Annotated in this window: 53 protein-coding genes and 1 tRNA gene (1 of these 54 running past the window's edge); 26 read left to right on the forward strand and 28 right to left on the reverse strand. The window is 76.0% G+C overall.

Going from position 1 to position 54956, the window contains the following annotated elements:
• Positions 1–68: 68 nt before the first annotated feature.
• Positions 69–236, reverse strand: a complete 168-nt coding sequence (locus ACFVVL_RS25935; RefSeq protein WP_380297847.1) for a hypothetical protein — start codon at positions 234–236, stop codon at positions 69–71.
• Positions 237–249: 13 nt separating this feature from the next.
• Between ACFVVL_RS25935 and ACFVVL_RS25940 the strand changes: the two genes are divergently transcribed.
• Positions 250–1170, forward strand: a complete 921-nt coding sequence (locus ACFVVL_RS25940; RefSeq protein WP_387679142.1) for a hypothetical protein — start codon at positions 250–252, stop codon at positions 1168–1170.
• Here ACFVVL_RS25940 and ACFVVL_RS25945 read toward each other — a convergent pair.
• A complete protein-coding gene (locus ACFVVL_RS25945; protein WP_387679144.1) occupies positions 1134–2171 on the reverse strand; it encodes an LLM class flavin-dependent oxidoreductase in 1038 nt (345 codons plus the stop codon). The two genes, ACFVVL_RS25940 and ACFVVL_RS25945, sit on opposite strands and share 37 nt — an antisense overlap.
• A 64-nt stretch (positions 2172–2235) precedes the next feature.
• Here ACFVVL_RS25945 and ACFVVL_RS25950 point away from each other — a divergent pair, with 64 nt between their 5' ends.
• Entirely contained in the window at positions 2236–2820 is a 585-nt protein-coding gene (locus ACFVVL_RS25950; protein ID WP_380297843.1) for a GNAT family N-acetyltransferase, read from the forward strand.
• Positions 2821–2916: 96 nt separating this feature from the next.
• Here ACFVVL_RS25950 and ACFVVL_RS25955 read toward each other — a convergent pair whose 3' ends face one another.
• Positions 2917–3870, reverse strand: coding sequence for a GlxA family transcriptional regulator (locus ACFVVL_RS25955; protein WP_387679149.1), 954 nt, complete (start codon positions 3868–3870; stop codon positions 2917–2919).
• Positions 3871–3994: 124 nt separating this feature from the next.
• On the reverse strand, positions 3995–4822 hold the full coding sequence (locus ACFVVL_RS25960) for a S1 family peptidase (RefSeq protein ID WP_387679152.1): 828 nt from the start codon (positions 4820–4822) through the stop codon (positions 3995–3997).
• Between the two features lie 160 nt (positions 4823–4982).
• Between ACFVVL_RS25960 and ACFVVL_RS25965 the strand changes: the two genes are divergently transcribed.
• Entirely contained in the window at positions 4983–6008 is a 1026-nt protein-coding gene (locus ACFVVL_RS25965) for a GlxA family transcriptional regulator (protein ID WP_387679154.1), read from the forward strand.
• 73 nt (positions 6009–6081) lie between these two features.
• Here the strand turns inward: ACFVVL_RS25965 and ACFVVL_RS25970 are convergent, their stop codons facing one another.
• From ACFVVL_RS25970 to ACFVVL_RS25985, 4 genes are all read right to left on the reverse strand, one after another.
• A complete protein-coding gene (locus ACFVVL_RS25970; protein ID WP_387679156.1) occupies positions 6082–7149 on the reverse strand; it encodes a phosphatidylinositol-specific phospholipase C domain-containing protein in 1068 nt (355 codons plus the stop codon).
• A 191-nt stretch (positions 7150–7340) separates the two neighbouring features.
• Positions 7341–8366 carry a glutaminase gene (locus tag ACFVVL_RS25975; protein ID WP_387679159.1) on the reverse strand — a complete coding sequence of 342 codons (1026 nt, stop codon included), beginning with the start codon at positions 8364–8366 and terminating at the stop codon, positions 7341–7343.
• A 112-nt stretch (positions 8367–8478) separates the two neighbouring features.
• Positions 8479–9525 (reverse strand): cytochrome P450, encoded by a 1047-nt coding sequence (locus ACFVVL_RS25980; protein WP_387679162.1) that lies wholly within the window; start codon positions 9523–9525, stop codon positions 8479–8481.
• 117 nt (positions 9526–9642) lie between these two features.
• Positions 9643–9720 (reverse strand): tryptorubin family RiPP precursor, encoded by a 78-nt coding sequence (locus ACFVVL_RS25985; RefSeq protein ID WP_350540985.1) that lies wholly within the window; start codon positions 9718–9720, stop codon positions 9643–9645.
• Between the two features lie 527 nt (positions 9721–10247).
• Here ACFVVL_RS25985 and ACFVVL_RS25990 point away from each other — a divergent pair.
• On the forward strand, positions 10248–14207 hold the full coding sequence (locus ACFVVL_RS25990) for a tetratricopeptide repeat protein (protein ID WP_387679165.1): 3960 nt from the start codon (positions 10248–10250) through the stop codon (positions 14205–14207).
• Between the two features lie 779 nt (positions 14208–14986).
• Here ACFVVL_RS25990 and ACFVVL_RS25995 read toward each other — a convergent pair.
• Positions 14987–15829 (reverse strand): inositol monophosphatase family protein, encoded by an 843-nt coding sequence (locus ACFVVL_RS25995; protein ID WP_380295593.1) that lies wholly within the window; start codon positions 15827–15829, stop codon positions 14987–14989.
• A 184-nt stretch (positions 15830–16013) separates the two neighbouring features.
• Here ACFVVL_RS25995 and ACFVVL_RS26000 point away from each other — a divergent pair, with 184 nt between their 5' ends.
• Entirely contained in the window at positions 16014–16451 is a 438-nt protein-coding gene (locus ACFVVL_RS26000; RefSeq protein ID WP_387679168.1) for a VOC family protein, read from the forward strand.
• A 68-nt stretch (positions 16452–16519) separates the two neighbouring features.
• Here the strand turns inward: ACFVVL_RS26000 and ACFVVL_RS26005 are convergent, their stop codons facing one another.
• From ACFVVL_RS26005 to ACFVVL_RS26015, 3 genes are all read right to left on the reverse strand, one after another.
• On the reverse strand, positions 16520–16915 hold the full coding sequence (locus ACFVVL_RS26005) for a hypothetical protein (protein ID WP_387679171.1): 396 nt from the start codon (positions 16913–16915) through the stop codon (positions 16520–16522).
• A gap of 108 nt (positions 16916–17023) precedes the next feature.
• On the reverse strand, positions 17024–17497 hold the full coding sequence (locus ACFVVL_RS26010; RefSeq protein ID WP_380295597.1) for a DUF3093 family protein: 474 nt from the start codon (positions 17495–17497) through the stop codon (positions 17024–17026).
• A 100-nt stretch (positions 17498–17597) separates the two neighbouring features.
• On the reverse strand, positions 17598–17996 hold the full coding sequence (locus tag ACFVVL_RS26015; RefSeq protein WP_380295599.1) for a DUF4440 domain-containing protein: 399 nt from the start codon (positions 17994–17996) through the stop codon (positions 17598–17600).
• A 192-nt stretch (positions 17997–18188) separates the two neighbouring features.
• On the opposite strand from ACFVVL_RS26015, the gene ACFVVL_RS26020 reads away from it, so the two are divergent.
• The 5 genes from ACFVVL_RS26020 (at position 18189) to ACFVVL_RS26040 (ending at position 23116) form a co-directional block, all read left to right on the forward strand.
• Positions 18189–18356, forward strand: a complete 168-nt coding sequence (locus ACFVVL_RS26020) for an SflA family class IV lanthipeptide (protein WP_387679175.1) — start codon at positions 18189–18191, stop codon at positions 18354–18356.
• A 208-nt stretch (positions 18357–18564) separates the two neighbouring features.
• Complete coding sequence (gene lanL / locus ACFVVL_RS26025) at positions 18565–21192, forward strand: class IV lanthionine synthetase LanL (protein WP_387679178.1); 2628 nt, start codon at positions 18565–18567, stop codon at positions 21190–21192.
• 70 nt (positions 21193–21262) lie between these two features.
• Positions 21263–21331 (forward strand) — tRNA-Glu (locus ACFVVL_RS26030).
• Between the two features lie 100 nt (positions 21332–21431).
• Positions 21432–22343, forward strand: coding sequence for an ornithine cyclodeaminase family protein (locus tag ACFVVL_RS26035; RefSeq protein ID WP_387679181.1), 912 nt, complete (start codon positions 21432–21434; stop codon positions 22341–22343).
• A 125-nt stretch (positions 22344–22468) separates the two neighbouring features.
• A complete protein-coding gene (locus tag ACFVVL_RS26040) occupies positions 22469–23116 on the forward strand; it encodes a 2'-5' RNA ligase family protein (protein ID WP_380295606.1) in 648 nt (215 codons plus the stop codon).
• 43 nt (positions 23117–23159) lie between these two features.
• Here ACFVVL_RS26040 and ACFVVL_RS26045 read toward each other — a convergent pair whose 3' ends face one another.
• Positions 23160–23513, reverse strand: a complete 354-nt coding sequence (locus tag ACFVVL_RS26045; RefSeq protein ID WP_380295608.1) for a VOC family protein — start codon at positions 23511–23513, stop codon at positions 23160–23162.
• Between the two features lie 47 nt (positions 23514–23560).
• Complete coding sequence (locus ACFVVL_RS26050) at positions 23561–23950, reverse strand: hypothetical protein (protein ID WP_387679185.1); 390 nt, start codon at positions 23948–23950, stop codon at positions 23561–23563.
• A 168-nt stretch (positions 23951–24118) separates the two neighbouring features.
• Between ACFVVL_RS26050 and ACFVVL_RS26055 the strand changes: the two genes are divergently transcribed.
• Together ACFVVL_RS26055 and ACFVVL_RS26060 are read left to right on the forward strand one after the other, a co-directional pair.
• The gene (locus tag ACFVVL_RS26055; RefSeq protein WP_387679188.1) at positions 24119–24868 is read left to right on the forward strand and encodes a 2OG-Fe(II) oxygenase; all 750 of its coding nucleotides are present in this window, start codon (positions 24119–24121) and stop codon (positions 24866–24868) included.
• On the forward strand, positions 24858–25412 hold the full coding sequence (locus ACFVVL_RS26060) for a hypothetical protein (RefSeq protein ID WP_387679191.1): 555 nt from the start codon (positions 24858–24860) through the stop codon (positions 25410–25412). The genes ACFVVL_RS26055 and ACFVVL_RS26060 overlap by 11 nt, the downstream gene beginning before the upstream one ends.
• 80 nt (positions 25413–25492) lie before the next feature.
• On the opposite strand, the gene ACFVVL_RS26065 is transcribed toward ACFVVL_RS26060, so the two are convergent.
• The gene (locus ACFVVL_RS26065) at positions 25493–25705 is read right to left on the reverse strand and encodes a hypothetical protein (RefSeq protein ID WP_380295615.1); all 213 of its coding nucleotides are present in this window, start codon (positions 25703–25705) and stop codon (positions 25493–25495) included.
• Between the two features lie 308 nt (positions 25706–26013).
• On the opposite strand from ACFVVL_RS26065, the gene ACFVVL_RS26070 reads away from it, so the two are divergent.
• Both ACFVVL_RS26070 and ACFVVL_RS26075 read left to right on the forward strand, forming a co-directional pair.
• Positions 26014–29511, forward strand: a complete 3498-nt coding sequence (locus tag ACFVVL_RS26070; RefSeq protein WP_387679194.1) for a tetratricopeptide repeat protein — start codon at positions 26014–26016, stop codon at positions 29509–29511.
• Between the two features lie 132 nt (positions 29512–29643).
• On the forward strand, positions 29644–30804 hold the full coding sequence (locus ACFVVL_RS26075) for a peptidoglycan recognition family protein (protein ID WP_387679197.1): 1161 nt from the start codon (positions 29644–29646) through the stop codon (positions 30802–30804).
• 108 nt (positions 30805–30912) lie between these two features.
• Here ACFVVL_RS26075 and ACFVVL_RS26080 read toward each other — a convergent pair whose 3' ends face one another.
• From ACFVVL_RS26080 to ACFVVL_RS26090, 3 genes are all read right to left on the reverse strand, one after another.
• Positions 30913–31035 carry a hypothetical protein gene (locus ACFVVL_RS26080; RefSeq protein ID WP_380292567.1) on the reverse strand — a complete coding sequence of 41 codons (123 nt, stop codon included), beginning with the start codon at positions 31033–31035 and terminating at the stop codon, positions 30913–30915.
• A 157-nt stretch (positions 31036–31192) separates the two neighbouring features.
• Complete coding sequence (locus ACFVVL_RS26085; RefSeq protein ID WP_387679200.1) at positions 31193–32851, reverse strand: AMP-binding protein; 1659 nt, start codon at positions 32849–32851, stop codon at positions 31193–31195.
• A gap of 162 nt (positions 32852–33013) precedes the next feature.
• A complete protein-coding gene (locus ACFVVL_RS26090) occupies positions 33014–34498 on the reverse strand; it encodes an MFS transporter (RefSeq protein ID WP_380292619.1) in 1485 nt (494 codons plus the stop codon).
• A 157-nt stretch (positions 34499–34655) separates the two neighbouring features.
• Between ACFVVL_RS26090 and ACFVVL_RS26095 the strand changes: the two genes are divergently transcribed.
• From ACFVVL_RS26095 to ACFVVL_RS26105, 3 genes are all read left to right on the forward strand, one after another.
• Positions 34656–35129 carry a MarR family winged helix-turn-helix transcriptional regulator gene (locus ACFVVL_RS26095; protein ID WP_387679203.1) on the forward strand — a complete coding sequence of 158 codons (474 nt, stop codon included), beginning with the start codon at positions 34656–34658 and terminating at the stop codon, positions 35127–35129.
• 70 nt (positions 35130–35199) lie between these two features.
• A complete protein-coding gene (locus tag ACFVVL_RS26100) occupies positions 35200–36267 on the forward strand; it encodes a TIGR03617 family F420-dependent LLM class oxidoreductase (RefSeq protein ID WP_387679206.1) in 1068 nt (355 codons plus the stop codon).
• A 75-nt stretch (positions 36268–36342) separates the two neighbouring features.
• Positions 36343–36972, forward strand: a complete 630-nt coding sequence (locus tag ACFVVL_RS26105) for a maleylpyruvate isomerase N-terminal domain-containing protein (RefSeq protein ID WP_387679209.1) — start codon at positions 36343–36345, stop codon at positions 36970–36972.
• A gap of 87 nt (positions 36973–37059) precedes the next feature.
• Here ACFVVL_RS26105 and ACFVVL_RS26110 read toward each other — a convergent pair whose 3' ends face one another.
• Both ACFVVL_RS26110 and ACFVVL_RS26115 read right to left on the reverse strand, forming a co-directional pair.
• The gene (locus ACFVVL_RS26110; protein ID WP_387679212.1) at positions 37060–37773 is read right to left on the reverse strand and encodes a ScbR family autoregulator-binding transcription factor; all 714 of its coding nucleotides are present in this window, start codon (positions 37771–37773) and stop codon (positions 37060–37062) included.
• A 165-nt stretch (positions 37774–37938) separates the two neighbouring features.
• Complete coding sequence (locus tag ACFVVL_RS26115; RefSeq protein WP_380292579.1) at positions 37939–38343, reverse strand: RidA family protein; 405 nt, start codon at positions 38341–38343, stop codon at positions 37939–37941.
• 203 nt (positions 38344–38546) lie between these two features.
• On the opposite strand from ACFVVL_RS26115, the gene ACFVVL_RS26120 reads away from it, so the two are divergent.
• The gene (locus ACFVVL_RS26120; protein ID WP_387679216.1) at positions 38547–39167 is read left to right on the forward strand and encodes a C40 family peptidase; all 621 of its coding nucleotides are present in this window, start codon (positions 38547–38549) and stop codon (positions 39165–39167) included.
• 19 nt (positions 39168–39186) lie between these two features.
• On the opposite strand, the gene ACFVVL_RS26125 is transcribed toward ACFVVL_RS26120, so the two are convergent.
• Complete coding sequence (locus tag ACFVVL_RS26125; protein WP_387679219.1) at positions 39187–39657, reverse strand: MarR family winged helix-turn-helix transcriptional regulator; 471 nt, start codon at positions 39655–39657, stop codon at positions 39187–39189.
• A gap of 87 nt (positions 39658–39744) precedes the next feature.
• Here ACFVVL_RS26125 and ACFVVL_RS26130 point away from each other — a divergent pair, with 87 nt between their 5' ends.
• Positions 39745–40176: a VOC family protein gene (locus ACFVVL_RS26130; protein ID WP_387679222.1), complete on the forward strand. Its 432-nt coding sequence runs from the start codon at positions 39745–39747 to the stop codon at positions 40174–40176.
• On the opposite strand, the gene thrS is transcribed toward ACFVVL_RS26130, so the two are convergent.
• The 5 genes from thrS to ACFVVL_RS26155 form a co-directional block, all read right to left on the reverse strand.
• Positions 40170–41462 carry a threonine--tRNA ligase gene (gene thrS / locus ACFVVL_RS26135; RefSeq protein ID WP_387679226.1) on the reverse strand — a complete coding sequence of 431 codons (1293 nt, stop codon included), beginning with the start codon at positions 41460–41462 and terminating at the stop codon, positions 40170–40172. The genes ACFVVL_RS26130 and thrS overlap by 7 nt on opposite strands.
• A 224-nt stretch (positions 41463–41686) precedes the next feature.
• Positions 41687–42418, reverse strand: a complete 732-nt coding sequence (locus ACFVVL_RS26140; RefSeq protein ID WP_387679229.1) for a leucine-rich repeat domain-containing protein — start codon at positions 42416–42418, stop codon at positions 41687–41689.
• A gap of 61 nt (positions 42419–42479) precedes the next feature.
• Entirely contained in the window at positions 42480–43817 is a 1338-nt protein-coding gene (locus ACFVVL_RS26145; RefSeq protein WP_387679232.1) for a hypothetical protein, read from the reverse strand.
• A gap of 230 nt (positions 43818–44047) precedes the next feature.
• Positions 44048–45460: a dihydrolipoyl dehydrogenase gene (lpdA, locus tag ACFVVL_RS26150; RefSeq protein WP_387679235.1), complete on the reverse strand. Its 1413-nt coding sequence runs from the start codon at positions 45458–45460 to the stop codon at positions 44048–44050.
• A gap of 185 nt (positions 45461–45645) precedes the next feature.
• Positions 45646–47136: a M28 family metallopeptidase gene (locus ACFVVL_RS26155; RefSeq protein WP_380292621.1), complete on the reverse strand. Its 1491-nt coding sequence runs from the start codon at positions 47134–47136 to the stop codon at positions 45646–45648.
• Between the two features lie 229 nt (positions 47137–47365).
• Between ACFVVL_RS26155 and ACFVVL_RS26160 the strand changes: the two genes are divergently transcribed.
• The 4 genes from ACFVVL_RS26160 (at position 47366) to ACFVVL_RS26175 (ending at position 50105) form a co-directional block, all read left to right on the forward strand.
• A complete protein-coding gene (locus ACFVVL_RS26160) occupies positions 47366–47545 on the forward strand; it encodes an antitoxin (protein WP_380292594.1) in 180 nt (59 codons plus the stop codon).
• Positions 47546–47772: 227 nt separating this feature from the next.
• Positions 47773–48258, forward strand: a complete 486-nt coding sequence (locus tag ACFVVL_RS26165; protein WP_380292596.1) for a cation:proton antiporter regulatory subunit — start codon at positions 47773–47775, stop codon at positions 48256–48258.
• A 7-nt stretch (positions 48259–48265) separates the two neighbouring features.
• Entirely contained in the window at positions 48266–49549 is a 1284-nt protein-coding gene (locus tag ACFVVL_RS26170) for a cation:proton antiporter (RefSeq protein ID WP_380292598.1), read from the forward strand.
• A 367-nt stretch (positions 49550–49916) separates the two neighbouring features.
• Positions 49917–50105: a hypothetical protein gene (locus tag ACFVVL_RS26175; protein ID WP_387679239.1), complete on the forward strand. Its 189-nt coding sequence runs from the start codon at positions 49917–49919 to the stop codon at positions 50103–50105.
• 117 nt (positions 50106–50222) lie between these two features.
• Here the strand turns inward: ACFVVL_RS26175 and ACFVVL_RS26180 are convergent, their stop codons facing one another.
• Entirely contained in the window at positions 50223–50675 is a 453-nt protein-coding gene (locus ACFVVL_RS26180; protein WP_387679242.1) for a hypothetical protein, read from the reverse strand.
• A gap of 119 nt (positions 50676–50794) precedes the next feature.
• Positions 50795–52156, reverse strand: a complete 1362-nt coding sequence (locus ACFVVL_RS26185) for an MATE family efflux transporter (protein WP_387679245.1) — start codon at positions 52154–52156, stop codon at positions 50795–50797.
• Positions 52157–52413: 257 nt separating this feature from the next.
• Between ACFVVL_RS26185 and ACFVVL_RS26190 the strand changes: the two genes are divergently transcribed.
• The 3 genes from ACFVVL_RS26190 to ACFVVL_RS26200 form a co-directional block, all read left to right on the forward strand.
• Entirely contained in the window at positions 52414–52968 is a 555-nt protein-coding gene (locus ACFVVL_RS26190; protein WP_380292602.1) for a PadR family transcriptional regulator, read from the forward strand.
• 320 nt (positions 52969–53288) lie between these two features.
• Positions 53289–54116, forward strand: coding sequence for a class I SAM-dependent methyltransferase (locus ACFVVL_RS26195; RefSeq protein ID WP_387679415.1), 828 nt, complete (start codon positions 53289–53291; stop codon positions 54114–54116).
• A gap of 475 nt (positions 54117–54591) precedes the next feature.
• Positions 54592–54956, forward strand: partial view of an acyltransferase domain-containing protein gene (locus ACFVVL_RS26200; protein ID WP_387679248.1) — the beginning only. The gene runs 661 nt beyond the window's last position; 365 of the gene's 1026 nt are visible here — the first part of the coding sequence; the start codon lies at positions 54592–54594; its stop codon lies off the right edge, out of view.

The raw sequence follows: 54956 nt of genomic DNA on the forward strand, positions 1-54956 counted from the left end.
ATCCCCCCCCGCGGGGGGGCCGGCCCGGGTGTGCCCGGCTCCCGCCCGACGCGTGTGCGTCCGCCGGTTCAGCGGCGGCCGAAGAGCTTCGCGAAGAAGCCGCCGCCCTTCTGCGCCTCGCGGTCGCAGTCGCAGCGGGCGGCCTTGGGCACGCCGGCCAGCACCTGGTCGACGTGCATGCCGCACCCCGCGTAGGTGGCCTTGCCGCAGCTCCGGCACGTCGTACGTCGACACATCGCGGGACTCCTCATGTCCGGGGAAGGCGAGGGTTGCTCCCTCACCTCCACTATACCGGTGGGGGTATTTTTCCCGGCGAAACGACCAGCCTCGACCCGGACGGCCACCGGCCCCCGGCGGAGAACCGGAGCCGCCACCCACGCGGCGGACCTGCGGCAGCTGCTCCTCCCCGCGCCGCTGGAGGCCGGCGGCGCGCCCACCCCCGCCGCCCGCCCGACGCCGGGTGCGGGTCCGAACCCGGCCGGCGCCCTCGCCGAGCGGGTCGGCTGCGTGGGCGGGGCCGACGACCAGGAGGACCCGGCGCGGCTGCGCTCGCTCCTGCTCCAGGACGCCTGCCGCACCGCCACCGTCCGGGAGCGGACCGCCTCCGACGGCACCCGCACCCGGATCCAGTGGCTCGCCTTCGGCTCGCACCAGGAGGCGCGGCCCGTGTTCTCCGGATTCCGCGACAACGGCGATCCGAAGGACGGCCACGGCCTCCGGCCGCTCACGCCCCCGGGCTGGGGCGCGCCCACCGCCGTCGGCCTCGCGGTCCGGGAGGCTCCGGCCGGCGGCCCCGGCACCGCGTCGCCCTACCGGCCGGCTTACCTGGACCCCGGCGACCTGGCGGGCGTCGTCGCCATGACCAACCCGGGCGGTGTTCCCGCTGCCGCGTTCCGGCGGGTGGTCACCCTCCGGTCGGACCAGATCGCCCGAGCCGGCGTCACCGCCCCTCCGCCGGGCCGGATCCGGCGCAGCACCCCGAGCAGTGCGGCGGGGTCGGCGGGCGGGTTCGCGGGGTGCCGGGCCGGGTGCCCGTCCGGGCGCACCGTGGGGCGCCGGTGGCGGGGGGCCGGACAGTCGCGTCCACGCGGCCGCGACGCCCGGGTGCGGGTCCCCCGCGGGCCGGGCCGGTGTCAGCGCAGGCCGGCGGCCTCGGCGAGCAGGCGGTAGGAGTCCAGCAGCTCCGTCCGGTCGTAGGTGCTGGTGGTCAGCAGGAACTCGTCGGCGCCGGTGCGCTCCATGAGCGCCGCGAGCTCGGCGACGGCGTGCCCGGGGGTGCCCGCGAGGTGGCCGGTGAGGGCCTGCTCGAACGCGGCGCGCTCACGCGGGGTCATCGGCCGGGCCAGGATCTCCTCGGCGGGTTCGAGCGGGGAGAACTCCCCGTGGGTCCGGCTGTGGGCGGCCGACCAGGCCTCCGGGACGAGCAGCGCCCGGGCCCGTTCCTCGCTCGGCGCGACGGCGACGGTCCCGGAGACGATCACATAGGGCCGCTCGGCCCGTGCGGAGGGGCGGAAGCGCTCCCGGTAGCGGTCGATCGCCGCCAGCATCGCCTCCTCGCCGCGCACCGCCGCGATCACCAGCGGCAGCCCCGCCTCGGCGGCGACGTCCGCGCCCGCGCCGGTGGCCAGCACGAACGCGGGGACGTCCAGGCCCTCGGCGGGGCGGGCGTGCACACCCCCGGGGCCGCGCGCGGCGGGGTCGAACCAGGAGAGCAGTTCGGCGAGCTGCCCGGGGAAGCGGTCCGCGGCGTCCTTCTCCCGCCCGAGCGCCCGGCGCACGCCGTCGGTGAAGCCCACCGACCGGCCCAGGCCCATGTCGATCCGGCCCGGGAACAGTGCCGCGAGGACGCCGAACTGCTCGGCGACCACCAGAGGCTGGTGGTTGGGGAGCATCACCCCGCCGGTGCCCACCCGGATCCGGGAGGTCGCGGCGGCCACGGCGGCGGCCAGCACCGTCGGCGCCGAGCCGGCGACCCCCGGCACGCCGTGGTGCTCGGAGACCCAGAACCGGTGGTAGCCGAGCCGTTCGGCCTCCACCGCGAAGGCGACGGTGTCGCGCAGCGCCCGGGCGGGCTCCTCCCCCCGGCGGGTGCGGGAGCGGTCCAGGACGGAGAGGCGGAGGGCGGGCGCGGCGGTCACCTCGGTGCCAACGGCCGCCCGCGCCGCCGTCATTCCCCGGGCGGGCGGCGCGGAAATCCGATTGCGGGCGCCGCCGGCCCGCTGTTAACAATGTGACATGCTACAAAGCTCCCGCATCATCCTGCGCGCCCGTCACGACGACGACGTCCCGGTGCTCCACTCCGAGCTCTACGACGACGTCGCCACCCGTTCCCGGGCCGACTCCCGCCCCTGGCGGCCGATCCCGCCCGGCTCCCCGCAGTCCCCGTTCGTCGTGGGGGCGGGCGACGACGAAGCCGCCTGCTTCTCGGTGGTGGACCGGCCGTCGGGCGAACTGGCCGGGGAGGCGCTGCTCTGGGGCATCGACGCCCACCAGCGGCGCGCCCACCTCGGCCTGGCGCTGCGGCCGGGGTTCCGCGGGCGCGGGCTGTCCGGCGACATCGTGCGGCTGCTCTGCCACTACGGCTTCACGGTGCGCGGGTTGCACCGGCTGCAGGTCGAAACGGCGGCCGGCAACCTGCCGATGGTCAAGGCCGCGACGGGGGCCGGGTTCGTGGTGGAGGGAACGCTGCGCCGGGCCGCCTGGGTGTACGGGGCGTTCGAGGACGAGCTCGTGCTGGGGCTGCTGGCCTCGGAGTGGAACGGACAGCCGCGGCCCGCCGATGCCACCGAGCGTTCCGCCGGGCTGACGACGGGGGTCTGAAGCCGCACCCGGGGCCACGCAACGACCGGGCCCCGGAGCAACCGGGCGGCGGGCGGAGGCGCGGCGTCAGCCCCGGCGGCGTCAGCCCCGGCGGCGTCAGCCCCGGCGATGGCGGGCGCGGTAGGCGCGCGGGGTGGTGCCGGTGAGGCGGGCGAAGTGCGGGCGCAGGGTGGCGGAGGAGCCGAAGCCGGTCCGGGCGGCGATCGCCTCCACCGGGTCGTCGGTGCGTTCGAGCAGGTCGCGGACCCGCTGGAGGCGCAGGCCGAGCAGGTAGCGCGGGGCACTGAGACCGGTGCGGGCGAGGAAGCGCCGGTTGAGGCTGCTGACGCTGACGCCGGCGTGGGCGGCGATGCGGGCGGGGGTGAGCGGCAGGTGCAGGCTGGTCTCCAGCCACTGGAGGGTCGCGTCGAGGCCGCCGCTGTCGGCGAGGGTGCGGTCGATGGTCTCGGCCACCCGTTCGGCGTGGACCGTCAGGGGGCTGAGCAGCTCCCGGCGGGTCCGGTCCGTGATCCGCTCGCCGTGGTCCTCCGCCAGCAGGCCGAGGCAGATGTCCAGGCCGCCGAACATCCCGCCGGAGGTTCGGAACGGGCCGTCGGCGACCAGCGTGCCGCCGGGGTCGACCGCCACGCGGGGGTGCCGCCGGGCGAGCTCCCCGGTGTGGCGCCAGGCGGTGGTCGCACGCCGGCCGTCCAGCAGGCCGGTGGCGGCGAGGGTGAGGACCCCGGTGCCGGAGGCACCGATCCGCGCACCGCGGGCGGCGGCCGCGCGGAGCGTGCCGAGCAGCGCCGGCGCCGGGTCCGCGCCGTCGTCGCGGTGGGCGGGCAGCAGCAGGACGTCCGCCTCGGCGGCGTCGGCGAGTCCGTACGGGAGCACGGCCTCGGCCGGGGCGGGCGGGCCGAGCCGGACGGTGCCGGGCCCGCCGACCGCGCAGAGCCGGACGTCGTAGGCGACACCGGGGTGCTCACGGGCGGCGGTGCCGAAGACGAGTCCGGGGGTGGTGAGGTGGTGGCCGGGCAGGCCGTCGAGCGCGAGGACGGCGATCACGGGCATGGCGGCAGGGTAGGCCCTCGTCGGGAGCGGAGGCGTGGGGGGGGGGCAGGAGGGGCGGGGGCCCGGCGCACTCCCACGGGGACGCGCCGGGCCGGCCTGGTGGAGGGTCGGTCGCCGTGGCGGGTCAGTCGCCGTAGGCCCGCAGCGTGGCCCGGATCCAGTCCGCGTAGGCGGGCACGCTGCTGTAGAGCCCGGGGCCGGTGGAGCAGGTCGGGTCGCTGTCGCCGTCCCCGGAGGTGGTGCCGACCAGTTCCCAGCGGCCGCCCCGGCCGCGCTGGATCTGCGGGCCGCCGGAGTCACCGATGCAGGCCATCGCGCCGGGCACCCGGCTCACCGTGCAGAGCCTGGTCAGCCCGGCGCGGCCCGGCGCGCACTCGTCGACGGCGCCGATGCGGGTGTCCAGCTGCCGCAGACGGCCGGCGAAGGCGGCCCGGGTGATGTCGGTGGTGTCGGCGGTGGTGCCGAACCCCAGCAGCCGGGTCGGCGTCCCCGGGGCGCCGGCCCGGTCGGCGATCGGGATCGGGGTCTGCGGCGCGGCGCGGTCGAGGCGGACCAGGGCGAGGTCGTCCCGGTTCGCGCCGGCCGCCGCGCCCAGGGTGTAGCCGGGGTGGGTGACGGTCCGTTCGATGCCGCGCACGGTGCCGCCCCCGGTGCGCCGGTCGGAGGCGATGCGCACGATGCCGTCGGGGCGCACCAGCGAGGTGTCCACGCAGTGGGCGGCGGTGAGCACCCAGCGGGGGTGGATCAGGGACGCGCCGCACACGCCGTCGTCGAAGCCGATCTCGGGCACGGTCATCGGGATCGAGGCCATGAAGGGGTAGCGCTCGGTGGCCGCCCGGCCGTTGACGATCGCCCCGGCGGGTCCGGTCAGGGTCGCGACGCAGGCCGCGGCGGCGAGGGCGACGGTGGCGGCGCGGGCCGCGCGGCGGGACCGGGAGGCGTTTCGGAACATGGGCGTCTCCGTTCGTTCGAGGGCGTGCGCGGGCACGCCGGAGTGTCGGGAACCGATCGCCCGGAGGGCCGGTGACCTGCGGCGTCGGTGCGTCCCATCCTTCGCGCCGGGCCCCGGGGCCGACAGCGGCGGCGAGGTCACCCTGGGCTAAATTCTGGACATGCCTGTGATCGCCGTGGTGCTGCTCGACGGGGTGCCGGGGCATCACGTCACGACGCCGGCCGTCTGCTTCGGCACGGCCGACCGCTGCCACCCGCGGGTCTCGTACGAGGTGCGGCTCTGCGCCGCGCCCGGGTTCCGGTCGACCGGCGGACCCGCGGCCTTCGGTCTGGCGGCACCGTGGGGGCTGGACGGCCTGGCGGAGCTGACGGAGGCCGACACCGTGCTGGTGCCGGGGCAGGCCGTCCGGCCCGGCGACCCGCCACCGGAGGTGGTCGGGGCCCTGCGGGCGGCGGCCGCCCGGGGCTGCCGGATCGGGGCGTTCGGCAGCGGGACGTTCACCCTGGCCGCGACCGGGCTGCTGGACGGCCGCCGGGCCTCCACCGCGCGCGGGCTCGCCGCCGAACTGGCGCGGCGCCACCCCCGGACCGAGGTGGACCCGGACGGGGCGGTGGTGGCGGACGGCCCGTTCCACACCGCCGCCGGGGTCCTGGGCGGGGTCGACCTCTGCCTGCGGCTGATCACCGTGGACCACGGGGTGGCGGTGGCCGTCGAGACGGAGCGGCAGGTGTTCCTGGAGCTGTACGCGGAGGACGCCGAGGCACCGGGCGGGCCGGTCGGGCCGAGCGGTGCGCCGGGCGGGCCGGTCGGTGCCTCGCCGGTCGGCGACGGCCTCGGGCCCACGCTCGGCTGGCTGGAGGCGCGGCTCGACCGCCCGCTGACGCTGGAGGACATCGCCGGCCACGCCGGCCTCACCGTCCGGGCCCTGAGCCGCCGGTTCCGGGCCGAGACCGGGTTGCCGCCCCTGCAGTACCTGCTGCGGGTGCGGATCCAGCGGGCGCAGCGGCTGCTGGAGCGCGGGGACGAGCCGGTGGCGCGGATCGCCGCCCGGACCGGCCTGGGCACACCGGCCAACCTCCGCCACCACTTCCAGCGGCACACCGGCACCACGCCGAGCATCTACCGGGCGGCGTTCCGCTCGCTGGTCGCCTCGCTGGCCGGGTCCGGGGACGCCCCGGCGGGCTGACCCCCGCCGCCGGGACGCCGCCCGGACCCGGGCGGGCGTCCCGGGTCCGGGGAAAGCGGGTGGTGGGCCGGGGTCAGCCGCGCGGGAGGACGAGCGACTGGACGGCGGGGAGCTTGCGCCAGTCGCTGGAGACGATGGTCGCGTGGGCGCGGGCGAGCTGTTCGGTGCGGGTGCGGGCCTGGTCGGCGGTGGGGTCGGTGTTGCTGATGGCGGGCGCGACGTTGTGGGCGTCCGTCATCGTCAGCAGGTAGTGGTTGGTGTCGTACCAGGTGGTGTCGATGCCGTTCACATAGGTGGCGGCGTCGCCGTCGAAGACGACGAACCACGGGCGGATCGAGGTCTCGCCGTACCGGGCGCGCGGGTCGCCGGCCGCCGCGCCGAGCGCGGTCGGGAACATCCGGGCCTCGCCGATCCGGCCGGCCGCGGCCAGGTCGCGCAGGTACCGGCCGTACTCGACGTCGGTGTGCAGGGTGTCGAACGGGTTGTCCAGTTCGACGGTGCCGGGGATGACGTACACCAGGGCGCGGCCGGCGAGCGCCGACCTGGTGGGCCAGTTGCCGGCCCGGGCGGCGTCGTCCAGGGTCGGGTGGGCGCCGCCGCCCGGCTTGGCGAGCAGATCGGCCGGGCGCAGCGCCGTGGAGCCGAGGTGGGCGGCGATCAGCGCGTCGAGCTGGGCGGGGCCCATGCCGAGGTTCCCGGAGAAGCCCGGCTTGAGCTCCAGCTTGATCACCAGCGGACCGGCGGCGGGGTGGGCCCCGAGCCAGATCCGCACGTCGTCCAGACAGGTCTCCAGGTTCTTGTTGCCGCCACCGGAGTAGAGCTGGGCGGCCGTGGTGGCGCTGACGCAGTTGTTGGCGTTGCCCAGCGGGTTGGAGTGGCTGACCTTCCACTCCTTGGTGACGACGTTCGGCCAGGCGTCCAGCTCGATCATGCCGGTGCCGGTGTCCAGGCCCTGGGCGAGGTAGCCGAAGGCGGCCGGGTCGTAGGTGTTGTGCAGGCCGACGGTGGTCGTGGCGGCGAACGGGAGCTCGCCCGGGGCGCTGCCGGCGGCCTGCGCGCTGCTGCCGACGGGCAGGACGGCGGCGGTCGCGGCGAGCAGCCCGGCGGTGAGGGTGCCGATGAGGGTGCGGCGGACGGTCACGGTGTCAGTCCCTTGTCAGTGCGCCTGCTGGCCGGCGCGCCTTCGGCGGTGGCCACCGCCGGTGCCGAGCATGACCCGGCCGGTCGTCGACCCGGTGAAGAGGGCATAACAACTTCGTGACCGTCAGCTTCCGGTCCGTCACCAGCCGGAGCCGTCCGGGTTCCGACGGCGCCCCGGCGGCCCGGCGGCCGTCAGAACACGGACCAGCCGGTGGCCGTCGTCAGGGCGTCCAGGGCGGCGACGCCGAGCACCGAGTTGCCGGCCGCGTCCAGGCCGGGGCTCCAGGTGCAGACCGTGCCCCGGCCGGGCAGGACGGCGAGCACGCCGCCGCCCACGCCGCTCTTGCCGGGCAGGCCCACCCGGTAGGCGAACTCACCGGCCGCGTCGTAGGTGCCGCAGGTCAGCAGCACGGCGTTGATCCGCTTGGCCTCGCTGCGCGTCAGCAGCCGCGAGCCGTCGGCGCGCACGCCGTGGCGGGCGAGGAAGAGGCCCGCGAGCGCCAGGTCGCGGCAGTCGGCCTCGATCGCGCAGTGGGCGTAGTAGTGGGCGAGCACGTCCTCGACCGGATTGCGCAGGTTCCCGTAGCCGGCCATGAAGTGCGCCATGGCGGCGTTGCGGTGGCCGTGCTCGGCCTCGGAGGCGGCCACCGAGCGGTTGACGTCGACGGCCCGGTCGCCGGACTCCGCGCGCAGGAGCTCAAGGACGGCGCCGGCCGCGTCACCGGTGAGCTCCAGCAGGCGGTCGGTCACCACGAGGGCACCGGCGTTGATGAAGGGGTTGCGCGGGATGCCGTGCTCGGACTCCAGCTGGACGAGCGAGTTGAACGGGTTGCCGGAGGGCTCGCGGCCGACGCCGGTCCACAGGCCGTCGCCGCCCTCGGCGAGCGCCAGGGCGAGGGTGAACAGCTTGGACACCGACTGCACGGAGAACGGCTGCCGCCAGTCCCCCGCGCCGAAGACCCGGCCGTCGAGGGTGGCGATCGCCATGCCGAACGCCGCCGGGTCGGCCTCGGCGAGGGCGGGGATGTAGTCGGCGACCCGGCCGCGCAGGGGCGAGCGCACCGCCGCCGCCATGGCGTCGTGCACCAGGGCCTGGAGCTCCTCGTCGGTGTCGTTCGTGCCGGGCGTGCCGGGCGTGCTGTTCATGCCGGGCGTGCTGTTCGTGCCGGGCGTGCTGTTCGTGCTGTTCGTGCCGCTCGTACCGTTCGCGTCGTTCACCGCGCCATTGTCGTCGCCGCGGGCCGGCGCGCCGCGGGCGGGGGCGAGGCCGGGGGTGTCGCGCCGGGGCGTCGGCCCGGGCCGGGCACCGGCGCGCCGCCCGCACGGGCCGTCAGCGGCGGACCATGCGCACGCCCGAGACCTCCAGCAGGCCGTCGAGCTCCACCCGGCCGACCCGCTGCTCCGGGCTGACCACCAGGCCGTCGCGGCGGACGACGTCGAGGATCCGCTCGGCCAGCGGCATCACCATGTGGCGCCCCCAGCAGCGTTCGTTGGCGTGCCCGAACGGCAGGTAACCGGGCTGGGTGTCGGGGTCGAGGTCCTTCCAGCGCTCCGGGCGGAAGGCCTCCGGGTCGTCCCAGAGCCGGGGGTCGCGGTGGCTCAGCAGCGGGAGCATCAGGATGTCGTCCTGGCCGCCGATCCGGCCGTCGACCTCGCCGAACTCCGGGGAGGCGACCCGCAGGATGTTCCAGGAGGGCGGCAGCAGCCGCAGCGCCTCCAGCAGCACGTCCCGGTTGGGCACGTCGTCGTCGAAGGGTGCCCCCAGCCAGACCGCGTTGGTCACCAGTGCGGCCACGGTGAAGCAGATCGGTGCCGCCACCCGCCGGTAGAGGTACATCGCGTAGCGACGGTCGTCGTACGTCTCGGCGTCCAGCACCCGGGCCGCCAGATTCGACAGCGGGATTTCGGTGCCCGGTTTTCCGAGCATCGCCGTTCCGGCCGCGACGGCCATCCAGGTCAATTTCGGGGTGAGTTCCAGGCGACGGTCGACGAGGACCCGGAACCGGAAACTCTCCCGCCCGAAGACGAGGTCCCGGAGATAGACGTGCGGGGTGTGCGGCCATTTCCCGGAGAGGTCCGTCCGCTCGCCCGGCGGCTTCTTCAGCGCGGCCCGGACGTCGGCGGAGACGGCCTGCATGAGCGCGGCCGCGTCGGCCCGGGTGACCTGCCGCCCCTGCACGGGTTTGAAGGTCGGGCGCTCCTCCGCGTTGGCCGGCCTGCTGCGCAGCAGCCCGTCCATGAGGTCGACGCCGGCGACCCCGACGGTGTCCGCCTCCAGGCGGAACAGGTCCTGACCTCGGTACCTGCGCAGGAGCTCCTCGATCCGCGGCGCGAAGAGGGTGACGCGGGCGCTCCGGCCGGTGCTGGACATAGCCATCCGTGACTCCAAGGGTGAGCGGCTGTGGGCGGCCGGCTCGCGGTGAGCGGCCCGTGCCCGGCGAGTGCGGGTGGCACTCGCCGGGCACGCGTCCGACAGCGGAAGAACCGCCGGGAATTAGATCCAGCCGTACCAGGCGTAGGCCTTCAGGCTCTTCTCCGGCATGACCTTCTTCACGAAGTGAACGAGCTTCATGACAGCACCTCCATCTGAACGGGGAACGATGACGAACCACTTTTCGGCGGACGGCCCGCGAACCGCGGACTCCGGGGTGGGCCCGACGGAATTCCGCACTTCGCTTTCCGCCGCCGGGAAAAAGTGAATCCCAGCCCGAAAACACGGTCAAGTGACGCAGCTCACCCACGGGATCACCGGCCCGGAAGGTTTGGCGCCCCCTCGGCCGGCCCGGACACCCTTGACGCGAGCGCGACAGCGCTGGTCAACGGCAGGGTCCGCCGGTGGCGAGAAGGTGAACGGGGCGTTCCGCCCGACGGGCCGGGCGGGGGCGGACGAGGACCGACGGAACGTTCGGTCTGCCCCTTGGGGCAGGCCGGCTGCCCCTTCCGTTTCGCTCCCCGGTCCGCGAGCCTTTGACGGATCGTTACCGCGACTTCGCACCCGGGCGTCCGTTGCCCGTGGCGACGCCGCTACCCTGTGCTCCGCAGCGGAACGGCCGACCGGCCGCCAAGCACTCGCTGGGGGCGATTGTGGTCGAACGTCTGGTGCTGGATCTCCACGCCGACGGCCGGATGTCCGTGACGGAGTGGCCGCCGGGCGACGAGGTCCCGGCGCCCGCCGTCGACGCCGGATGGCTGCACCGACCCCTGGGCGACCCGGCCCTGGAGGGCCTGCGCTGGTACCTGGAGGACTACCTCCGGACGCCGTTCGGGGCCTACGGCGAGCGGGGCCCGCACACCGCCCGTCAGCTCCCCGGCTGGGGCGCCCGGATGTTCTCCGCGCTGTTCGGGAGCGGCCCCGGCCGGGACGCCTATCTGCGGAGCCGGGCGCGGGCCCGGGCCCGCGGCGCCGCGCTGGAGGTCGTGCTGCGCTCGGACTCCGCACCGCTGCTCGCCCTGCCCTGGGAGCTGATGGCGGACCCGGACCGCCCGTTCCCCCCTGCCCCCGGCGACATGACGGTCACCCGGAGCCCTGCGGCGGCCGACCCCCGCGACACGGTCACCGTCGCGGGCGGTTCACTCCTTCGGGTGCTGTTGGTGGTCACCCGGCCGGACGGCCCCGGCGACCCCGGGGCCACCACCGTCCCCCTGCTGCGGCGGCTCGGGGCGCCGGGCGGCGCGGTCGAGCTCCGGGTGCTGCGCCCGCCGACCCTCGCCGGGCTCGGCGAGACGCTGCGGGCGGCCCGTGAGGAGGGCCGGCCGTTCCGGATCGTGCACTTCGACGGCGCCGGCGTCCTCCCCGGCTCCGAGGCCGCGGCACGGGCCGGAGCGCGATCCGGGGAACGGTCCGGGGAACGGTCCGACGCCGGGACGTGGTCCGAGGCCGACGGCGCGCTGACGTTCGAGAGCGCGGGCGGGGGCACCGAGCCGGTGCCGGTCCGGCGCGTCGCCCGGCTGCTGGCCTCCGCCGACGTCCCGCTGGTGGTCCTGGGCACCCGGCGGTCGGGCAGCCCGGCCGGGCAGTCCGAGGCCGCCGCGGCCGGCCGGCTGCTCCAGGAGGGCGCCGCCGCGGTGCTCGCGCTGCCGTACGGCCTCGACGCGACGGCCACCGCCGAGTTCCTGACGGCCGTCCACACCCGGCTGGCGTCCGGCGTCCCGCTCACCCGGGCGGTCGCGGACGGCCGCCGGCACCTCGCCGAACAGGACCGGCGCCCCTCCCCCAGGGGCCCGCTGCCGCTGGCCGACTGGACGGTCCCGGCCCTCCACCGCCGGAGCGAGGTGGTCTTCCCCGGGCCACGGGCCGAAGGGGCCGGGCCGCAGCCCGTGCTGTCCGGCGACGTGCCCGGACCCGGCACCGCCGCACCCGGGTCCGCCCCGGACCACGCGGAGGGCCTCGCCGCCGTCGGGGAGTTCACCGGACGCGACGGCCTGCTGCTGCGGCTGGACGCGGCGGCCCGGCGCCACCGCGTGATCGTCCTCCACGGCCCCGCCGGCATCGGGAAGACGGAACTGGCGAAGGCCTTCGGCCGCTGGTGCCGGGACACCGGCGCGGTGGACGGGCCGGAGGCGGTGCTCCTGCACTCCTTCGCCCCGGGGGTCGCGTCGTTCGGCCTGGCCGGGGTGATCGACCGGATCGGCCGCCGGCTGTTCACCCCCGAGGAGTTCGACCCGCTGGCACCGGCCGAACGCCGGAAGGCCGTCGAGGAGGCACTCGACACCGGCGACGTGCTGCTGATCTGGGACGGCGTCGAGGCGCTGCACGCGCGGCACGACCCGGCCGGCGGCGCGCCGGCCCCGAGCGAGGAGGACCGCGCCGAGCTCAAGGCCTTCCTCGAACGCGCGGCCCGGCGCGGACGCGGCACGGTCGTCCTCACCAGCCGGACCCCGGAGGACTGGCTGGGCCCCGGACCGCTGCGGATCGAGGTGCCGGGCCTGGAGCCGGACGAGGCCGTCGGGTACGCCGACCACCTGCTCGCCGACGACCCCGACACCGTCCGCAAACGCGGGCTGCGGGTCTTCGGCCAGCTGCTGGAGTGGCTGGACGGGCACCCGCTGCGCATGCGGCTCGTCCTGTCCTCGCTCGGAAGCCACGAGCCCTGGCACACCCTGGACACCCTGGCGCGCGCCGTGGCCGCCTCGGCCTCCTCGGCCGGGGGCCCGCCGGGCGAGGAGCGGGAGGCCGGGGAGCGGGAGGCAGTCGAGGAGCGGGAGGCCGGGGACGCCGCGCTCGCCGTGTGCGCCGCCTACGCCCTGGACCGGCTCCCCGCCGCCGACCGGCAGGCTCTGGCGGCCGTCACGCTCTGCCACGGGACCGCCGACGCCACGGTCCTCGCACTGCTCTCCCGCCAGCCGCTCGCGCCCGAACGCTTCCGGAACCGCGGCACCGAGGACTGGCAGCGGCTGCTGGAACGAGCGGCCGGGCTCGGCCTGCTCACCGGCTCGCACGGCACCGCCTTCGGCGTCCACCCGGCGGTCGCGGCCGTCCTCACCGCCCGGTGGCGCGCCGCGGAGCCCGCGTTCGCCGAGCAGCACGCGGCCGCGGAGCAGGCCCTGCTCGGCGCCCAGGTCAACTTCTGCCTGCTGCTCAGCCGTGAACTGCTGGGCGGGAGCAGCGCGTTCGCCCTGACCGCGCTCGACCTCCAGCGGCGGACCATCGGCGCCCTGCTCGGCCGGGCCGTCGGGGACGGCCGGTGGCTGCAGGCCCGGGCACTCGTCCGGCCGCTGCCCGCCTACTGGAGCGCCCACGGGCTGGACGCCGAGGCACGCGGCTGGACCGACCTGGTGCGCAGCGCCCTGGAGACGGGCCCCGACGGCCCTCCGCCGGCCGACACCCCGGCCGGCGCGCTCTGGCTGTCCGTCGTCGGCGCCGACGCCCGGCGCCTGGTCCGGGCCGGCCGGACGGAGGAGGCCGAACGCGCCTTCCGGGAGATCCACCAGGCCGTCGACCGGCGGCCGCCGGACCCCGACCAGCTCGACGACCTCGCGGACGGCTACCAGCAGCTCGGCCGGATCGCCGTGGACCGCGGCGAGTTCGACGACGCCGAGCAGTGGTACCTGCGCTCGCTCGCCGTGCTGGAACAGCTCGACGACGCCGACGGCGTCGCGCTCGGCCACCACCAGCTCGGAGTGATCGCCCACCGCCTCGGCCGGCCCGCCGACGCCGAACGGCGCACCCGGCAGGCCCTCGACGCCTTCGAGCGCCTGGGCGAGTCGCAGCGGGCGGCGGCCTGCCGGCACCAGCTCGGCGTGCTGGCCCAGGAACAGGGCCGCTTCGAGGAGGCCTACCTGTGGTTCGGGCGCGCCCTGGCCGCCGCCGACCGGCCCACCGACCTCCCCCTCGTCACGGACCTCCACCACCGGCTGGCCGCCGTCGCCGCCGAACTGGGCCGCCTCGCCGCGGCCGAGAAGTGGTGCACGGAGGCCCTGGCCCTCGCCGAGGAGGCGGGCAGCCTGCCGGACACCGCCCGCAGCTGCCACCAGCTCGGCGTGCTGGCGGCGGCCCAGGAGAGGTTCGAGCAGGCCGAGTCCTGGCACCGCAGGGCGCTGGGGATCCGCCAGGACCTCGGCGACCGGCCCGGTGCGGCCGCCAGCCAGCACCAGCTCGGCGTCGTCGCCGCCCACCGCGGCGACCTGGCCGGGGCGGAGGGCTGGTACGCCCGGGCGCTGGAGGTCCGGGAGGAGCTGGGCGACCAGGCCGGCGTCTCGGTCGGCTACCACCAGCTCGGCCTGGCCGCCCAGACCGGCGGCCGGGCGGCCGACGCCGAGGCCCGGTACCGCAAGGCCCTGGACGTCTCGCACCGGATCGGCGACACCCCGGGACTGGCGCGGACCTTCGGCCAGTTCGGCCTGTTCGCCGCCGAGCAGGGGCGCCCGCGCGAGGCGATGGAGTGGCTGGTCCGCAGCATCACCTGCTACGAGGAGTTCCCGCACCCCCTGACCTGGCCGAGCGTGGTCAACCTCGGCCTCCTCGCCCGTGACCTCGGCCCCCGCGCCGTCGAACGCGCCTGGCGCTCCGTCACCGGCCGGCGCCTCCCCGACGCCGTCCGCGACCACGTCGGCGGCTGACCGCCCCGGCCGCACCCGACCGGGGGCCGGTCGGGTGCGGCCGGGCCGTCCCCGACGACGTGGACCGCCCAGCGACCCTGGCGGCCGGCCGCCATCCGCCGGCGCACAGGCCCACCGGCCGCTCGCGCGTCGGGAGCAACCGGGCGAGCATGACTGACGCGCGTTCCCCGAACGCCCGGGCCCCGCGCCGACCAGCGACCCGCCGGCCGGACCGCGCGAGCCCCCGATCACCACCGGCCGGAACCCCGTGATCGGTAGCAGCCGTCCAGGGCCTCTCGACGACGCCCCGGCGACCGCCACCGCATGCCCCGCCGCCTGTGCGGTACCCGGCGACGCGACTCGCACGATCGCGGGAACCGCACCGGAGAGCGCGATGCCACCCGGCCGCGCCCGCCCGGACGCCGATCTCGCGTGATGACGGGCCAACTCCACAACCCACCCACCGGACACGAACGGACACGGCCGCCCCGCCGAGCCGTCACGCCAAACACCCCCCGGGGGGCGACGCCGCTAGCCGGCCACCCACCGAAGCGAGACGGCAAGGCCGCCCCCACGCCTCACCTGTCCCGTCAGGGGCCCTGGAGCGATCCCGCCCGGCCCTGCCGGCCGGGGAACTGGTCCCGTGTGATGACGGGCCGACTCCACGGCTACCCCGCATCCGGCGATGCCACCCGGGCCCGCGCGCCCGGGCGCCGGCCTCACCGGTGGGCGGCGCGGTGGACGGTCGGGGGTGGATGTCGTCGGGGGCAGCCGGGCCGGAGGGGGGCGGCGGTGGGCGGTTACGGGGTGGGGTGGTCCCCGAGGAGGAGGTGGCGGATCCGGGTGACGGTTTCCGTGTCGCGGGCCGTCACGAACGGCAGGGTGTTGCCGCCGGCGAGGTGGAAGGGGGTGCCGGAGAGCGTGGTGTGGGCGCCGCCCGCCTCGGCGACCAGGAGCAGGCCCGCCGCGTGGTCCCAGGCGTTCTCCCAGGCGAACACGGTGGCGTCGAGGGCGCCGCGGGCGATCTCCAGGTACTCCAGCCCCGCCGAGCCCGCGCACGGGCGGGCCCGGACGCCCTCGGTGCGCAGGCGGAGCAGCGCGCGCTTCGCCTCGGGGGTGGTGTGGAAGGGGTACGAGGCGGCGATCTCCAGCGGTGCGCCGGCGGCCGGCGAGCCGGCCCGCAGGGCGGTGCCGTCCAGGTGGGCGCCGCCGCCGCGCAGGGCAGTCGCCATGCGGTCGTGGGCCGGGGCGTACGTCCAGGAGGCCAGCAGCTCGCCGCGGTGGGCGAGGGCGACCAGGGTGCAGAAGCCCTCGTCGCCGCGGACGAAGGTGCGGGTGCCGTCGATCGGGTCGACGATCCAGACCGGGCGGTCGCCGGCCAGTGCCGCGTACAGGCCGGGGTCGGCGGCGACGGCTTCCTCCCCCACCACGACCGAGCCGGGGAGCAGCGCCGTGAGAGCGGCCGTCAGGTGCGCCTCGGCGCCCCGGTCGGCGACCGTCACCAGGTCGTGCGGGCCGCTCTTCTCGGCCACCTGGTCGGCGGTCAGCGCGCGGAAGCGCGGCATGATCTCGGCGGCCGCCGCCCGTCGGACGGCCTCCTCCACCGGGCCCAGGCACTCCGCGGCGAATCTATCGTCGATCATCGGCCCATCACATCACAGCTTCTGTTTCCGGCGGCCCGACCGAACAGACGGACGGCCGAGGAGGCACGCCGCCCGTGCGTTCGACAGGGCGGGTCGGGTTCCGGCTCAAGCGGTGGGAAAGGCTCGCCGACCGTGCTGTCGGCGGTGCGCGGTACCGTCGCCGCATCCGACCGAGGAGGGCCGCATGGCGACCAGGTGGAGCTTGACGATCGACTGCGCGCACCCGGCGAAGCTGGCCGGGTTCTGGGCACTGGCGCTGGGCTATGCGGAGAGGCCCGCACCCGCAGGGTTCGGCAGTTGGGAGGAATGGTTCTCTCATCACGGGATCCCGGAGGACGAGTGGGACGAGGGCGCGTACCTCTGCGATCCCGAGGGGGCGGGCCCCGGCCTGTCCTTCCTGAAGGTGCCGGAGCCGAAGACGGTGAAGAACCGGGTGCACCTGGACGTACAGGTCGGTGGCGGCCGTGAAACGGCCTGGGAGGTGCGATGGCCGCGCGTGGTCGAGGCGGTGGAGCGGCTGACCGCCGCAGGGGCGACGGTGGTTCGTGAGGAGGGCCTGCAGGGCAGGCCCGATCATGTGGTGATGGCTGATCCGGAAGGAAACGAGTTCTGCGTGGTCTGACCGCGGAAGCCGGGTCAGTGCGCCCCGGGCGCCCCGGAGGAGACGGTGGCCGGGCCGGACGGGGGGGGTCAGCGCGGGTCGCGGCCCAGGGCCCGGCGCAGCGCGAGGTGGGTCAGCCAGGCCATGCCGAAGGTGAACGGCGCGGCGGTGCTGTCGGCGGGACCGGGGACGAGCGAGCAGACCACCATCACGGCGAGCGGTATCCGGACGCGCAGCAGCGCCCGGCCGACGGCTGCGGCGCCCGACGCGGCCGCCTCCCCCGGGGCGGTCGGGGCGCGTACGGCGAGCCACGGAACGAGCAGGCCCAGCACCGCGAGCGGCACGGTGAGGCCGGTGTGCTTCGCCACCTCGAAGACCGTCCAGACCAGCAGGACGACGCCGAGCACGCCCCAGCCGACCCGGGCGGCGGCGCCCACGGTGCCGAGGACGGGTGCGGCGGCGCGGTCGGCGCTCTCGTGCGTCATGAAACTCTCCCCCGGGTACGTCGTGCGCCCCACCCGTCCCGGGCGGTGCCACCGGCAGTATGCGGCGCCCCCGCCCGCCGGGACACCCCGGCCACACCCCGGAACGGGTCAGCGGCCGCTGACGGCCCGGGGAGCGCAGTGGTCGCGGGCCTCGGCCAGGGCGGCGGCGAGGGCCTCCGGACGGCGGGTGGAGAGGTAGACGTAGGGGCAGAGCAGGGAGGGTTCGGCGACCTCGACGCGGACCGCGCGCGGGAGGTAACCGCGGATCAGCAGGCGGGCCCTGGGACCGGCCAGCCGGGTGCGCCAGGCGAAGGCGCCGTCCTCGTCGAGCACCTCGACGGCCCCGGTGTGCTCGCCGCGCAGCACGACCGGTCCGGCCACCAGGACGCCGTCGCAGACCCTGATCCGGACCGCGCCGTACCCGTTCAGCGCCGGGGCGACGACCGCGAGCAGCAGGGCGCCGCCGGCGAGCGCGGTCAGCGGGCCGAGCGGGAGCAGCGCGGCCGTGAGCGCGGCGGCGGCCGCCAGGGCCGCCAGCCACCAGCGCAGCGGGACGGAGAGTCGTTCGTCGTAGATCACCACATCCGGGATGCTGCCACGTCACCGACCGGTGCCCGCAGCCGGGCCGGGCCGACGGCGGTGCGGGTGCGGCGCCGGCCCGCCCGGTGGTCGGGGCCCGGGCTCAGGCGGGGTCGTGCCAGGAGAAGGCGGCGATCCGCCAGCCCTCGGGGGTGCGGACGAACTGGAAGGTCTTGGTCCCGCCGCCCTCGTACGGCTCGCCGTCCAGGGTGCCGGACTTGCGGTACTCGCCGATGCGCGAGGCGACGTCCCCCGCGATCTCGGTGCGTTCGGAGGTCTCCCACTCCGCGAAGCCCACCAGCCGGCCGTCGTTCAGCAGCCGCTCGCGGGGCTCGACGAACTCCTCGACGGAGTAGACCGTGAACGTCGGGGAGGTGCTGACGATCACTCCCTGCGGGAGCATCAGCCGCCGGATCCGGGCCACGTCGGCGCCCTCGCCGCCGCGGTTGTCGAACGCGTCGAAGAACTCGGCGGTCAGCCGGTCGATCTCGGTCTTGGACATGGGCCCGACCGTAGCACCGCGCCGTCCGCCGGTCAGCCGTTCGGTGCCATGTCACACATCGTCAAGCCGCGGACCGGATCCAGGTGTCGCGCATGTGTTGATGTCGCGCCCCTGTGGTGAACGCGTGGAGGTGGCTAGCATGAGCATGCCGTCGAACAGGTATCCACCGACCCTCTACGGGAGGAGCCCCTCATGACCGCACAGCTTCTGGAGATCCGCGACGCCGGTCTGCTCGACATCGACGAGGAGACCATCGCCTTCGAGGACGAGTTCGACGCGGACCTCGCCCCGGTGGCGTGTCTCGCCGACCCGTGGGTCACCTACGTCCCCACCCGTTTCGAGTGCGGGCTCGACTACTGACCCCCGAGCGCGCCGCGTAGGACGGTGACCGCCGGGCGGGCGACCGCGCGGCGGTCACACCGCTGCCGGGCCGGGGGAACCGGCGGCGGGGCACGCGGAACGGGGCACGCGGAACGGGGCACGCGGAACGGGGCACGCGGAACGGGGCACGCGGAACGGGGCACGGGGTTCGGGGCACGCGGTTCGGATCACGCGAGGGGGCTCGACGATGGTGGCAGCGGGCGGGTCCGGTGGCGGGGCGGCCGGGGAGCTGCGGGCACGGATCGCGGCCCACCTGGGCAAAGCGACAGCGGCCGGCGCACAGCGCCGCCTGCACGCCGGCGACGGCTGGCTGTACCTGCACGACCCGCGGATGCCCGCCCTCGCCCACGGCTGGAAGCTCCACCTCTCCGGCCGGCCCGAGCACCTGGCGGACCTGGTCGACCTGGTGCTCCCCGTCCTGCTCCGCCACCGCTGCGACGCCAAGTTCGCCGCCGACGCCGCCGTTCTGGGGCGGCTCAACTCCGGGCTTCGCGGCGCCGCGGCCGTCGGCAAGGCGGTGACGGTCTACCCGGCGCCGGGCGGGATCGAGGCGCTGGCGGCCGAGCTGGCCGAGGTGCTGGCGGGCCGCCCCGGCCCCCGGGTGGTCAGCGACCGGCGGCTGCGGGCGGACGCCCCGGTCTACTACCGCTACGGGCCCTTCCGGGTCACCGACGAGGACCCGGACCTCGTGATGACCGGCCCCGACGGGGAGGCCTTCCCCGGACTGGCCGGCGAGGCCTACCGCCAACCGCCGTGGGCGGCGGACCCGTTCGCCGCCCGCGCCGCGCGGCCGGAGGCGAGCACCCGGGTCGGCGACGGCCGCTACCGGATCACCGCCGGGATCACCCGCTCGCCGAACGGGCACGTCTACCGCGCCGTCGAACTCGCCACCGGGCGGGCGGTGGTGGTGAAGCAGGCCCGCGCCTTCGTCGCCGAGGACGCGTCCGGCACCGACGCGCGCGGCCGGCTCCGGCACGAACGGCGGGTGCTGGCCGCGCTCGACGGGGTGCCCGGGGTGCCGCAGCTGGTCGACTACTTCCGGCACGGCGAGGACGAGTACCTGGTGAGCACCACCCGCGGGCCTCGTGACCTGCGCCGCGACGTCCTCGCCGCGGGCCCGTACCACCCGGCCGGCGGCACGGACGGCCGGGACTGGTGGGCGCTGGCGCGCGGCCTGCTGACCGTCCTGGACGCGGTGCACGCGCGGGGCGTGGTGGTGTGCGACCTCAAACCGGCCAATGTGGTGCTCGACGGCCCGGTCGGCTGCTCGCTGGTCGACTTCGGCGTCAGCTCCCTCGCCGGCGAACGGCCCGAGGGCGCCACCCGGGGCTACGGCCTGCCCGGCGCGGGCGCGGGCGCGGGCACGGCGCGGCCCGCCGACGACTACTACGCGCTCGGCGCCACCCTGCACTGGGCCGCCACCGGGCTCGACCCGGTGGTGATCGACCCCGACCCGGCCGTCAACCGCGAACGCACCCTCGCCTGCCTGGCCGGCGCGCTGCCCGCGTACGGACCCGCGGCGGCGCCGGGCGCGGCGCCGGGCACGATGGCGGACGCCGTGGTGACGGTGGTGGCCGGGCTGCTGGGCCCCGACGCCGGGGAGCGGGCCTCGGCCGCCGCCCGGCTGCGGGACGACGCCCCCATCCGCCCCGCCGGACCGTCCCGGAGGCCGACGGCGGTGACCGGCGACCTGCTCGCCGAGACCGTCCGGCACACCCTCGGCCGCTGCGTCCGGATGGCCCACGAGCTGGTCGAGACCGATCCCCGGGGCGGGCAGCCGCGCACCCTGCTGTCGTTCTACGACGGCGCCGCCGGCCTCGGCCTGGAGCTGCTCCAGCACCCCGACCGGCCGGAGGTCCGCGCGGCGGCCGCCGCGCTCGCCCGGTGGACCGCCGCCCACCCGGCCCTCGACCGCCTCGGCCCGGGACTGTACGACGGCCGGGCCGGCGTCGACCTGTTCCTCGCGCACGCGGCCCGTCTGCTCGGCACCGAACGGCCCGCCGCCGAGGGCGGGGTGCCCGGCGAGGACCTCCCGGCCGACCAGATCTCCGGCGCCGCCGGGATCGGCACCGCGCGGCTCCTGCTGGCCCGCTCGGCCCGCGCCGACGGCCGCCCGCAGGAGGCCGCACAGCACCTGGTGGTCGCCGCCGAGTGCGCCCGGCGGCTGACCGACGGCCGCCCCACCGACCCCCGGGAGGACCCCAACCCGGCGACGGCGGCGCTCGTGGAGGGGTTCGCCCACGGCCGGGCCGGTCTGGCGCACTTCCTCCTCGCCCTGCCCGGCGGCCACCCGGAGGCCGCCCGGCGCCTGGTCGACGGCCTCGCCGCGGACGTCCCCCGGCTCGCGGCGGCCGCCCGCGCCCCCGGGGCGACCCGGCGCTACGGCTCCTGGTGCCGCGGGCTCGCCGGCATCGGCGGCGTCCTCGTCCAGGCCGCCCGCCAGTACCGCGAACCGGCGCTGCTCGCCCGCGCCGCCGAGGCGGCGGCCGCCTGCCGCGCGCTCGCGCCGAGGATGGGCATGACCGGCCAGTGCTGCGGCCTCGCGGGCGTCGGCGAGCTGCTGGCCGACCTGGCCGCGGCCACCGGGGAGGAACGCCACTGGCGGGCCGCCGAGGAGGTCGCGGGCCTGATCCTGGCCCGGGCCGGCGGGCCCCCGGGCCGCCCGCTGCTGCCCGGCGGCGACCCCGGCGCGGAGTCCCGTGCCTGGGCCGTCGGCACCCCCGGGGTGCTCGCCTTCCTCCGCCGGCTCCACCTCCGGGGCGGGCCGCGTCCGGGCCGGCTGTTCCCGGCCCGATCCGGTGATTTCGGTTTCTGATCATCTGTTGGTAGTTTCTTCCCCGTCGAGAGGGCGGGCCGCGCAGGCGGCGGCAAGCCCCTTCGGCCAGGCGTCGGTGGTGCATTGGCAGCACGCCCGCTTTCAGCGGGAAGAGTTCGTTCGATTCGGGCCCGGCGCTCCGAACCCCGGGGGCGGCAACCGTGTGACGGGTGCCGCCCCCGTTCTGCATCCGCCGCCCCGTCGTCGCCGGCTCCGGCTCCGGGAGGAGACTGATCCCCGTGACCCAGTTGCTCTCGCGCGCGGCCGTGGAAGCCGCCCTGGACATCCCGACCGTGCTCGCGGCGCTCGAAGCGGGCTTCCGCACGGCCGACCGGCTCCCGGCCGCCCAACGGGTGGGCGCCCGGCTGCCCGGCCCCGGAACCGCCATGTGCCTCGTTCCCGGGCTGCTCCCCGACGTGCCCGCGTACACCGTGAAGGTCAACGCCAAGTTCCCGGCCGCCACCCCCGCCCTGCGCGGGATCGTCTGCCTGCACGCCCTGGCCGACGGCGAACTGCTCGCGCTGCTCGACTCCGCCTCCGTCACCGCCTGGCGGACCGGGCTGGCCGCCGCCCTGGCCACCCACGCACTCGCCCCGGACCACGCGACGACGGTCGCCGTCATCGGCGCCGGCGCCCAGAACCGGACCGCGCTGCGGGCCCTGCGCACCCTGCGGCCGATCGACGAGGTGTACGCCTACGACCTCGACCCGGAGCGCGCCGCGGCCGTCGGGCGGCCCGTGCCCACCGCACGCGCCGCCGTCGAGGCCGCCGACATCGTCCTCCTCGCCACCTGGTCGCGCGAGCCGCTGCTCGACGCCGACGTGCTGCGGCCCGGTCTCCACCTCACCAGCCTCGGCTTCGACGAACCCGGCAAGACCGAGCTCTCCCCCGCCCTGCTGCGCGCCGGCCGCCTCGTCGTGGACGACCTCGCGCTCGCCGCCGCCTCCGGCGTCCTGCACGGCGCCGGCCCCGACCCGGAGCTCGCCACCCCGCTCGGCGACATCCTGCGCGGCACCGCCCCGGCCCGCCCCGACGACCGTCCCACCGTCTTCGCCCCGGTCGGCCTGCCCTGGCAGGACCTCGCCCTCGCCTGGCCCGTCCACCTCGCCGCCCGCGCCGATCCCGCGACGCCCTCCTTCACCTTCCACTGACCGCCCCCCGCGCTCCGCCGGGCGCCCTTCTGGTCCCGCCTCCCCACGGCTACCGTCCTTCCAGGACACCGACGGCCCGGAGCCGACCCGCCGGTTTCGCCCGCCGTACGACGGAGGAGACGACCGTGGAGAAGTTCGTTCCGAAGTTCCAGGGCGCGCCGTGGACCGACGGCGCCCGCGCCCTGCACGTCTACGCCGTTCCCGACCTGCGAACCGACCTCCGGCTGGCGGGCCTGGTCGGCGAGTGCCGCGCCGCGATGCGCCCCTTCCCGATCACCCGGCTGGACGACGACACCCTGCACTGCACCCTCGACATGATCGCCGACACCACCGCCGACCGGATCACCGCCGAGGAGCGCGACGACCTCGTCACGGCCCTGCGCGAACACCTCGCCGCCACCGGCCCGTTCGAAGTGATGGCCGGCTCGCCGATCGCCGGCCTCGGCGGGGCCTTCCTGGACCTCTCCCCCGACGACGCCCTGGTGGACCTGCGCGAGCGGGTCCGCGACGCCATCCGCCGCACCCGCGGCCCCGGCGCGCTGCGGCACGACGGCGGCCGCCCGCACATCTCGCTCGGCTACGCGTGGACCGAGGGCTCCTCCGACGCCCTGCAGACGGCCTTCCGCCGGATCTCCCCCAGCCACGCCCCCGTCCGCGTGCGCGCCGTCGAACTGCTCGACGTACGGTTCCGGCTGCGCCCCCGCCCCGGCCGGGAGACCGCCTGGGAGCTCTCCTGGACCCCGGTGGCGACCGTCCCCCTCGCCGGCGCCTGACCGCCCGCCACGCGGGGGCGACGGGCGGCGCCCGGCCGTCCGGTCAGGCCGGCTGCCAGAGCTCGATGCGGCGGCCCTCGGGATCGGTGACCCAGCCGAACCGGCCGACCCCGGCCATGTCCTGCGTCTCCTCGGCCACCTCCGCGCCCTTCGCCCGCAGCTGCGCGAGCATCGCGTCCAGGTCGCGGACCCGGAGGTTGAGCATGGTCTGCTGGTCGCGGGAGCCGAAGTAGTCCGTCCCGGCGTCGAAGGCCGCGAAGACCGTCGGCCCCGCGTCCGGCTGCCACCGGCCGTGGTCGTCGATGTCCAGGCCGAGGCAGTCGCGGTACCAGGCCGTCAGGGCCGCGGGGTCGGCCGCGCGCAGGAAGTACCCGCCGATGCCAAGCACGTGTTCCATGCCCGTCATCCTGCCAGGGCGGAGGTGGAGCGGCCCGGCGGCGCCGCTCAGCGGTCGGCCACCCATGCGGCGTCCGGGGGCCAGGAGCCGGCGGTCACGATGTGCTCGACGATCCGCAGCGCCTCGGCGAGCGGGACCGTCTCCTGGTCGGGGTACTCGTCGCACTGGCCGTTGGCGAGCACGAATCCGTCGCTCTCGCCGTCGGCCGAGGGGTCCACGGCGTGTTCGCCCGGGTCGCCCTCTCCCTCCAGCAGCACCACCATCGCCCGCTCGGTGTTGGTCACCACACCCAGCGAGCGGCCCGCCGAGCTGGTCAGCCACGTCTCCAGGCACCCGGCCTCGATCCGCGACCGCAGCATCCCCGCGACCGCCCCGGACCGGACCGGGGCCGTGCCGCCGCCGTCACCGCCGCCCTGCGCCACCCATGACTCGATCACGGCCCCGAGGATCCCACGGCCGCCGACCGGGCGGAACGCGAGGGCGGAACGCGAGGGCAGAACGCGAGGGCGGATTCCCGCCAGCCCCGGGCCCGGCCGGCGGCGCAGAGTGGAAGGCGTGGGACAGCTGGGACGAGTGACCGGAGAGCGGACGTGAGCGTGCGAACGATGACCGAAACCCCTGGGGGGACTCCCGCGGAGACCTCCGCGCAGACCTTCGCGCAGCGGGTCGGCGGGGCCGGCTGGGCGGCGCTCGCCGAGGAACTCGGGGAGCACGGGAGCGCCCTGACGCCCAGCCTGCTCGACCCCGCCGAGTGCGCGGAGCTGGCCGGGCTCTACGACGAGGTGGAACGCTTCCGCAGCACCGTCGACATGGCGCGCCACCGGTTCGGCTCCGGGCAGTACCGCTACTTCCGCGAGCCGTTCCCGGCCCCGGTCGCGGCCCTCCGCGAGGCGCTCTACCCGCGGCTGCTGCCGGTCGCCCGGGACTGGGCGGCCAAGCTCCGCCGGCCCGCGCCGTGGCCGGACGGCCTCGCCGAATGGCTGGAGCAGTGCCACGCCGCCGGGCAGAACAGGCCCACCCCGATCCTGCTGCGCTACCGGGCCGGCGACTGGAACGCCCTCCACCGCGACCTCTACGGCCCCCTGGTGTTCCCGCTCCAGGTGGTCATCGGCCTCGACGTGCCGGGGGCCGATTACACCGGCGGCGAGTTCCTGACCGTCGAGCAGCGGATGCGCGCCCAGTCGCGCGGGACCTCCGTCGCCCTCCCCCAAGGCCGCGGGCTGGTCTTCACCACCCGCGACCGCCCCGTGCGCTCGGCGCGCGGCTGGTCGGCGGCGCCCGTCCGGCACGGCGTCAGCACCGTGCGCTCGGGGCTGCGCCGCACGCTCGGCCTGGTGTTCCACGATGCCGCCTGAGATCCGCCGCGCCGCCACCGGCGCCGGCCTCGATTTCGACCTCGGCGTCGACCTCTGCGCCGACCCGGCCGAGCCGGTCGAGCCGCACACCGAGGCCGAACTCGCCGCGCTGGAGGGGCTGTTGCCCCGGCACGCAGTGGTGGTGATCGGGCACGGCCGCGACCCGGCCTCGGTCGCCGCCGCCGGCGCTTTCGCCGCCCGCCGGGAGGCCTCCGGAGGGACCGTGGCGGCCGTCGTCGACTGGCCCGAGGAGGCCGCCTCCTGGCTGCGCCAGGCCCGCCGGTTCGCCGCCCCCGCGCCGGACGCCTGGGTGGTGGCCGCCGGGCCGCGCGGCTGGGCGGGGATGAGCCGGCGGCTGCGGCTCAGCACCGACTGGGACCCCTCCCGGACCGTCGGCTTCGCCGCCACCGGCAGCGCCCTCGCCCTCGCGCTCGCCGGTCCCGGCACCCTGGACGGCCTGCGCGGCGCCACGGCCGACGGCCGCACCTGGCAGGTGGGCGGCGGGGCCGGTCCGGGCGGCCCGACGGCGCACCGTCCCCGGTGAACGGACCGCGCGGCGACCGGCCCGGGGGCGGACGCGCGAACGCCCCGGAGCCGGGGGCTCCGGGGCGCGGGGCGGACGGGTCAGCCGTTGGTGCTCTCGAAGGCCTCCAGCCAGCTGAAGCGCGGGCCGACCAGGCCCACGGCGGCGTTGCCGGCCAGGAGAGCCGCCGACGAGGAGGAGGGCTGCTCGCCGCCCGAACCGTGCGCCACCGCGGCGGTCGGCGCGAGCACGGCGGCCGCGGCGGCGACGGTGGCGATCACGGCGAACTTGCGGAGCGTTCCACGAACCGACATTCAGGTACTCCTTGATGGAAGGTCAGCAGGCTGCACCGGCCGCCGCGCGGGACGGCCGGGCGGCACACACGTTTGCACACGAACGCGGGGCACCGGGCGCATTCGCGACGCCGACGCGGGTGAACGGGCGCGAAGTTACGCCCGCCGGGTGAACCCCCCGTGCGCCGCTGCCGTCCCGTCGCGCACGACAGACGGCCGAAAGCGGGACAACCCCGGGGCCGATTCACTACGGTCGTCCTCACGACAGCGGCACCGGCGGCACCGGACACGTGGTCGGCGACCCGCCGGGTGGAGCGGCAGGGGGTGGCATGGCACAGGCACGGAGGCGTCTGTCGCGTGCGGAGGCGGTGCGTCAGCGCACCGGTGCGCAGTTCATCGGCCGCAGAGCCCAGCTGGCGCTGTTCGTCGACAACCTCGCCCGGGACCCGGATCCCGACTCCGGGCCGGACCCGGCGGACTTCCTGTTCCATGTGCGCGGAGTGGGCGGGGTCGGCAAGTCCACCCTGCTCGCCCAGTGGCGCGAGGCGGCGCGGCGGGCCGGGGCGCTCACCGCGCTGGTCGACGAGACCGATGTGCACGGCGTCGAGACGGCGCTCACCGCGCTCGCCCGCCAGCTCGCCGAACAGGCGGGCCCGCTGCGGGAGTTCGACAAGGCGGTGGAGCAGTACCGACGCTCGCTGCAGGCCGCCGCGGACCGCGAGCCGGAGCAGCCGCCCGGCGGGGAGGGCGCCTCGCTGCCGACCCGGATGGCGGCCCAGGCGGCGCTCGGGGCGGCCTCGGTGCTGCCGGGCGCGGGGGTGGTCGCGGCGATGGCCAACCCGGACGCCGTGGCCCAGGGCGCCGAGCGGCTGATCGCCGGGGTGCGCCAGCGCCGGCGCGGCGGGGACGTCGAGGAGTCGGCGCTCAGCCGCGCCTTCGTCGCCGAACTCGCCCGGCTCTGCGACCGCGACCGGGACCGGAGGCAGGGGCGGCGGCCGTGGGTCGTGCTGTTCCTGGACACCTGGGAGCTGACCGGCCGCTACCTCGACGGCTGGCTGCGGGAGACCCTCGACGATGCGTTCGGCCCGCTGCCGCTGGAGGTGGTCTTCGTGCTGGCCGGCCGGGACGAACTGGCCGAACGCGAGTGGGCGCCGTGGCGGCCGGTCCTGGTGGACGTGCCGCTGGAGGTGTTCACCGAGCAGGAGGCCCGCGACCTGATGGCGGCCCGGGGGGTGACCGACCCGCTGGTGGTCGACGCGGTGCTGCGGATGTCGATGCGGCTGCCGCTGCTGGTCGCGCTGCTGGCGGCCGCCGACCCCGGCGCGGTGGAGGAGGTCGCCGACGTCGGCGCGGACATGGTCGACCAGGCGGTGGTGCGCTTCCTGCAGTGGATCCCCGAGCAGGAGCGCCGGGAGACCGTGCTGGCGGCGGCGCTCCCGCTGCAGCTCAACCAGGACCTCTTCGCCTGCGCCGTGCCGGACGCCGAACCGGCCGCCTGGGCCTGGCTGTCGGCGCAGCCGTTCGTGACCGGGCGCGGCGACTTCCTGCAGTACCACGCCGTGGTCCGCACCAGCATGGTGCGCCGGCGCCGGATCCACACCCCCCGGGAGTGGACGGCCGCGCACACCCGGCTCGCCGAGCACCACGCCGCCGCGCGCACGGCGGTCGAGCAGTACCTGCCGGCGGCCCGGCGCGGCGCCGATCCGCGCTGGCGCCGCCCGCTGCTGAACGAGCTCTACCACCTGCTCTGCGCGGACCCGCTGGCCCATCTGGCGGTGGCGCTGGAGCACACCGCGCGCACCGCCGGGGACGCGCCGGACACGCTGGCCCCGTGGGCGGAGATGCTCAGCCAGGCCGCGCAGGACAGCGACGACGCCGAGCTGGTCCGCTGGGCCCGCCGGATCCACACGGCCGCCGGTGGCGAGCAGCCGGTCCTGGAGACGCTCGACGCCCTCGCCGGGCCGGGGCTGCCCACCCGGGTCCGGGCCTGGGCGCTCACCCACCGCGGCTACCAGTACTTCGTCGAGGACCGCGACGACGACGCGCTCGCCGATCTCGACCAGGCCGTCGCGATCGCCCCCGACCTGCCGCAGGCCCTCGCCTACCGCGGACGCGTGCTCAACTGGCACGGCCACCACGAGCGCGCGCTGGCCGACTTCACCGCCGCACTGGCCCTCGACCCCGAGTACGCCTGGGCGCTGTCCCGGCGCGGTGAGGCCCGGCAGCTGGCGGGGCTGGCCGAGGAGGCGATGGCCGACTTCACCGCCGCGCTCGCGCTGGACCCCGACGACGCCTGGGCGCTGGGCTCGCGCGGCCAGGCACACCGGCTGGCCGGGCGGCTGGAGGAGGCGGTCGCCGACCTCACCGCCGCCATCCTGCTCGACCCCGAGTACGCCTGGGCGCTCACCCAGCGCGGCGAGGCGTTCCGGATGGCGGGCCGGCCGGCCGAGGCGGTCGCCGACTTCACCGCGGCGCTCGCACTGGACCCGGGCGACGCCTGGGCGTTGAGCTCCCGGGGCCAGGCCCACCGGCAGACCGGCCGGCTGGACGAGGCGGTCGCCGACCTGACCGCGGCGCTGACGCTCGGCCCGGACAACGCCTGGGCGCTCGCCGAGCGGGGCGAGGCGCACCGGCTGGCGGGCCGGCCGGAGGAGGCGGTGGCCGACTTCACGGCCGCGGTGGCGCTCAACCCGGAGAACGCCTGGGCGCTCGGCTCGCGCGCCCAGGCGCACCGCCAGGCCGGACGGTTCGACGAGGCCGTCGCGGACTTCACCGCGGCGCTCGCGCTGAACCCCGAGTACGCCTGGGCCGTCGGCGAGCGCGGCGAGGCGCACCGGCAGGCGGGCCGGCTGGACGAGGCCGTCGCGGACTTCACCGCGGCGCTCGCCCTGGACCCCGAGTACGCCTGGGCGCTCGCCGAGCGCGGCGAGGCGCACCGGCAGGCGGGCCGGCTGGACGAGGCCGTCGCGGACCTGTCGGCGGCGCTGCTCCTGGACCCGGTGGACGTGTGGGCGCTGCGGGCGCGCGGCCAGGCGCACCGGCAGGCCGGCCGGCTGGACGACGCGATCGCGGATCTGACCGCCGTCCTCGCGATCGACCCGGAGTACGCCTGGGCGCTGGCGCTGCGCGGCGAGGCGCACCGGCTGGCGGGGGACCTGGAGGAGGCGGTCGCCGATCTGTCGGCCGCGCTCGTGCTCGAACCGGACGACGCCTGGGCGCTGGGCTCCCGGGGCCAGGCGCGCCGGCAGGCGGGCGAGGTGGAGGCGGCGGTCGCGGACCTCACGGCCGCCCTGGCGCAGAACCCGGACTACGCGTGGGCGCTCGCCGAGCGCGGTCAGGCGCACCGGCAGGCGGGGCGGACGGCGCAGGCGGTGGCGGACCTGGAGGCCGTGCTGGCCCGGGACCCGGCGGACGTCGCGGTGCGGTGCGCCCTGGCGGCGGCGTACCGGCACGACGGGCGGTTCGCGGACGCCCGGGAGGTGCTGGAGGGGCTGGCGCCGGAGGTGGCGGCGTCCTCGACGGTGCTGGTGGAGGTGGCGGTGCTGCGGTTGCTGACGGAGGGCCCGGCGGCCGCGGCGGAGGCCTGGGAGGCGTTCCTGGAATGCCCGTACGAGGATCCTCGGGACCTCTTCGAGCCGGGGGTGCGCAAACTGCTGTACGGGCTGGTCGCCGGGGAGGGCGGGCCGCAGGAGCTGGTGCGGGCCTTCCTGGCGGTGCCCGGCGCGCGGGCGGCGCGGGCGGACGTCTGCCTGTACCTCGGTGAACTGGCACGGGCCGCCGCCCCGGTGGGTGCGCGGGCGGCGGAGGCGCTGCGGTTCCTGGAGTGACGGACGGCGGGTGCCCGTTCGGGCAGAGGCGTCCGGCGGACGTGCCGCCGGGGACGATCGCTTCGCTACATTCATGATCGTCTTCCGAGCAGTCAGACCGCGTTCCCCTCACGCACCGAGAGCAGGATCCCGATGACCGAGCCCAGCTCCGCCGTCAGCCGCCGCACCCTGGTGACCGCCATCGGCGCCACGGCCGCCGCACTCGCCGCCGCGCCGGCCGCGCACGCCGCCGCTCCGGCCGCCCCCGCCCCCGCCACGCCCACCGCCCCCGCCGCCCCGGCGCCGGCCGGCCCGGGCGCCCGCACGGTCACCGTGCCGGCCACCCGGTCGCGCTCCGCGGCCGGGCGCGCGGCCGCCGCGGCGCGCACCGACTTCCCGATCCACTACGTCGGCGTCAGCTGGGACGGTCCCCGGCGCGGCGGCGCGATCCGCCTGCACCACGAGGGCACCGGCCCCGGCGCCTGGCAGCCGCTCACCGCGGGCTGCGCGGGCGGGCCCGACCTGCCGGGCGGGCCGGCCGGCGGTGCCGCCGCGGGCGCGGCCGTCCTCGTCCCGGCGGGCGGCGCCACCGGCTACGAGCTGCGGCTGCCCGACGGTGCGGCCAACCTGCGCTCCACCGCCCTGGACACCACCCGGGGCCCGGCCCGCACCGCCGCGCTCTCCCCGACCGCGCCGGTCACCTTCTGCGGCGTCGAGTACCTCAGCCGTGCCGCGTGGGGCGCCGACGAGTCCAAGCGCTTCAAGAACGGCGTGGAGAACTCCCCCGCCAAGTACTACCCGCTGCAGACCCTGACGGTGCACCACACCGACACCCCGAACGCGGACGCCGACCCGGCCGCCACCGTGCGGGCGATCTACGAGTACCACGCCGTCACCCAGGACTGGGGCGACATCGGCTACCACTTCCTGATCGACGAGGCGGGCCGGATCTACGAGGGCCGCTGGTCCGGCGACGACGGCCTGCCGGCGCACGACGCCGCCGGCAACGTGGTCACCGCCTTCCACACCTCCGGCTTCAACTCCGGCAACCTCGGCGTCGCCCTGCTGGGCACCCTGACCGGCCAGGAGCCGACCGCCGCGGCCCGCCACTCGCTCGCCCTGGTGCTCGCGCTGCTGACCCGCACCCACGGGCTCGACCCGCAGGCCCACGTCACCTTCGTCAACCCGGTCAACGGCGTGACCAAGCCGGTCGACCTGATCAGCGGCCACCGCGACTGGCTGGCCACCGACTGCCCCGGCGGCACGATGTACGCCACCCTGCCCGCCCTGCGGGCCGAGGTCGCCGCGCTCTGACCGTCCGGCCGCGCGGCCGCCGCCCCGGACGCGGCCGGGCACACGCGCCCGGCCGCGCCCGGGGCCCTGACCCGCTCGGGGCACCCCCTGCCCGGGGTGCCCCGGTGCTCATGGTGCTCCGAGCGAGGCCCAGTCGGACCATCCTCCGCCGGAGAGCTGCCAGATGTGCCGGACGGTCTCGTCGGTGCAGGGGACGAAGACGTGCAGCCGGTTGTCCGCGTCCTGGGACACGGCCGGATCACCGGACGGCGTGGCACCGATCGGGCCGCCGAGCGGCCGCAGATCCGGAGGCCGTGCACCGGCCCGTCGGTTCGTTCCCGATCCCGGCTCCCGGGGCCAGGCGCGCCGGCAGGCGGGCGAGGGCGGGCCGGCGGGGCGGGCCGGGGGATCAGGCGTGCTCGGTGCCCGCCGCGCCGTCCAGCCCGAGCAGTCCGACGGCCCGCTCCCGCATCTCCACCTTGCGGATCTTCCCGGTGACCGTCATCGGGAACTCGTCCACCAGGTGCACGTAGCGCGGCACCTTGTAGTGGGCGATCCGGCCGGCGCAGTACGCGCGCAGCGCCTCGGCGGTCAGCTCGGGCGCGCCGGGCCGCAGCCGGACCCAGGCCATCAGCTCCTCGCCGTACTTGGCGTCGGGCACCCCGATGACCTGGACGTCCTGGACGTCCGGATGGGTGTACAGGAACTCCTCGATCTCGCGCGGGTAGATGTTCTCGCCACCGCGGATCACCATGTCCTTGAGCCGGCCGGTGATGGTGAGGTAGCCCTCCTCGTCCATCACCGCGAGGTCGCCGGTGTGCATCCAGCCGTCGGCGTCGACCGCCTCGGCGGTGCGGTCGGGCTGGTCCCAGTAACCGAGCATCACCGAGTAGCCCCGGGTGCACAGTTCGCCGGGCGTGCCGCGCGGCACGGTCCCGCCGCTCTGCGGGTCGGCCACCTTGACCTCCAGGTGCGGGCCGACCCGGCCGACGGTGGAGACCCGCCGCTCCAGCGGGTCCTCGGCGCGGGTCTGGGTGGAGACCGGGGAGGTCTCGGTCATGCCGTAGCAGATCGAGACGTCCCGCATGCCCATCCGGTCGACGACCTGCTTCATCACCTCGGTCGGGCAGGGCGAGCCGGCCATGATGCCGGTGCGCAGGCTGGACAGGTCGTGCTCCGCGAAGCCCGGGTCGTTGAGCTCGGCGATGAACATGGTCGGCACGCCGTAGAGCGAGGTGCAGCGCTCGGCGGCCACCGCCCGCAGGGTGGCGACGGGCTCGAAGGCCGGGGCGGGGATCACCACGCAGGCCCCGTGCGAGAGCGCCGCGAGGTTCCCCATGACCATGCCGAAGCAGTGGTAGAACGGCACCGGAACGCAGATCCGGTCCGCCTCCGTGTAGCCGCAGAGCTCACCGACGAAGTACCCGTTGTTGAGGATGTTGCGGTGGGAGAGCGTGGCGCCCTTGGGGAAGCCGGTGGTCCCGGAGGTGTACTGGATGTTGATCGGGTCGTCCGGGCCCAGCCCGGCCCCGATCGCGGCCAACCGCCCGCGGTCGCCGCCGTCGCCCGCCGCGGCGAGCTCCGCCCATCCGGGCGAGCCGATCAGCAGCACGTCCCGCAGGCCGGGCCAGCGCGGGCCGGCCTCGGCGAGCATGGCCGCGTAGTCGGAGGTCTTGAAGCTCGGCACCGCCACCATCGTGCGGATCCCCGACTGGCGCAGCACGTACTCGACCTCGTGGGCGCGGTAGCCGGGGTTGACGGTCACCAGGATCGCGCCGATCCGCGCGGTGGCGTACTGGGTGAACACCCACTCCGGGCAGTTCGGCGCCCAGATCCCGACCCGGTCCCCGGTCCGCACCCCGAGGCCGAGCAGCCCGAGCGCGAGCCGGTCCACCTCCGCCGCCAGCTCCCGGTAGGTCCAGCGCCGCCCGCTCGCGAGGTCCACCAGCGCCTCCCGGTCGGGGAAGACGGCGACGGCGCGGTCGAGCGCGGCACCGATGGTGTGCTCCAGCAGCGGCACGGAGGTGTCGCCGGCGCTGATGCTGGGAGAGGGGGAGGGCGAGGTCATGGTGAGGGCTCCTGGACTCGTCCGGCGCAAGTCGCCCGAGTCTACGCAGACCACCCCGCCCCGTCACCCGTTCGCGCACCGCCGTCCGGGGACGGCGGTGCGCGGCGTGCCTGGTCAGGCGGGGGCGAGGAGCGGGCGGGCGGGCGAGCAGCCGGCCGGCCGTCAGGCGGAGGCGGCGTCGCGCACGGCGGTCCGCTCCGGCGTACCGGCGGTGGTCCTCGGCGCGCCCTGGGCGGGCGGCACCGGGATGGTGGCGGCCACCGCCGCGGCGACCAGGGCCACCCCGCAGCCGATCAGCAGGCCGACCCGGAAGCCGGCCTCGGAGGGCAGGACGTGACCGCCCGTGGTGGTGGTCAGCTGGGCGAGCACCACGCCGACCACGGCGGCGGAGACCGACGTGCCGAGCGAGCGCATCAGGGTGTTGAAGCTGTTGGCCGAGGCCGTCTCGGACAGCGGCACGGCGCTCATGATCAGCGCCGGCATCGCGCCGTAGGCGAGGCCCACGCCGGCGTTGCAGACCAGCGTCACGATGAGCACGCCCCAGGTGGAGCCGATCAGCAGCATCGACAGTCCGTACCCGGCGGCGATCGCCAGGGCGCCGACGACCAGGGTGAACTTCGGCCCGCGCGCCGCCGAGAGCTTGCCGCCGAGCGGCGAGACGACCATCATCATCAGGCCGGAGGGCGCCATCCACAGGCCCATCGCCAGCATCGACCGGCCCAGGCCGTAGCCGGTGGCCTCGGGCAGCTGGAGCAGCTGCGGGATGATCAGCGCCTGCGCGTACATCCCGAAGCCGACGAGCACGGACGCCACGTTGGTCAGCAGCACCCGGGGACGGGCGGTGACCCGCAGGTCGACCAGCGGTTCGGCGATGCGCAGCTCCCACGCGCCCCAGGCCAGCAGCAGGACGACGGCGGCGGTGAACAGGCCGAGCGTCGTGCCGTCGGTCCAGCCCCAGTCGCCGCCCTTGGAGACCGGGAGCAGCAGGCAGACCAGTCCGGCGCCGAGGCCCGCCGCGCCGACGGCGTCAAAGCGGCCGCCGGCCGGGGCGGTGGCGGGGGCGGGCACCAGGAAGCGGATCATCGCGGCGATCGCCACGGTGAGGACGGCCGCGCCCCAGAACAGCGCGCGCCAGCTGGCGTACTGGGCGACCGCCGCCGAGATGGGCAGGCCGAGGCCGCCGCCGATTCCCATCGACGCGCTGACCAGGGCGATCGCCGAGCCGAGCCGCTCGGGCGGCAGCACTTCGCGCAGCAGGCTGATGCCGAGCGGGACCACCCCCATGCCCATGCCCTGCAGTCCGCGCCCGACGATCATCGGCAGGACGGAGGAGGTCAGCGCGCAGATCACCGAGCCGACCAGGAGCGGGGCGCAGCAGGCGAGCAGCATCCGGCGCTTGCCGAGCAGGTCGCCGAGCCGGCCGCTGATCGGGACGAACACGGCGGCCGACAGCAGGGTCGCGGTGATCACCCAGGAGGCGTTGGAGGCGGAGGTGCCGAGGATCTTCGGCAGCTCGCCGATCAGCGGGGTGACGAGGGTCTGCATGATCGCGGCCACCGTGCCGGTGAGGGCGAGGGTGGCGACGATGCCCCGGGTCCGGTCGGGGGCGGTGGTGCGCGGGGCGGTGGTGCGGGAGGCGGCGGCCATGGGCGGGGGCTCCTGGGGGACGTGCGACGGTCGAAGGATATGCATCCTACACATGATATGCATGATGCATATCGACTCCGGCGCGCGCACGCCTGCCATACTGTGCGCAAACACCGCAGGTCGGGGCGCCGGAGCCAGGGACGGGAAGGACGACGTCATGAGCGGACCCAGCGAGCCCGGCGGGCCCACCGACGAGGTGGCGTTCGAGTACATGGTGCTCAGCCGGCACCACTACCTGAGCTCGGCCGGCGTCCGGCCGCACGGCAGCGGACTCGACCGCAGCGCGTACATCCTGCTCAGCCGGATCCGGGTGCAGGGCCCGATGTCGATCGGCGAGCTCAGCGACGCCTTCGGGCTGGACGCCTCCACCCTCAACCGGCAGACCGCCGCGATGACCCGGGCCGGGCTGGTCGAGCGGATCCCCGACCCGCAGGGCGGACTGGCCCGCAAGTTCCGGATCACCGAGGAGGGCGACCGGCGGCTCGACGAGGACCGCGCGGCGCACGCCCACGCCCTCGGCCTGGTGATGGCCGACTGGGCCTCCGAGGACATCAAAGCCTTCGCCGCGTTCCTGCGGCGCTTCAACACCGGCATCGAGCGGCTCGACGGCCGGCCCTGGCCCCGCCCCTGATCCCGCCCGGCACGCACGCTCGACGCCGCCGGACCCCGCCGGACCCCGCCGCCCACCAGGAGCCCGTCCCATGGACCGCCCGCAGTCCCCCGCCCTCCTCCTCGACGCGCTCGCCCCGGCGCACCCGGCCGGCATCCTGGACGCCGCCGAGCAGGCCGAACGGCGCGGCGCGGACCGGCTGGTGGTCTCCGAGACCGCCTACGACCCGTTCCTGCAGCTGGCCCGCGCGGCCGACCGCACCAGCTCCATCGAGCTGGCCACCGGCGTCGCCGTCGCCCTCGCCCGGACCCCGATGACCCTCGCCTACCAGGCGTGGGGCCTGCACGCGGCCTCCGGCGGACGGGCCGTCATCGGGCTCGGCTCCCAGGTCAAACCGCACATCGAGAAGCGTTTCGGGATGCCCTGGGACCGTCCCGCCGCGCGGATGCGCGAGTACGTGCACGCAGTGCGGGCGATCTGGCACAGCTGGCAGACCGGTGAACGGCTGCGCTTCCGGGGCGACTTCTACGCCCACACGGTGATGACGCCGGTCTTCTCCCCCGATCCGGTCCCGTCCGGGGTGCCGAGGATCCTGCTGGCGGGCGTCGGCCCGCTGATGGTGCGCACGGCGGGCGCGGTGGCGGACGGCTTCCTCAGCCACCCGTTCACCTCCGTGGACTACCTGACCCGGCAGGTGCTGCCGGCGCTCGCCGAGGAGCGCGGACGGGCCGAGGCCGAGGGCGCGCCGTGGACCGGGCGGCCCTTCGAGGTCGTCGGCAGCGTGCTCACCGCGACCGGGCACACCGAGGAGGAGCTGCGCGCCAACCTGGCGGCCGTCCGCGAACGGCTGGCCTTCTACGCCTCCACGCCCGCCTACCGTTCGGTGCTGGCGCAGCACGGCTGGGAGGACCTGCACGAGGAACTGCACCGCCTGTCGCTGCGCGGCCGCTGGCCCGAGATGGCCGCGCTGATCGACGACCGGGTCCTCCACACCTTCGCCGTCACCGGCACGGTCGGGGAGGCCGCCCGGGAGATCCACCGCCGGTACGCGGGCCTGGCCACCCGGGTCTCGGTCAGCCTGCCGGAGGACGCCGCGCCCGGTCTCGGCCTGGACGTGCTGGACGCCCTGCGCGCATTGGAGGGGCCCGCACCGCGGTGACTCCCGCCGCCCGCCGCGGAGCGGGCGTGTTCTACGGTGGGCGGTGGTCCGTACACCGTCGGGAGGAGCGGGGCGATGGAGCGTCAGAAGGACGGCCGGCTGGGGCTGCTGGCCGAGCTGTGGGGGAGCTGGGCGGAGCGCGGCGCGGGCTTCGACGCCGGGCAGTGGGAGCGGAGCACCCGGCTGCCGGGCTGGACGGTGCGCGACCTGTACGCGCACGTGGCCGCCACACCGGAGCTGTTCGCCCGGGCGGAGGGCGCGGCGGTCGACGGGCCGCCCGCGGTGGCACGCGGCTCCGCCGTGCTGCGGGCGTACAACCGGCCCGGCGGGGTGGCGCACACCGCGGCCGCACTGATCGCGGACACCGCCCGGCAGACGGCTGCGGCGGTGGGCCCGCAGGCCCTGGTCGCCCGGTTCGCCGAGGAGGGACCGCAGGTGCTGGCCCGGATCGCGAAGCTGTCGCCGGACACGGCGATCGGCCATCCGCTGCTGACCACCGTCGCCCTCGACGCGCTCGTCGAGGTGGCCGTGATGGAGGCGACCGTCCACCTGCTCGACCTGACGGCGGCGGTCGGCGGCCCGCCGCCCCCGTCGGCGGCGCTGGAGGCCACCCGGATCCTGCTGGCGGAGGTGGCCGATCCGGTGGAGTTCATCGAGGCGGCGGCCGGACGGACCGGCAACCCGGTGCTCCCGGTGATCCGCTGACGAGCCGTCGGGGACGACCGGGCGGCGGCTACGCTCCGCAGTCGCACACCGGTGGGTGACCCGGCCGGGAAAACCGGACGCGCCGTATCATTCTCCGGGCGCGCCGGCCCCGCCGGTCACCCCGGGCGCGTCGGCGGCCGCGAAGTCCGCCTCCGCCGCGCCGCGTGCGGCCACCATCTCGGCGTGGACCCGCGCACCGCGGTCGGGGGCCAGGTCGAGACAGGCCAGCACCCCGGGCACGGCGATGCTCGGCATCAGGTGGCGGTACAGGGTGGCGACCCGCTGCGCGAGGTCGGCCCGGCCGGTGAACCGCTGCGACTGGAGCTGCACGCCCACCCAGGACGCCGTCATCAGCCCGGCCGTGTCGGCCGGCACCACGTGCGGCAGCAGCTCGCCCCGCCCGCCCGCCAGGATCAGCAGCCGCTCCAGCCGGGCGATCCAGCCCGGTGCGGCGTCGAAGCCCAGGTGGCCCTCCGCCCCCTGGTCCACCGAGAGCCGCACACCGGCGCTGACCAGCGGGTCGATCGGCACCAGGTGGGTGACCACCATCCCGGTGTCCACGAACTCCTGCAGCTTGCACGAGCGCTCCGGCACGGCCTCGGCCTCGAACTGCCCCTCGATGACGCCCTGCGCGAGGTCGCGCTTGGAGGCGAAGTGGAAGTAGACGGCGCCCCGGGTCACCCCGGCCCGGGCGACGACCTCGCCGATGGTCGCCCGCTCGTAGCCGCACTCGTCGAACACCGAGGCCGCGGCCTCCAGAATCAGCCGCCGCGTCCGCAGTGCCCGCTCCTGTCGCGCCACCACGACCACCCCCGCCCGCACACCCGCAACAAAACCAAACAGCCCGTATCTTACCCGGGGCCGCCCACCCGCCCGGTGGCGCTCCCGCGCCGAGGGCCGTGCACACGCGGTGTCCGAGGATACCGAGCGGGTGGCCGGGCCCGGACCTCGCCCCGGCGCCGCCCGTCAGCCCAGCACGGCAACCGCCTCCACCTCGACGAGCTGGTCGTGGTACCCGAGCACGGAGACGCCGAGCAGGGTGCTCGGCACGTCGTGCTCGCCGAGGTACTCGCGGTAGACGTTCCAGACGGCCCCCAGGTCCGCCTGCCGGGAGGAGGCGACGTACACCGTGGTGCGCACCAGGTCGGTGAGCGCGGCGCCCTCGTCCTCCAGGACGGTCAGCAGGTTGCGCATCACCTGATGGGCCTGGCCGACGTAGTCGCCCACCGCCACCGTGCGCCCCTCCGCGTCCAGCGGACAGGCCCCGGCCAGCCAGAGCGAACGGACGGGCGCGTCGACGGCGGCCGCGTAGGCGTAGTCGACGGCCTGGGTGAGGCGCTTGTTGCGGACCAGTCTGACGGAACTGCTCATGGGTCCCTCCCGGATGATCGTTCGGTCCTGCCGCGCCCCATCGTCGGAACCTCCGGCGGCAGCGTCAATCGATTTCCGGCCCGCGGCCCGGCGGGGCGCGGGCCGCCGGGCCGCGAATTCACCGGTGCGGGTGATGGCGGGGCGCCCGCGCCGACCGGGATCCTGGTGGCTCGCCCGGTTCGCCGACGACCGAGGGAGTCCGCATGCCGCTTCCGCACCGCACCGGGACCTGGGGCCGCCGCCGGATGCTGGGACTCGCCCTGGGAGCCGGTCTCGCCCCCGCCCTGGGCGCGGGCCCCGCGGCCCCCGCGGCTGCCGACCCCGCCACCGACCGCCCCGGGGGCAGCGGCCCGCAGGCCGCGCTCGGCCGCCGGGTCGCGGCGGTGGCCGCCGGGCAGATCGGCGTGCCGTACGCCTGGGGCGGCGGGGACCGGCTGGGCGCGAGCCTCGGATTCTGCGACGAGGAGAACGGCTACCTCGACGGCCAGTGCCTCGGCGAGCGCACGGTCGGCTACGACTGCAGCGGGCTGTCGCTGTACTGCTGGTACCGGGCGAGCGCCGGCGCCGTCGAGCTGGCCCACTACACCGTCGCCCAGTACCACCGCTCCGCCCCGGTGGAGCGGTCCGCGCTGCTCCCCGGGGACCTGCTGTTCTTCTCCCGCCCCGACGCCCCGCTGCACCACGTCGGCATCTGGGCCGGCGACGGCGCGATGGTCCACGCCGAGCGCACCGGGACCCTGGTGGCCCGGCTGGAGGGCGTGTTCGGCATCCCCAGGTGGGCCGGGGAGTTCGCGGGCGCCCGCCGCCCCGCGGCGTCCGGCTGAGCGTCCGGGCGGCGGGCCCTCACGGGGCTCCGGCGAGCCGCGCGTGGAGGCGGCCGAGCAGCTCGTGCAGCACCTGGCGCTCCTCCGCACTCAGCGGGGCGAGCACCTCGTCCTGGACGGCGAGCGCCTCGGCGCGCAGTTCGGCGAGCAGCGCGCGGCCGGCGTCGGTGACGGTGACCGAGACGCGCCGGCGGTCGGCGGTGTCCCGGGCCCGTTCGACGTAACCGGCGGCGGCCAGCCCGTCGGCGACCTTGGCCATGTCGCTGGGGTCCACCCCGAGCCGGCGCACCAGGTCGCGCTGCGCGTGCGGCCCGAAGTCGGCGAGTGCGGCGAGCACCGCCATGTCCCACAGCCGCAGCCCCCGGCGGGCGAGCCGCTCGGCCAGCCGGGCGCGGGCCGCCTTCCCGGTGCGCGAGAGCAGGTAGGTGCTGAGGTCCAGCAGCGTCGGCGGGGTGGACGCGGCGGTGGGCGCGGGTTCCTCGGAAGCCATGGGACAAGTCTAGGGTCCGACCCTATAGTGGGTGGCGACCCACGATTATCGAGACCCGCCGTTTCCCCCGAGGGAGCCCCGCCCGCCATGGACGCGCCGTACCACCGTCTGCTCGTCGCCGACTTCCCCGCCTGCTTCGCCTTCTACGACGCCGTGCTGCCGCCGCTGACCGGCGTCGCGCCGGCCGAGGGCGCCCCCGGCGGCCCGTACGCCTCCTGGGACCTCGACGGCCGGACCGCACTCGCGCTGTTCGACCGCGGACAGCTGGCCGCCGCCGTCGGCACCGCCGCGCTGCCCGCCGTACCGGCCACCGCGCCGGCCACCGCACCGGCCGCCGCCCAGGACACGGCGATGCTGGTCCTGCGGGTCGGCGACGTCGAGCAGGCCCTCGCCCACTGCCTGCGGCACGGCGGCGGGCCCGTCACCGGACCCGCCGACCGCCCGGAGTGGGGCCCGGGCCTGCGCACCGCGCACGTGCGCGACCCGGAGGGGCGGCTGATCGAGCTCCAGTCCTACTGACGCCCCGGGCCGCCCCCGGGGGCGTCGCCCCACAGCTCCGGGGCGCAGGCGTCCACCAGCGCCCCGATCCGGGCCAGCGCCTCGGCCACCGGCAGCGGGGCGGGGCGCCGGCCGTCGCGCAGACGCAGCGCCAGCAGGTCGTCCGCCGCCTCCCGGGGGCCGATGACCGCCTGGTACGGGACCAGCCTCGCCTCCCGGATCCGGGCGCCGAGGCTGCCCCGCTCGGGTCCGGCGACCTCGGCCCGCAGTCCGAGGTCGAGGCAGCGCCCGCGCACCCGCTCGGCCCGCTCCCGCTCCCCCTCGGACAGCGGCAGCAGCACCAGCTGGGTCGGTGCCAGCCAGGCCGGGAAGGCCCCGCGGTACAGCTCGATCAGATGGGCGACGACCCGCTCGACGCTGCCGATGACGCTGCGGTGCACCATCACCGGGCGGTGCGCGGCGCCGTCCGGGCCGGTGTACCGCAGGCCGAACCGCTCCGGCTGGTGGAAGTCGATCTGGACGGTGGAGAGGGTGGACTCGCGCCCGGCGGCGTCGGCGATCTGGACGTCGATCTTCGGTCCGTAGAAGGCCGCCTCCCCCTCCGCCGCCTCGAACGGCACCCCGGAGCGCTCCAGCACCCCGGTCAGCAGCGCGGTGGCCCGCTCCCAGAGCGCCGGGTCGGCCACGTACGTGCCGCCCGCGCCCGGCAGCGAGAGCCGGTGGCGCACCGGGCGGATGCCGAGGGCGCGGTGCGCCTCGCCGATCAGCTCCAGGGCGGCGAGCGCCTCGTCGGCGGCCTGTTCAGGGGTGCAGAAGACGTGCGCGTCGTTGAGCTGGATGGCCCGCACCCGGGTCAGGCCGCCGAGCACCCCGGACGGCTCCGAGCGGTACATGCCGCCCAGTTCGGCGATCCGCAGCGGGAGTTCGCGGTGGCTGCGGGCCCGCGACCGGTAGATCAGGGCGTGGTGCGGGCAGAGGCTGGGCCGCAGGACGACCTGCTCGGCGCCCAGGTCCATCGGCGGGAACATGTCCTCGTGGTAGTGCTGCCAGTGGCCGGAGATCTTGTAGAGCTCGCGTTTGCCGAGCACCGGCGAGTAGACGTGGCGGTAGCCGGCGCGCCGCTCGCGCCCGCGGACGAACTCCTCCAGGGCGTGCCGGATCGCGGCGCCGTCGGGCAGCCAGTACGGGAGGCCGGAGCCGATCAGCGGGTCGGTGCCGAAGAGTCCGAGTTCCCGGCCGAGCCGGCGGTGGTCGGCGGCGGGGGCCGGGGCGGGCACGGCCCGGGATGCGGCGGGGTTGCTGCTCATGGCGGTGGTCTCCACTCGGGTCGGCGGGCGAGTGGACCGGTACGGCGAAGCCCCGGGGCACTCGCCCCGGGGCTTCGAACTGGGTCAGCAGTCAGCGCGCCGGGACTCTCTCCGGCGTCGTCGTGAGGACGGCTGCGGCGCGCTTCATGGGAACGACGCTAGCACCGGAGCACCCGGCCGGACGAGCGGTTTTCGCCGCGCGCCGCGCGCCGCCCGCAGCGGCCTCAGTGCAGGACGTGGCAGCCGCGGGCCGCCAGCGCCGCCAGCAGCGCGGGGGCCGGTTCCACCGCGTTCCACCGCAGGTCGAGCTTCTCCAGCGCGGGCAGCGCGGCCGGGTCCGCCAGCCAGTCCGGCAGCCCGGTGATCCGGTTGCCGCGCAGGTCGAGCCGGCGCAGCCGCGGCAGCCCGGCCAGCGCCGCCGGCACCTCGGTCAGCGCGTTCTCCCGCAGTTCCAGCTCGCGCAGTTCGGCGAGGCCCGCGAAGGAGTCCGGCAGGGCGGTCAACGCGTTGCCGCGCAGCCAGAGTTCGCGCAGCGCGGGCAGGGCGCCGAGCGAGCCGGGCAGCGCGGTGAGGCGGTTGTGCTGGGCGCGGAGTTCCACCAGTGCGGTCATCGCGCCGAGGGCGTCGGGGAGTTCGGCGAGCCGGTTCTCGCCGATGTTGAGGTAGCGCAGCGCGGTGAGCCGGCCGAGGGCGTCGGGCAGCGCGGTGAGCGCGTTGTCGTGCAGGTAGAGGAAGTCGGTGAGGCCCGCCAGATCGCCGATCTCCTCCGGCACCCCGGCGATCCGGTTGTGTCCGAGGTCGAGGGTGCGCAGCCGGCGCAACCGGCCGATGGCGGGCGGGACTTCGGTGATGCCGGTCTCGGCGAGGATGAGCACCGTCAGGTCGGTGCGCTCCCAGACCTCGCCGGGGACGGAGCCGAGTCGCCGGCGCCAGAGGTTGAGGGTGCTGTCGGTCATCCGGTCATCCTGCCGCACCCGGCCCGCACGGGGCGGGCCGGGTGCGGTCACCGGCCGGCGGTCAGGGGTGCAGGACGCGGGAGGGGGCGGCGGCGTTGTCGGCGGCGGCCTGGCTGCGGGTCGCCGGGGTCACGCAGACGTCGTCGCCCGGCCAGCCCTCGCGCCACACGTAGCCGTTGACGCAGGTGTGCGGGCCGTAGGGGCCGGAGACCCAGCGGCTGAAGCGGGCCGCGTTGTCGGCGGCGGCCTGGCTGCGGGTCGCCGGCGTCACGCAGGTGTAGTCGCGGTTGTCGCCGTCCCGCCAGACGTAGCCGGCGGTACAGGTGTTGGGCCCGTAGACGGCCGCCGACGTGGCCGAGTAGACGGTGACGTTGGCGGTGGCGCCGTTGACCGAGGTCGTGATCGAGTCGCCGTTGGCGTTCAGCGAGGTGACGGGCAGCCGGGCGCCGCCGTCCAGGGTCCGCTGGAGGTAGGGCGTGCCGTTGACGATCTCGTGGATCAGGACGACGTCGTTCGGGATGCCCGCGGAGTAGCCGAGCTTCCGGGTGAACTCCACGGTGTAGTAGTGGAACGGGTCGGTTCCGATCGGCACCCGCAGCAGTTGCGGGTGGGTGCCGTCGTCGCTCTGGAAGGACGTGAGGGTGTAGCTGCTCCAGCCGGCCGGGGCGACCGCCACCCGGCTGTGGTCCACCCAGCCGAGCTTGTCGAGGTGGTAGGCGGCCAGGCCGGCCGGCTTGGCGTTGCCGTAGGTGCCGCCGGTGCCGGAGCTGTAGACGTTGGCGGCGCTCATCTCGTCCCACGGGTCGTCGTACTCGCCCGGCTGCGACCACGGGGCGTTGCGGTAGCCGGTGTCGTTGGAGAAGGAGTGCCCGAGCCCGTAGCCGTGCAGCATCTCGTGGGCGACGGAGACCGAGCCGAGGCCGCTGCCGTCCAGGTAGACCGCGCCGTTGGCGCCCCACCAGTCGATGCCGACGTTGGTGACGACGACGGTGCGGTGCCCGGCCGGGACGGTGTAGCCGCCGGCGCGCGCGGCGGCGACGCAGTCCTGGAAGCGGGTCCAGCGGTCGCGGCCCTGCTCCTGGGCGAGGGTGTAGGGCAGGGTGTACCAGCCGGCGGTGTTGGAGTTGCGGATCTGCACGGCGCCGGCCGAGACGCTGTTGAAGTAGTCGTACATGCCGCCGGTGCCGGCGCCGGAGTCGGTGAAGAAGTTCCGCAGCCAGGCGGCGGTGTGCGGTTCGGAGGTGTTGTCGGAGACCTTGCACATGAGGACCGACCAGCCGGTGTAGCCGCGGACCTGCACGGCCCCGGCGCCCTGCGGGAGGCCGAGCAGCAACAGCAGGACGGCGGCCAGCAGGGCCGTCGCCCTGGCGCCGGTCCGGCGCGTTCGATGGGTGCGCATGTAGGAGTTCCCCCCTCGTCCCGGTGTTCCGGGGCCTGCCCCCGGACGGGTCAGGCGCCCGTACCCAGGCAACGATGAGCAATAAACCCGCTACAGACAAAGGCAGTTGGTGAGGAGGCCGAGTCCGGGCGACGGTTCGTGGACCGGCGAGTGGGACGGTGACGGGACGGGCCCGTCCGGCGGGGTCGGTCCCCCGCCGGACGGGCCCGGCGCGACGGAAGGGTGCGCGCTCACATGTTGATCATGTGGCCGGCCAGACCGTGGATCGCCTCCTTGACCGCCTCGCCCAGGGTCGGGTGGGCGTGGACGTTGCGGGCGACCTCGTGCACGGTGAGGTCCCACTGCTGGGCCAGCGTCAGCTCCGGCAGCAGCTCGGTGACCTCGGGCCCGATCAGGTGGGCGCCGAGCAGCTCGCCGTGGGTGTTGTCGCAGATGACCTTGACGAAGCCGGTCGGGTGGCCGAGGCCGTGTGCCTTGCCGTTGGCGGTGAACGGGAACTTGGCGACCTTCACGTCGTGGCCGAGGTCGCGGGCCTGCGCCTCGGTGTAGCCGAAGCTCGCGATCTGCGGCTGGCAGTAGGTGGCGCGCGGGATCATCGCGAAGTCCACCTCCATGGTCTCCGCGTCGCCGATGGTCTCGGCGGCGATCACGGCCATCGCCTCGGCGGCGTGCGCCAGCATCAGCTTCGCGGTGACGTCGCCGATGGCGAAGATGTGCGGGACGTTGGTCCGGCCGCGGCCGTCGACCGCGATGGCGCCGCGCTCGGTCAGCTTGACCCCGGTGTTCTCCAGGCCGTAGCCGTGCACGCGCGGGGCGAAGCCGATCGCCTGGAGCACCTTGTCGGCCTCCAGGACCTGCTGCTGCCCGTCCTTGGCGGTGACGGTGACCTTGACCTTGGCGGCCGGGTCCTTGTCGTCGATCGAGTCGACCCGGGTCGAGGTGAGCACCTGGATGCCGAGCTTGCGGTACTGCTTGGCCAGCTCGGCGGAGACCTCGGCGTCCTCCAGCGGCACCATCCGGTCGAGGAACTCCACGATGGTGACCTGCACGCCGTAGTTGTGCAGCACGTAGGCGAACTCGACGCCGATCGCGCCGGCGCCGGCGATGATGATGCTGCCGGGCAGTTCCTCGGTGAGGATCTGCTCCTCGTAGGTGACCACGCGGTCGCTCAGGCTGGTGCCGGGCAGCAGCCGGGTGGTGGCACCGGCGGCGATGATGCAGTGGTCGAAGGTGACGACCTCGAAGCCGCCGCCGTTGAGGGCGACCTGAAGGGTGCGGTCGTCGACGAAGGTGCCGCGGCCGTCGTACTCCGTGATGCCGTTCTTCTTCATCAGGTAGTGGACGCCCTTGACGCGGCCGTCGGCGACGGTGCGGCTGCGCTTGAACGCCTCGCTGTAGTCGAAGGTGACCTGGCCCTCGACCTTGATGCCGAAGGTCTTGGCCTCCTTGGTGACGATGTGCGCGAGCTCGGCGTTGCGCAGCAGCGCCTTGGAGGGGATGCAGCCGACGTTCAGGCAGACGCCGCCCCAGTACTTCGACTCGACGACGGCGACCTTCAGGCCGAGCTGGGCGGAGCGGACGGCCGCGGTGTAGCCGCCGGGGCCGGCGCCGAGGACGACGACGTCGTAGTGCGTGCTGCTCATGGTGCTGACTCCTCCGAGGGTGTCACGGTGTCGTGATCTCGGTGCCATGGTGTCAGGCCACCGCCCGGCGCACCCATCGGACCCCCGCCGTCGGACCCCCGACCGGGTTGCCGGCCCGGCACCCCGTCCGCCGTGCGGAGCACGGTCGGTGCGGGGCGCCGGGCCGGGTGTCCCGGAGGGGCGTGTCAGGCCTCGGTGCCGTGCGCGTGGCCCTCCTGGAGGGTGCCGCCCTCGGTGCGCTGCGCGGCGACGGGGGCGTGCAGCGAGGAGAGGTCCCAGGCGTAGGTGCCCACCGAGTCCGCGATGACGTCGATGTTGACGTCGAAGGCCCTCATGTCCAGGTTCCGCAGGTCGTCGCAGGCCTTGTGGTAGCAGGGGTCGAAGGCCTGGCCGGCGGTGCCGCCGTAGGTGGCGGCCTGGGCGGCGGTCTTGATCACCTCGGCGCCGGTGTCGGTGCCGCCGGCCGGGATGCCCGCGTCGATGAACGGACCGTAGTCGGAGCGGCCGGTGAAGTCGGTGCCCTCGTGCGGCAGGCCGCGGCGGTCGAGGTAGTCGGTGATGTGCCGCTCCAGCTGGGCGGAGCCGTCCGGGCCGGGGCCGGAGCCGACGTGGTCGGAGTCGTCGCCGTCGTAGACGAACTGCGCCGAGTTGGGCGAGGCGATCATGTCGAAGTTCAGGTAGAGCTTGATCTTCTGCCGCTCGGCCTCGGAGAGCGACTTCACGTACGCCGCGGAGCCGCGCAGGCCGAACTCCTCGGCGGACCACCAGGCGAACCGGACCTTGTTCTTCACCGGCCGGTTGCCGAGGTTCTTGGCGACCTCCAGGATGCCGGCCGAGCCGGAGCCGTTGTCGTTGATGCCGGGGCCGGCCAGCACCGAGTCGAGGTGCGAGCCGATCACGACGGTGTTCGCCGGGTCTCCGCCGCGGGTCTCGGCGATCACGTTCCAGGTGGTGCGCTTCTCCATGTGGGTGCGGATGTCCAGGGCCACGGTGACCGGCCCGGCGGCCGCCCGGGCGGCGAGCGCCTGTCCGGCGGCCTGGGAGATGCCGCCGACCGGGATCCGGCCGAGGTCGGGCTCGCCGAGGGTGCCGTTGAGGTCCCCCTCGACGTTGTTGTAGATCACCGCGCCGAGGGCGCCCGCGTCCGCCGCCGCGGCCTGCTTGACCGCGAAGCCGCAGCCGCCGCGCCGGATCAGCGCGATCCGGCCGGTGACGGCGCCACCGGCGTAGTCGGCCGCCTCGCAGCCGGTGGTGGCGTCCACCGGGACGACCGCGAGCGCGGCGGTCAGGCCGCCGTCCGGGCCCCCGACGGAGTAGGTCATCGCCTTGATCGCGATGTCCTCGGCCTGCGGGGAGACCACCGAGAACCGCTCGGACAGCTCCTGGAAGAACGTGTACTCGAACTCCTGCTTGGACACCTTGAGCCCGGCCCGGCGGGCCTGCTCGTAGACGTAGCGGGCGGACTGGTCGTGGCCGGCCGAGCCGGCCACCCGGTTGCCGCCGTTGCGGCGGGCGATCCGCTGGAGCGCCTCCAGGGTGTCGTGGGCGCCGTCGGCGGTGCTCTCCTGCGCCAAACGGGTGGCGAGCTTCGCGCCCTTGCGCCCCGGGTCCGGGTCGGCGGCGGCACTGCCGGTGCCGACCAGCAGCAGCGGGGTCACCAGCGCGGCCACCGCCAGCGCGGCGCCCGCCGTCCGGCGGGCGGGGGCGGTGCGGGCGCGGCGGGTGGCGGCCGGGCGACCGGTCCGAGCGTTCAAGGCTTGTCCTTCCGACGGTCCGTGGGACTCCCGATTTGACATGTTCCTCGACGCCTTGCCAACCCCGGCGCGGAAGCTGACCGGATGCGGACACCCCGGGGTGCGGCGATGCTGGGAGTAGTGGGGCCGTCTCATCCGGGAGTGTGACCACATGTCCATGTTCGACAAGCTCAAGAGCATGCTCAAGGGCCATGAGGACCAGGCCGAGAAGGGCGTCGACAAGGCCGGCGACATGGTCGACGAACGTACGCAGGGCAAGTACAGCAGCCAGGTCGACACGGGCCAGGAGAAGCTCAAGGACCAGCTGCGCGACGACCGCCCGCCGCAGTAGTCCTCGTCCCCGCCAGGGCCGCCCTGCGGCCCGCCGCCCCGGTTCGTGTGCGCGCTTCCCCGCGCGCACACGACCGGGGCACTATTTTTGGACTTTACATACTCATTACTATTAGTCCGGTTGCGCGTTCGCGTGTCACACGCGGTCAGGCGCCGGCGTCCCCCGTTCCGGCGCGCCCGCGTCGCGCGCGGCCGCCCGCGAGACCCCCTGACGAGAGGACAGCCGCCGTGTCGATCGCCCGTGTCCGGACCACCCAGCTCCCCGGTGTCGGCGTCCAGTACGACCTCACCACCCGAGAACAGCGACACCTGTCCGTGATCGCCCACCGGGACGGCTCACGCAGTCTCAACGTCTACCGCTCGGACGACCCCGACGCCTGCTCCCAGGCCTTCCGGCTGACCGCGGAGGAGTCCACCGCGCTGGTCGACGCCCTGACCCCGGCTCACCACAACCCGGCGATGCTGCACACCACCGACCTCGGCCTGGTCGCCGAGCGGCTCCCGGTCGACGGCGCCTCGTACTGGAACGGGCGGCTGCTCGGCGAGACGAAGATGCGCACCGAGACCGGCGCCTCGATCGTCGCCGTGCTGCGGCGCACCGGCGCCGTCCCCTCCCCCGCGCCGGACTTCCGGCTGGCGGGCGGCGACACGCTGATCGTGATCGGCACCCGCGAGGGTGTGGACGCGGCGGCGGCGATCCTGGAGCGGGGGTGATCGGGGGGTGCACACCGCCACCGTCTTCATCGAGCTCGGCTCGGTCATCCTCGTCCTCGGACTGCTCGGCCGGATCGCCGGCCGCTACGGCTTCTCCCCGATCCCGCTCTACCTGCTCGGCGGGCTCGCCTTCGGCACCGGCGGCCTGCTGCCGCTGAGCGCCAGCGAGGAGTTCGTGGCGACCGGCGCCGAGATCGGCGTCGTCCTGCTGCTGCTGATGCTGGGTCTGGAGTACACCGCCGCCGACCTGGTCACCAACCTCAAGGCCCAGTACCCGGCCGGCGCGGTCGACTTCCTGCTCAACGCGGTACCCGGCGCCGTCGCCGCCCTGCTGCTCGGCTGGGGCCCGGTGGCCGCCGTGGTGCTCGCCGGCGTCACCTGGATCTCTTCCTCGGGCGTCATCGCCAAGGTGCTCGGCGACCTCGGCCGGCTCGGCAACCGGGAGACCCCGGTGATCCTCAGCATCCTGGTGCTGGAGGACCTCGCGATGGCGGTCTACCTGCCGATCCTGACCGCCCTGCTGGCCGGTGCCGGCCTGCTCGCGGGTTCGATCACGCTGGCCATCGCGCTCGCCACCGCCGGGGCGGTGCTCTTCATCGCGCTCCGTTACGGCCGGCTGATCTCGAAGTTCGTCTCCCACGACGACCCGGAGAAGCTGCTGCTGGTGGTGCTCGGGCTGACCCTGCTGGTCGCGGGCATCGCCCAGCAGCTCCAGGTGTCGGCGGCGGTCGGGGCCTTCCTGGTGGGCATCGCGCTCTCCGGCGAGGCCGCCGAGGGCGCGCACACCCTGCTCAGCCCGCTGCGGGACCTCTTCGCGGCGGTGTTCTTCGTCTTCTTCGGCCTCAGCACCGATCCGACCAGCATCCCGCCGGTGCTGCTGCCGGCCCTGCTGCTGGCCGTGGTCACCGCGCTCACCAAGGTCGCGACCGGCTACTGGGCGGCCCGCCGCGCCGGGATCGCCGCCCGCGGCCGGTGGCGGGCCGGCGGGGCACTGGTGTCGCGCGGCGAGTTCTCCATCGTCATCGCCGGACTCGCCGTCACCGCCGGCATCGAACCGGGCCTCGGCCCGCTGGCCACCGCGTACGTGCTGATCCTGGTGGTCACCGGCCCGCTCGCCGCCCGCTACACCCAGCCCGCGGTGGAACGCCTGGGCGCCGTGTTCTCCCGGCGCCGCCCCTGGACGCCCGAGGCGCGCATCCCCGCGCAGGGCGCGGCGGTGGACGGCGCGGAACCGGTGGAGGATCCGCTGGACGCGCAGTCCGGTCAGCCGCTCGACGGCCTGTCGCGCTGACTCTTTCCCGAACGGCGCCCCCTCGCGCCGGCTCGTCACCCTGCCCCGGGGCGGGTCACCTCCGGTGGTCCGCCCAGGGGCTCTTCTCGTTCCCGGGTTCCGCGGCTCCGGGTTCCACGGCTCCGGGTTCCGCAGGTACGGATTCCGCAGGTACGGGTTCCGCGGCTCCGGGTTCCGCAGGTGCGGCCGTCCGCCCGCCGCCGTCGCCGCAGTGCTCGCAGGGGCCGGGGCCGGACCGCTCGCGCAGCTTCCCGCACGCGTCGCACACCCGGTCCAGCCAGCAGGCCGCCTCGCCGCCCTCGTCCATGGGCCGATTGTGCCCGCCGGGCCGCCCCGGACGCGAGGAGCCGGTGTCCACTTCCTGGTGGTGGACGCTCCCGGGCTGCAGCAGACGGCGATGAACACCGGGCCCGCGATCGGCGTCGCCCCCGCCGGCCCCCCGACCGCCGGTCACACCCCGCTCGGCGCCCTCCCGTCCGCCCTCGCCGTCCTGGCCGCCACCGCCGCCGCCGGTGCGCTCCTCGCCACCCGGCTCCCGGCGGCGCGCACGGCGTGACCCGGGCCGGTGGATCAGCCGTTCGGCCGCGGCCGAACGTGTTCGGCCGGGCCGCGTTGCCGCGGCCCGGCCGAGCGCCTTCGACGGGTCGTCCTGCTGGTCGCCGGAGGCGACGACTCAGCCGGCCTGCCCCTCGGATCCACCGGGGGTCGGCAGGTGCGGCTCTGCCCCGAGGGCGGACCAGCCGGAGGCTGCCCCCGTGCCGGAGGGGTCGGCGGCGGACGGGCCGGTGGCGGACGGGCCGGTGCCCGAGGCGAAAGCAGCCCAGTTCGGGTCCGCGGCGGCGGCCCAGTTCGGGTCCGCCGCGGGGGCCGACCAGGCCGGGTCCGCACCGGCGGCGGACCAGCCGGAGTCCGCGCCGGGGGCGGTCCAGGCCGGGTCCGCACCGGCGGGGGTCCAATCGGCGCCCTCGCCGAAGGCCAGCCAGTTCGGGTCCACGGCGGCGGGCGCGGCCTCGGCGCCGGTACCGGCGGCGGGCGGGTCGACGTCCGGGTCGGCAGCACCGGCGGCACCGGCACCGGCCAGGCACAGGACCGCGGCAGCGGCGGCCACGCAGAGCAGTCGTTTCATGGGGGTACCTCCTCGGTAGGGGTGGAACTCCGCCAACAGTTCCCGTACGACCCACCCCGGTAACCGGCTGTTCGCAGGAACACGCCCCTCCCGCGTCCACCCGCTCCCCGCGCGGCGGATCAGCGGCGCGCACGCAGGAGGCGGCGGGCCCGCCCGACCGGCTCGGCGTGCCGCAGGCCCGGCTCCCCCGCCACGGCGAGCGGTTGCGGGCGGGGCAGGAGGAGGCGGAGCAGGGCGAGTTGGACGAGGGCGCCGATCGTCATCCCGGCCCAGAGCCCGTGGACGCCGAGCGGACCCGCCAGGGCGGCGCCCGAGCCCAGCTGGGCGGCGAGGCCGAGCAGCACGGCGAATACCAGCGGGCGGCCGGCGCCCGCCGCCTGGTGGACGCCGCCGAGGGCGACCACCAGCGCGTAGGGCAGCAGGTAGAGGCCCGCCATCCGCAGGAAGCCGACCGCCTGGCCGGCCACCGCGGGATCGTCGGTGAACACCGCCACGACCGGCACCGCGGCGGCCGCGCAGAGCACGGCGGCGCCCGCGCCGAGGGCGGCGGCCAGCTCGGCGGTGTCACGGCCGAGGGCGCGCACGGCCGCGGCGGAGCCGGCCCCGGCCAGCCGGGCGGCCTCGATGGCGGCGGCCTGCCGCACGGCGTAGAAGGCCATGGTGACGACCAGCAGCACGCGGTAGCCGACCCCGTACCCGGCGACGGCGGACACCCCGAAGGAGGAGACCAGGGCGAGCTGCGCCGTGCCGACGCCCATCCGCGCGGTGAAGTCCAGGCCGAACGGCGCACCGGCGGCGGTGACCGCGCGGGCCTCGGAGAGCAGTCCGCCGGTCGGTACCGGCAGCCGGTGGCAGCGCCGGAGCAGCAGGGTGACCGCGAGGGCGACGGCCCGGGAGAGGGCCGGCGCGAGCGCGGCGCCGCTCATGCCGAGCGCGGGCAACGGGCCCGGCCCGAGGATCAGCAGCGGGTCCAGGAGGAGCAGCAGGCCGCTGGAGAGCAGCGCCATGCGCATCGGCGTCCGGGTGTCGCCGGCGCCCTTGAACAGCTCGTCGGCGACGCGCTGGGCGAAGAACAGCGGGAAGGCCGGGAAGGCCACGGCGAACCAGGCGGCGGCGAGGGCCGCGGCCTCGCCGTCCAGGAAGGCCCCGGCGAGCGGTTCGCGGAGCAGGAAGCCGGGGACGGCGAGCGCGAGGCCGCCCAGCGCGCAGAGCCGCCAGGCGGCGCGGGCGACACGCCCGGCCGCGGCCCGGTCGCCCGCGCCGTGGGCCCGCGCGAGCCGCACAGTCGTCCCCGAGGCGACCACCAGGACCAGGCCGAGCAGCAGGTTCTCCACGGTGGCGGCCAGGGTGACGGCGGCGACGGCGGGCCCGCCGAGTCCGGCCACCCAGAAGGTGCCGACCACCGAGGCGACCACCCCCGACAGCAGCTCGGCGTAGACCGGTCCCGCCAGTGCGACGAGCCTCGGCAGGTGCCCCCGCATGCTTCCCCCCCGATGTTCCTGGTGTTCCTGGTGTTCCTGGTGTTCCTCGTGTTCCGGGCATCGCGGAGGCCCCCGTTGCCTGCGCGGCCCGGCCGTGCAGCGGCCCGGCGAGTGACCTCGAATCGGCCTCGAATAGAGATACATCGAATCGATGCACCTCGACAAGAGGTAGCATGAACGCCGCACGAGGGCGCGCGCCGACGCGAACGCGCTCGCCGGTTCGGACGAAACGCCCCGACGACGGAAAGGCCTCGACCGTGCTGACGCTCGCGATCCTCGGGTTCCTGTACGACGAACCGCTGCACGGCTACCAGCTGAAGTCCCGGATCACCGGCCTGACCGGCCACGTCCGGCCGGTCAGCGACGGCGCGCTCTACCCGGCCATCACCCGCCTGGAGAAGGCCGGACTGCTGCGACGGCGCAGCGAGCCCGGCAGCGGAGCCGTGCCCCGGCAGGTGCTGGAGCTGACCGCGGCCGGGCGCGCCGAGCTGGAGCGCCGGCTGGCCGATCCGGAGGAGACCGAGATCTCCGACCAGATCCGCTTCTTCACCGTGGCGGCCTTCCTGGACCGGCTGGACGACCCGGCCCGGCAGGCCGCGGTGCTGCGGCGGCGGCTCGCCTTCCTGGAGGCGCCGAGCAGCTTCTTCTACGACGCCGACGGCCGGCCGGTCACCGCCGAGCGGGAGCGCAACCCGTTCCGGCGCGGCATGCTGCTGGTCGCCCGCGCCTCCGGGGCGGCCGAGCGGGCGTGGCTGGCCGAGACGATCGCCGACCTCGACGGCCGGGGCCCGGCCGGGGAGCCGCACGCCTGACCGGCCGAATGCCTGAACCGGGCGGACGCCGGGTTCCGGAGGGGTCCCGGCGGGGTGCGGCGTGACTATGATGAGCCGCCACCCACCCCGGCCGGCCCGTCCGGCCCGTCCGGCACCACGGCACCGCCGCGCGTGACCAGGACGCGGGCCCGCGCCCGCTCCGTCCCGTCCCGAGGGAGACCGCCGTGCCCAGTGCCGAGACCGCCGCCTCCGGCGCCTCCGGTCAGTCCGCCCCCGTCCGGTCCGCAGCCGCGCCGGGCACACCCCGGCCGAACGCACCCCGGCCGGACGCGCCCGGCCCTGCCGCGCACCCGGAGTCCATCCCCGGCTGGTTCTTCCGGCTCGACCAGGAGGCCTTCCGGCACCTGCTCACCGCCCAGAGCGCGGCCGGGCTCACCGGCGACATCCTCGAACTCGGCAGCTACCTGGGCCGCAGCGCCGTCCTGCTCGGCGACCACCTGGGGCCGGGCGAGCGGCTGACGGTCTGCGACCTGTTCGATTCCGAGGCGGACGACGCCGACAACGACGCCGAGATGGCGATGTCCTACCGGTCCTCGCTGACCCGGCGCGGGTTCGAGGCCAACTACCTGGCGTTCCACCCGGAGCTGCCGACGATCGTGCAGGCGCCGACCTCCGTGCTGGCCGACGGGCGCATCCCGGCCGGCAGCTGCCGGTTCGTGCACGTCGACGCCTCCCACCTCTACGAGCACGTGACCGGGGACATCGAGGTGGCGCGCCTGGCGCTGGCCGAGGGCGGGCTGGTGGCGCTGGACGACTACCGCTCGGAGCACACGCCGGGCGTGTCGGCCGCGGTCTGGCAGGCGGTGTTCACCGGAGGGCTGCATCCGGTGCTGCTGACGCCGATGAAGTTCTACGGGACGTGGGGCGATCCGGAGCCGGTCCGCGAGGCCCTGCTGACCCGGGACTGGCGGGCCGAGGGGTTCACCGTCGACGAGGACGCCATCGCGGGCCGGCGGGTGCTGCGGCTGAACAACGCCGTGCGGCCGGCCGCGGAGCGTTCGGGCTCGCGCCGGCTGCTGCTGGACCTGCTGCCGCCCGCGGCCACCCGCGCCGTCCGGCGGGGGCTGCGCACGCTCCGGGAGCGGCGTGCGGAGCGCCCCGGCGGGGCGGGCCGGCGGGGCCGGTAGGCCGTCGGCCGTGGTCCGCCGGCCGTGCGCTGACGGACCACCACCGCCCGCGGGTCCCGGCCCGGCGGCGGCGCCCGTCCCGATGGTGGTCATTCCGCTGCTGGTCGTCGGCGCGCACGCCACGGACGGCCGGACCGGGTCGGCCGGGGCCCCTGGCCGCGTCGTTCGACGGGGTGGTGCCGCTGCGGGTCGGTCTGCTCTCGCGGTGACGGGCGGGGCGCTGCTGTATCCGCCAGGTGGGCGCGTTGATGGTGGCGGTGCCGACCGTGACGGTGTGGTGGCGGATCGCGCTGCGCAGCACGGTGGGCCGGGGACCTGGTGCCGGCGCTCGGCGGGGTCTGCGCGCTGGTGGTCGCGCTGCTGCGCCGGTCCCACCGCGCGGACGCCCCCCGGCGGGCGGGTGAGCCGCCGGTAGGGTCGGCCGGTCCGCCCGCCGGTCCGGTGGGCGGACCGATCCCGCACCGTGGAGGGCGCCGTGGAACCGCGACTGCCGCACCTGCCCGAGCCGTTCGAGCCACCCGGGCCGTTCGACCCGTCCCGCCCGTCCGGCCCGTCCTGCCCGTCCTGCCCGTTCGAGGGGGCGGACCCGGCCGACGGCCCGCACCTCCCGGCCGACGAGGACCTGGCCGAGGCGCTGCTGGCGCTCGCGGTGCCGTTCGAGGAGGTGAACGGCCTGGTGGCCGCCCGCGCCCGGCTGGCGCGGGACGCGGGGCTGCGGGCGGCCTTCGAGGAGATGCTGCGCGCCCAGGCGCGGGCGGTCGGGACGCTCGGGGAGCCGGCCGGGCTCGACCGCGACTGGCCGGCGGGCGGCGCGGACGGCGCGGGCCTGGCGACGCTGCT

The sequence above is a fragment of the Kitasatospora sp. NPDC058115 genome (genome assembly GCF_042884635.1).
Taxonomy (GTDB): Bacteria; Actinomycetota; Actinomycetes; order Streptomycetales; family Streptomycetaceae; genus Kitasatospora.

Bases quoted from the DNA above. Each gene is read 5' to 3' on its own strand.
- ACFVVL_RS25950 (WP_380297843.1), top strand. From the start codon at position 2,236: ATGCTACAAAGCTCCCGCATCATCCTGCGCGCCCGTCACGACGACGAC.
- ACFVVL_RS26140 (WP_387679229.1), bottom strand. From the start codon at position 42,418: ATGACCGACAGCACCCTCAACCTCTGGCGCCGGCGACTCGGCTCCGTC.
- ACFVVL_RS25985 (WP_350540985.1), bottom strand. From the start codon at position 9,720: ATGAAGCTCGTTCACTTCGTGAAGAAGGTCATGCCGGAGAAGAGCCTG.
- ACFVVL_RS26085 (WP_387679200.1), bottom strand. From the start codon at position 32,851: ATGACCTCGCCCTCCCCCTCTCCCAGCATCAGCGCCGGCGACACCTCC.
- ACFVVL_RS26100 (WP_387679206.1), top strand. From the start codon at position 35,200: ATGGACCGCCCGCAGTCCCCCGCCCTCCTCCTCGACGCGCTCGCCCCG.
- ACFVVL_RS26070 (WP_387679194.1), top strand. From the start codon at position 26,014: ATGGCACAGGCACGGAGGCGTCTGTCGCGTGCGGAGGCGGTGCGTCAG.
- ACFVVL_RS25995 (WP_380295593.1), bottom strand. From the start codon at position 15,829: ATGATCGACGATAGATTCGCCGCGGAGTGCCTGGGCCCGGTGGAGGAG.
- ACFVVL_RS26090 (WP_380292619.1), bottom strand. From the start codon at position 34,498: ATGGCCGCCGCCTCCCGCACCACCGCCCCGCGCACCACCGCCCCCGAC.
- ACFVVL_RS26145 (WP_387679232.1), bottom strand. From the start codon at position 43,817: ATGCGCACCCATCGAACGCGCCGGACCGGCGCCAGGGCGACGGCCCTG.
- lpdA (WP_387679235.1), bottom strand. From the start codon at position 45,460: ATGAGCAGCACGCACTACGACGTCGTCGTCCTCGGCGCCGGCCCCGGC.
- ACFVVL_RS26005 (WP_387679171.1), bottom strand. From the start codon at position 16,915: ATGACGCACGAGAGCGCCGACCGCGCCGCCGCACCCGTCCTCGGCACC.
- ACFVVL_RS26095 (WP_387679203.1), top strand. From the start codon at position 34,656: ATGAGCGGACCCAGCGAGCCCGGCGGGCCCACCGACGAGGTGGCGTTC.
- ACFVVL_RS26125 (WP_387679219.1), bottom strand. From the start codon at position 39,657: ATGGCTTCCGAGGAACCCGCGCCCACCGCCGCGTCCACCCCGCCGACG.
- ACFVVL_RS26055 (WP_387679188.1), top strand. From the start codon at position 24,119: ATGACCGAAACCCCTGGGGGGACTCCCGCGGAGACCTCCGCGCAGACC.
- ACFVVL_RS25955 (WP_387679149.1), bottom strand. From the start codon at position 3,870: ATGCCCGTGATCGCCGTCCTCGCGCTCGACGGCCTGCCCGGCCACCAC.
- ACFVVL_RS25980 (WP_387679162.1), bottom strand. From the start codon at position 9,525: ATGGCTATGTCCAGCACCGGCCGGAGCGCCCGCGTCACCCTCTTCGCG.
- ACFVVL_RS26075 (WP_387679197.1), top strand. From the start codon at position 29,644: ATGACCGAGCCCAGCTCCGCCGTCAGCCGCCGCACCCTGGTGACCGCC.
- ACFVVL_RS26045 (WP_380295608.1), bottom strand. From the start codon at position 23,513: ATGGAACACGTGCTTGGCATCGGCGGGTACTTCCTGCGCGCGGCCGAC.
- ACFVVL_RS26120 (WP_387679216.1), top strand. From the start codon at position 38,547: ATGCCGCTTCCGCACCGCACCGGGACCTGGGGCCGCCGCCGGATGCTG.
- ACFVVL_RS26105 (WP_387679209.1), top strand. From the start codon at position 36,343: ATGGAGCGTCAGAAGGACGGCCGGCTGGGGCTGCTGGCCGAGCTGTGG.
- ACFVVL_RS26015 (WP_380295599.1), bottom strand. From the start codon at position 17,996: ATGTCCAAGACCGAGATCGACCGGCTGACCGCCGAGTTCTTCGACGCG.
- lanL (WP_387679178.1), top strand. From the start codon at position 18,565: ATGGTGGCAGCGGGCGGGTCCGGTGGCGGGGCGGCCGGGGAGCTGCGG.
- ACFVVL_RS25935 (WP_380297847.1), bottom strand. From the start codon at position 236: ATGTGTCGACGTACGACGTGCCGGAGCTGCGGCAAGGCCACCTACGCG.
- ACFVVL_RS25940 (WP_387679142.1), top strand. From the start codon at position 250: ATGTCCGGGGAAGGCGAGGGTTGCTCCCTCACCTCCACTATACCGGTG.
- ACFVVL_RS26160 (WP_380292594.1), top strand. From the start codon at position 47,366: ATGTCCATGTTCGACAAGCTCAAGAGCATGCTCAAGGGCCATGAGGAC.
- ACFVVL_RS26060 (WP_387679191.1), top strand. From the start codon at position 24,858: ATGCCGCCTGAGATCCGCCGCGCCGCCACCGGCGCCGGCCTCGATTTC.
- ACFVVL_RS26000 (WP_387679168.1), top strand. From the start codon at position 16,014: ATGGCGACCAGGTGGAGCTTGACGATCGACTGCGCGCACCCGGCGAAG.
- ACFVVL_RS26115 (WP_380292579.1), bottom strand. From the start codon at position 38,343: ATGAGCAGTTCCGTCAGACTGGTCCGCAACAAGCGCCTCACCCAGGCC.
- ACFVVL_RS26130 (WP_387679222.1), top strand. From the start codon at position 39,745: ATGGACGCGCCGTACCACCGTCTGCTCGTCGCCGACTTCCCCGCCTGC.
- ACFVVL_RS26065 (WP_380295615.1), bottom strand. From the start codon at position 25,705: ATGTCGGTTCGTGGAACGCTCCGCAAGTTCGCCGTGATCGCCACCGTC.
- ACFVVL_RS26020 (WP_387679175.1), top strand. From the start codon at position 18,189: ATGACCGCACAGCTTCTGGAGATCCGCGACGCCGGTCTGCTCGACATC.
- ACFVVL_RS25960 (WP_387679152.1), bottom strand. From the start codon at position 4,822: ATGTTCCGAAACGCCTCCCGGTCCCGCCGCGCGGCCCGCGCCGCCACC.
- ACFVVL_RS25965 (WP_387679154.1), top strand. From the start codon at position 4,983: ATGCCTGTGATCGCCGTGGTGCTGCTCGACGGGGTGCCGGGGCATCAC.
- ACFVVL_RS26180 (WP_387679242.1), bottom strand. From the start codon at position 50,675: ATGAAACGACTGCTCTGCGTGGCCGCCGCTGCCGCGGTCCTGTGCCTG.
- ACFVVL_RS25945 (WP_387679144.1), bottom strand. From the start codon at position 2,171: ATGACGGCGGCGCGGGCGGCCGTTGGCACCGAGGTGACCGCCGCGCCC.
- thrS (WP_387679226.1), bottom strand. From the start codon at position 41,462: ATGAGCAGCAACCCCGCCGCATCCCGGGCCGTGCCCGCCCCGGCCCCC.
- ACFVVL_RS26185 (WP_387679245.1), bottom strand. From the start codon at position 52,156: ATGCGGGGGCACCTGCCGAGGCTCGTCGCACTGGCGGGACCGGTCTAC.